At 68.0% G+C, this 57,671-nt stretch carries 47 protein-coding genes (1 of these 47 running past the window's edge); 24 read left to right on the top strand and 23 right to left on the bottom strand.

Features of this window, described 5'->3' with window-relative positions:
* The 4 genes from ACIA8C_RS03310 to ACIA8C_RS03295 all read right to left on the bottom strand — a co-directional run.
* On the bottom strand, positions 1–251 hold the 5' portion of the coding sequence (locus ACIA8C_RS03310) for a phosphatase PAP2 family protein (protein WP_397130599.1). 577 nt of this gene lie to the left of the window's left edge; 251 of the gene's 828 nt are visible here — the first part of the coding sequence; the start codon lies at positions 249–251; the stop codon falls past the left edge of the window.
* A 238-nt stretch (positions 252–489) separates the two neighbouring features.
* Positions 490–3,003 carry an ABC transporter permease gene (locus ACIA8C_RS03305; protein ID WP_397130598.1) on the bottom strand — a complete coding sequence of 838 codons (2,514 nt, stop codon included), beginning with the start codon at positions 3,001–3,003 and terminating at the stop codon, positions 490–492.
* Between the two features lie 14 nt (positions 3,004–3,017).
* Positions 3,018–3,794, bottom strand: coding sequence for an ABC transporter ATP-binding protein (locus tag ACIA8C_RS03300; protein WP_397130597.1), 777 nt, complete (start codon positions 3,792–3,794; stop codon positions 3,018–3,020).
* Between the two features lie 105 nt (positions 3,795–3,899).
* Positions 3,900–4,337: a MarR family winged helix-turn-helix transcriptional regulator gene (locus tag ACIA8C_RS03295; RefSeq protein WP_397130596.1), complete on the bottom strand. Its 438-nt coding sequence runs from the start codon at positions 4,335–4,337 to the stop codon at positions 3,900–3,902.
* 23 nt (positions 4,338–4,360) lie between these two features.
* Here ACIA8C_RS03295 and ACIA8C_RS03290 point away from each other — a divergent pair, with 23 nt between their 5' ends.
* The 4 genes from ACIA8C_RS03290 to cqsA all read left to right on the top strand — a co-directional run bounded on the left by ACIA8C_RS03290 (position 4,361) and on the right by cqsA (position 8,592).
* Positions 4,361–5,473: a substrate-binding domain-containing protein gene (locus ACIA8C_RS03290; protein WP_397130595.1), complete on the top strand. Its 1,113-nt coding sequence runs from the start codon at positions 4,361–4,363 to the stop codon at positions 5,471–5,473.
* Positions 5,474–5,576: 103 nt separating this feature from the next.
* Complete coding sequence (locus tag ACIA8C_RS03285; protein WP_397130594.1) at positions 5,577–5,855, top strand: FmdB family zinc ribbon protein; 279 nt, start codon at positions 5,577–5,579, stop codon at positions 5,853–5,855.
* 16 nt (positions 5,856–5,871) lie between these two features.
* Positions 5,872–7,125, top strand: coding sequence for a formamidase (gene fmdA, locus ACIA8C_RS03280; RefSeq protein WP_397130593.1), 1,254 nt, complete (start codon positions 5,872–5,874; stop codon positions 7,123–7,125).
* Between the two features lie 240 nt (positions 7,126–7,365).
* Complete coding sequence (cqsA, locus tag ACIA8C_RS03275; RefSeq protein WP_397130592.1) at positions 7,366–8,592, top strand: alpha-hydroxyketone-type quorum-sensing autoinducer synthase; 1,227 nt, start codon at positions 7,366–7,368, stop codon at positions 8,590–8,592.
* A 71-nt stretch (positions 8,593–8,663) separates the two neighbouring features.
* Here cqsA and tuf read toward each other — a convergent pair whose 3' ends face one another.
* The 7 genes from tuf to ACIA8C_RS03240 form a co-directional block, all read right to left on the bottom strand.
* Positions 8,664–9,842: an elongation factor Tu gene (tuf, locus tag ACIA8C_RS03270; protein ID WP_397130591.1), complete on the bottom strand. Its 1,179-nt coding sequence runs from the start codon at positions 9,840–9,842 to the stop codon at positions 8,664–8,666.
* Between the two features lie 377 nt (positions 9,843–10,219).
* Positions 10,220–10,456 carry a hypothetical protein gene (locus ACIA8C_RS03265; RefSeq protein ID WP_396998768.1) on the bottom strand — a complete coding sequence of 79 codons (237 nt, stop codon included), beginning with the start codon at positions 10,454–10,456 and terminating at the stop codon, positions 10,220–10,222.
* Between the two features lie 425 nt (positions 10,457–10,881).
* Complete coding sequence (locus tag ACIA8C_RS03260; protein ID WP_397130590.1) at positions 10,882–11,832, bottom strand: hydroxymethylglutaryl-CoA lyase; 951 nt, start codon at positions 11,830–11,832, stop codon at positions 10,882–10,884.
* Positions 11,829–11,987 (bottom strand): hypothetical protein, encoded by a 159-nt coding sequence (locus ACIA8C_RS03255; protein WP_396998765.1) that lies wholly within the window; start codon positions 11,985–11,987, stop codon positions 11,829–11,831. The genes ACIA8C_RS03260 and ACIA8C_RS03255 overlap by 4 nt, the downstream gene beginning before the upstream one ends.
* Positions 11,984–13,201, bottom strand: a complete 1,218-nt coding sequence (locus ACIA8C_RS03250) for a CaiB/BaiF CoA transferase family protein (RefSeq protein ID WP_396998764.1) — start codon at positions 13,199–13,201, stop codon at positions 11,984–11,986. The genes ACIA8C_RS03255 and ACIA8C_RS03250 overlap by 4 nt, the downstream gene beginning before the upstream one ends.
* Positions 13,202–13,350: 149 nt before the next feature.
* The gene (locus ACIA8C_RS03245) at positions 13,351–14,280 is read right to left on the bottom strand and encodes a TauD/TfdA dioxygenase family protein (protein WP_397130589.1); all 930 of its coding nucleotides are present in this window, start codon (positions 14,278–14,280) and stop codon (positions 13,351–13,353) included.
* 936 nt (positions 14,281–15,216) lie between these two features.
* Positions 15,217–15,987 (bottom strand): deoxyribonuclease IV, encoded by a 771-nt coding sequence (locus ACIA8C_RS03240; protein WP_397130588.1) that lies wholly within the window; start codon positions 15,985–15,987, stop codon positions 15,217–15,219.
* 120 nt (positions 15,988–16,107) lie between these two features.
* Between ACIA8C_RS03240 and ACIA8C_RS03235 the strand changes: the two genes are divergently transcribed.
* The 3 genes from ACIA8C_RS03235 to ACIA8C_RS03225 all read left to right on the top strand — a co-directional run bounded on the left by ACIA8C_RS03235 (position 16,108) and on the right by ACIA8C_RS03225 (position 21,189).
* The gene (locus tag ACIA8C_RS03235; protein WP_397130587.1) at positions 16,108–17,508 is read left to right on the top strand and encodes a serine/threonine-protein kinase; all 1,401 of its coding nucleotides are present in this window, start codon (positions 16,108–16,110) and stop codon (positions 17,506–17,508) included.
* 163 nt (positions 17,509–17,671) lie between these two features.
* Positions 17,672–19,483, top strand: a complete 1,812-nt coding sequence (locus ACIA8C_RS03230) for a protein kinase (protein ID WP_397130586.1) — start codon at positions 17,672–17,674, stop codon at positions 19,481–19,483.
* Positions 19,484–19,545: 62 nt separating this feature from the next.
* Entirely contained in the window at positions 19,546–21,189 is a 1,644-nt protein-coding gene (locus ACIA8C_RS03225) for a serine/threonine-protein kinase (protein WP_397130585.1), read from the top strand.
* 30 nt (positions 21,190–21,219) lie between these two features.
* Here ACIA8C_RS03225 and ACIA8C_RS03220 read toward each other — a convergent pair whose 3' ends face one another.
* Together ACIA8C_RS03220 and ACIA8C_RS03215 are read right to left on the bottom strand one after the other, a co-directional pair.
* The gene (locus ACIA8C_RS03220; protein ID WP_397130584.1) at positions 21,220–22,053 is read right to left on the bottom strand and encodes a GNAT family N-acetyltransferase; all 834 of its coding nucleotides are present in this window, start codon (positions 22,051–22,053) and stop codon (positions 21,220–21,222) included.
* A 119-nt stretch (positions 22,054–22,172) separates the two neighbouring features.
* Positions 22,173–22,382 carry a hypothetical protein gene (locus tag ACIA8C_RS03215; protein WP_397130583.1) on the bottom strand — a complete coding sequence of 70 codons (210 nt, stop codon included), beginning with the start codon at positions 22,380–22,382 and terminating at the stop codon, positions 22,173–22,175.
* Positions 22,383–22,756: 374 nt separating this feature from the next.
* Between ACIA8C_RS03215 and ACIA8C_RS03210 the strand changes: the two genes are divergently transcribed.
* Complete coding sequence (locus tag ACIA8C_RS03210) at positions 22,757–23,281, top strand: hypothetical protein (RefSeq protein ID WP_397130582.1); 525 nt, start codon at positions 22,757–22,759, stop codon at positions 23,279–23,281.
* Positions 23,282–23,319: 38 nt separating this feature from the next.
* On the opposite strand, the gene ACIA8C_RS03205 is transcribed toward ACIA8C_RS03210, so the two are convergent.
* On the bottom strand, positions 23,320–24,447 hold the full coding sequence (locus tag ACIA8C_RS03205) for an acyl-CoA dehydrogenase family protein (RefSeq protein ID WP_397130581.1): 1,128 nt from the start codon (positions 24,445–24,447) through the stop codon (positions 23,320–23,322).
* A gap of 9 nt (positions 24,448–24,456) precedes the next feature.
* Complete coding sequence (locus ACIA8C_RS03200; protein WP_397130580.1) at positions 24,457–25,629, bottom strand: acyl-CoA dehydrogenase family protein; 1,173 nt, start codon at positions 25,627–25,629, stop codon at positions 24,457–24,459.
* 207 nt (positions 25,630–25,836) lie between these two features.
* On the opposite strand from ACIA8C_RS03200, the gene ACIA8C_RS03195 reads away from it, so the two are divergent.
* Entirely contained in the window at positions 25,837–26,721 is an 885-nt protein-coding gene (locus ACIA8C_RS03195) for a hypothetical protein (RefSeq protein ID WP_397130579.1), read from the top strand.
* A 34-nt stretch (positions 26,722–26,755) separates the two neighbouring features.
* Here ACIA8C_RS03195 and ACIA8C_RS03190 read toward each other — a convergent pair whose 3' ends face one another.
* On the bottom strand, positions 26,756–27,901 hold the full coding sequence (locus ACIA8C_RS03190) for an epoxide hydrolase family protein (RefSeq protein ID WP_397130578.1): 1,146 nt from the start codon (positions 27,899–27,901) through the stop codon (positions 26,756–26,758).
* A 96-nt stretch (positions 27,902–27,997) separates the two neighbouring features.
* Between ACIA8C_RS03190 and ACIA8C_RS03185 the strand changes: the two genes are divergently transcribed.
* Positions 27,998–28,969, top strand: a complete 972-nt coding sequence (locus tag ACIA8C_RS03185; RefSeq protein WP_397130577.1) for a helix-turn-helix transcriptional regulator — start codon at positions 27,998–28,000, stop codon at positions 28,967–28,969.
* Between the two features lie 3 nt (positions 28,970–28,972).
* Here ACIA8C_RS03185 and ACIA8C_RS03180 read toward each other — a convergent pair whose 3' ends face one another.
* The gene (locus tag ACIA8C_RS03180) at positions 28,973–29,899 is read right to left on the bottom strand and encodes an SMP-30/gluconolactonase/LRE family protein (protein ID WP_397130576.1); all 927 of its coding nucleotides are present in this window, start codon (positions 29,897–29,899) and stop codon (positions 28,973–28,975) included.
* A 169-nt stretch (positions 29,900–30,068) separates the two neighbouring features.
* On the opposite strand from ACIA8C_RS03180, the gene ACIA8C_RS03175 reads away from it, so the two are divergent.
* The 5 genes from ACIA8C_RS03175 to ACIA8C_RS03155 all read left to right on the top strand — a co-directional run bounded on the left by ACIA8C_RS03175 (position 30,069) and on the right by ACIA8C_RS03155 (position 33,981).
* The gene (locus ACIA8C_RS03175; protein ID WP_397130575.1) at positions 30,069–30,791 is read left to right on the top strand and encodes an alpha/beta hydrolase; all 723 of its coding nucleotides are present in this window, start codon (positions 30,069–30,071) and stop codon (positions 30,789–30,791) included.
* 38 nt (positions 30,792–30,829) lie between these two features.
* Entirely contained in the window at positions 30,830–31,270 is a 441-nt protein-coding gene (locus ACIA8C_RS03170) for a hypothetical protein (RefSeq protein WP_397130574.1), read from the top strand.
* Positions 31,263–32,603: a WXG100 family type VII secretion target gene (locus tag ACIA8C_RS03165; RefSeq protein ID WP_397130573.1), complete on the top strand. Its 1,341-nt coding sequence runs from the start codon at positions 31,263–31,265 to the stop codon at positions 32,601–32,603. The genes ACIA8C_RS03170 and ACIA8C_RS03165 overlap by 8 nt, the downstream gene beginning before the upstream one ends.
* On the top strand, positions 32,600–33,367 hold the full coding sequence (locus tag ACIA8C_RS03160) for an ESX secretion-associated protein EspG (RefSeq protein WP_397130572.1): 768 nt from the start codon (positions 32,600–32,602) through the stop codon (positions 33,365–33,367). The genes ACIA8C_RS03165 and ACIA8C_RS03160 overlap by 4 nt, the downstream gene beginning before the upstream one ends.
* 89 nt (positions 33,368–33,456) lie before the next feature.
* The gene (locus tag ACIA8C_RS03155; RefSeq protein ID WP_396993969.1) at positions 33,457–33,981 is read left to right on the top strand and encodes a gamma carbonic anhydrase family protein; all 525 of its coding nucleotides are present in this window, start codon (positions 33,457–33,459) and stop codon (positions 33,979–33,981) included.
* An 11-nt stretch (positions 33,982–33,992) separates the two neighbouring features.
* Here ACIA8C_RS03155 and ACIA8C_RS03150 read toward each other — a convergent pair whose 3' ends face one another.
* Both ACIA8C_RS03150 and ACIA8C_RS03145 read right to left on the bottom strand, forming a co-directional pair.
* A complete protein-coding gene (locus ACIA8C_RS03150; RefSeq protein ID WP_397130571.1) occupies positions 33,993–34,616 on the bottom strand; it encodes a phosphoribosyltransferase in 624 nt (207 codons plus the stop codon).
* Positions 34,617–34,704: 88 nt separating this feature from the next.
* A complete protein-coding gene (locus ACIA8C_RS03145) occupies positions 34,705–35,553 on the bottom strand; it encodes a carbon-nitrogen hydrolase family protein (RefSeq protein ID WP_397130570.1) in 849 nt (282 codons plus the stop codon).
* 62 nt (positions 35,554–35,615) lie between these two features.
* On the opposite strand from ACIA8C_RS03145, the gene ACIA8C_RS03140 reads away from it, so the two are divergent.
* Together ACIA8C_RS03140 and ACIA8C_RS03135 are read left to right on the top strand one after the other, a co-directional pair.
* Complete coding sequence (locus ACIA8C_RS03140) at positions 35,616–37,406, top strand: DEAD/DEAH box helicase (protein ID WP_397130569.1); 1,791 nt, start codon at positions 35,616–35,618, stop codon at positions 37,404–37,406.
* 258 nt (positions 37,407–37,664) lie between these two features.
* The gene (locus tag ACIA8C_RS03135; protein WP_397130568.1) at positions 37,665–41,048 is read left to right on the top strand and encodes an AAA domain-containing protein; all 3,384 of its coding nucleotides are present in this window, start codon (positions 37,665–37,667) and stop codon (positions 41,046–41,048) included.
* Between the two features lie 37 nt (positions 41,049–41,085).
* Here the strand turns inward: ACIA8C_RS03135 and ACIA8C_RS03130 are convergent, their stop codons facing one another.
* On the bottom strand, positions 41,086–42,291 hold the full coding sequence (locus tag ACIA8C_RS03130; protein WP_397130748.1) for an amino acid deaminase/aldolase: 1,206 nt from the start codon (positions 42,289–42,291) through the stop codon (positions 41,086–41,088).
* Between the two features lie 110 nt (positions 42,292–42,401).
* Positions 42,402–42,881 carry a TetR family transcriptional regulator gene (locus ACIA8C_RS03125; RefSeq protein ID WP_397130567.1) on the bottom strand — a complete coding sequence of 160 codons (480 nt, stop codon included), beginning with the start codon at positions 42,879–42,881 and terminating at the stop codon, positions 42,402–42,404.
* Between the two features lie 416 nt (positions 42,882–43,297).
* On the opposite strand from ACIA8C_RS03125, the gene ACIA8C_RS03120 reads away from it, so the two are divergent.
* Positions 43,298–44,044: a tyrosine-protein phosphatase gene (locus ACIA8C_RS03120; protein ID WP_397130566.1), complete on the top strand. Its 747-nt coding sequence runs from the start codon at positions 43,298–43,300 to the stop codon at positions 44,042–44,044.
* A 7-nt stretch (positions 44,045–44,051) separates the two neighbouring features.
* On the opposite strand, the gene ACIA8C_RS03115 is transcribed toward ACIA8C_RS03120, so the two are convergent.
* On the bottom strand, positions 44,052–45,317 hold the full coding sequence (locus tag ACIA8C_RS03115; protein WP_397130565.1) for a class I adenylate-forming enzyme family protein: 1,266 nt from the start codon (positions 45,315–45,317) through the stop codon (positions 44,052–44,054).
* Positions 45,318–45,409: 92 nt separating this feature from the next.
* Positions 45,410–46,204 (bottom strand): enoyl-CoA hydratase/isomerase family protein, encoded by a 795-nt coding sequence (locus tag ACIA8C_RS03110; protein WP_397130564.1) that lies wholly within the window; start codon positions 46,202–46,204, stop codon positions 45,410–45,412.
* 38 nt (positions 46,205–46,242) lie between these two features.
* Here ACIA8C_RS03110 and ACIA8C_RS03105 point away from each other — a divergent pair, with 38 nt between their 5' ends.
* The 6 genes from ACIA8C_RS03105 (at position 46,243) to ACIA8C_RS03080 (ending at position 57,552) form a co-directional block, all read left to right on the top strand.
* A complete protein-coding gene (locus ACIA8C_RS03105; RefSeq protein WP_397130563.1) occupies positions 46,243–47,265 on the top strand; it encodes a glutathione S-transferase family protein in 1,023 nt (340 codons plus the stop codon).
* A 99-nt stretch (positions 47,266–47,364) separates the two neighbouring features.
* Complete coding sequence (locus ACIA8C_RS03100) at positions 47,365–48,096, top strand: hypothetical protein (protein WP_397130562.1); 732 nt, start codon at positions 47,365–47,367, stop codon at positions 48,094–48,096.
* Positions 48,093–49,097: an ABC transporter ATP-binding protein gene (locus ACIA8C_RS03095; RefSeq protein WP_397130561.1), complete on the top strand. Its 1,005-nt coding sequence runs from the start codon at positions 48,093–48,095 to the stop codon at positions 49,095–49,097. Before ACIA8C_RS03100 ends, ACIA8C_RS03095 begins: the two co-directional genes overlap by 4 nt.
* Positions 49,094–49,876 (top strand): ABC transporter permease, encoded by a 783-nt coding sequence (locus ACIA8C_RS03090; RefSeq protein WP_397130560.1) that lies wholly within the window; start codon positions 49,094–49,096, stop codon positions 49,874–49,876. The genes ACIA8C_RS03095 and ACIA8C_RS03090 overlap by 4 nt, the downstream gene beginning before the upstream one ends.
* Positions 49,877–49,929: 53 nt before the next feature.
* Positions 49,930–53,607, top strand: coding sequence for an ABC transporter ATP-binding protein (locus ACIA8C_RS03085; protein WP_397130559.1), 3,678 nt, complete (start codon positions 49,930–49,932; stop codon positions 53,605–53,607).
* A gap of 159 nt (positions 53,608–53,766) precedes the next feature.
* The gene (locus tag ACIA8C_RS03080; protein ID WP_397130558.1) at positions 53,767–57,552 is read left to right on the top strand and encodes a multifunctional oxoglutarate decarboxylase/oxoglutarate dehydrogenase thiamine pyrophosphate-binding subunit/dihydrolipoyllysine-residue succinyltransferase subunit; all 3,786 of its coding nucleotides are present in this window, start codon (positions 53,767–53,769) and stop codon (positions 57,550–57,552) included.
* Positions 57,553–57,671 lie beyond the last annotated feature (119 nt).

Here is a 57,671-nt window from a genome sequence, read left to right as displayed (position 1 = left end):
GTCGTCTCCTCCGGTAGCCAGAGCCGGTCCTCCAGGCCGAGCATGCGACGCGCGTTGCCGAACGCGCGCACCGTTTCGTCGGCGGTGACCATCCGGCCGACGCGATACCCCAGGTAGAGCACGGTGATCAGGGCAAGCTGCCCGAGAGCCTCGCCGCCGCGCCCGTGTACCGCCGCCCGCACCCGCTCGACGATGCCGCCCGGCGCGACCTCGAATCCGGCACCGGGCCTGCCAAGACCAACAGCCACCATTGCCTGCGGCCTCCTTCCCCGTTGAACCAGGCCGATCCCGGCAATTAAGCGGAGCTACATCCTCCGTTTAACTTAGCATCACCTGCCGGCATACTTCAGCCCGGTGTGACGGGACAGACACAACTGTTCACCGCACCGCCCCGGACCCGCTGCGGGCCAGCCGATTCCACCGCGGGGCCGACCTCGGCACAGAAACGGCGGGCCCCGACGCATCGCGGCCCGCCGGACAGCGGTGGCACTACAGGTCGGCGATGGCCGCCAACGGTGGCGTGCCTGCCGCACGGACCGCGGGCCAGAGCGCGGCCAGCACGCCGACCACGGCCGAGCTCACCAAGACGAGCACCAGCTGAGACCACGGAATCGCGATCTGGTCCAGCCCGAGATCACGCAGTGTGCGCAGGAATCCCACACCGAGACCGAGTCCGAGGAGCACGCCGATGATCGCCCCGAAGACCGCGATGAGCATGGATTCCAGATAGATAGTTCGGCGCACTTGAGAGCGTTGCATCCCGACCGCCCGCAACATACCGATCTCCCGGCGCCGCTCCACTACCGACAGCGCCAGCGTATTGACGATGCCGAGGATGGCGATCACCACCGCCAGCGCGAGCAGACCGTAGAGGATGGCAAGCAGGGTATTGATCTGTTTGCCTTGCGCGCCTTTGAATTCCTCCCGGTCCTGCACTTGGACCACCGGGAACGGCTCGACCGCCTTTTCCAGATCACTGCGCATCTCGGTCAGGTTCGCGCCGGGCTTGGCGGTGACCAGCACGACGACGTTGCTCTGGAAGTTGAGCGGTACTACCTCCTTGTACACCACCGGCGACACCACCAGCGCGCCGAGCACCGGGGTCTTGCGGTAGATGCCGGTGACGGTGAGCGGAACCTTCTTGCCGTCGAAGCTGGTCGGCGAGACCTCCTGGCCGACCCGCCAGCCCCGCTTGTCCGCCTCGTCCTCGGACACCAGGAGGTCCCGGTCGCCGAGAGTCGCACTGCCGCGCAGTATTTCGTAGTTCAGCGCCTGGTCGAGCTTCCCGTCCGGCGAGGTACCGCCGATCTGGTCGTCACCGAGCTTGAAGCCGACACCGCGGATCCCGACCACGTCGGCCACGTTGGGCACCGACTTGCGGACCGCGTCGGCGGCACCGAACGGCACCCCGACGAATTGCTGTCCGGCCAGCACATATTCGGACTTCACGCCCTTGTCGACCAGCACACTGACACTCGCCTTCGCCGAGGCGCCGAGCATGCCGATCGCGGTCACCAGCATCAGCCCGAGGGTGAGCGCGAAAGCCGTTGCGGCGGTGCGACGCGGGTTGCGTGCGGCATTGTTGCGCGCCATCCGCCCGATCGGGCCGAACGGCCGGATCAGCACGCCGAGTCCGCCGACCACCGGCCGCGAAAGCGCGGGCGCGGCAAGCAGTATCGCGAGAATCAGCGCCAGCGCGCCGATGCCGACGGTCAAAGCCGCGTTGCCCCCGGTGGATTTGGCACCGACGTAGACCAGCACCGCCCCAGCCACCGCGAGCACCGCGCCGACCAACGTCCGCACCCGCAAAGAGTCTCCGGCCGAAGCGAATTCCTCGCGCATCGCCTCGACGGGCGGAATCCTAGCCGCCCGCCGGGCAGGCGCGTAGGCGCTGAGCACCGTCACGGCGAGGCCGACTAGCAGCCCGACGATGATGGTGCGCGGCAGCACCGCCATCGACCCGGTGGGCAGCCCGAGATCGAACGCGTTGAGCACCGCGGACAATCCGAACGCCAACCCGATGCCGCCGGCCAATCCCAGTGCGCTGCCTATCAATCCGATGACGAACGCCTCCGCCACCACCGATCGCCCGACCTGTTGTCTGCTCGCCCCGACGGCGCGGAGCAGGGCGAGTTCGCGCAATCGCTGCGCGACGATCATCGAGAAGGTGTTGTAGATGATGAAGGTGCCGACGATCAGCGCGATCGCGCCGAACGCGAGCAGGAAGTAGTTGATGAAGTTGAGCGCGTTGGAGACTTCCTTCTTCAGGTCCGCGCGTACCTGATCGCCGTTCTGCACCTTGTAGTTCGGCAGTGCCTTGACGAGGTTGTCGCGCAGCTGGTCACCGGGAATGCCGGTGGCCGCGATGTCGACATAGGCCACGTGCAACCCGTCGGTGAACAGCTTGCGCGCCTGCGTGTCGTCGAACAGCACGCCGATGAAACCGCCGGTGTCCGAGGGCACCTGGTAGATGCCGGTCAGCGTCACGTCGATCGGATTGCCCTGCGACGGGATCAACACCTTGGTGTGCTCGCCGATCTTCAACCCGGCCTTTTCGGCGCCGCCGATATTCAGCGCGATCTCACCAGGTTTCGTGGGCGGCACGCCCTGGACGAACTTGTTCGGCTCGGCGACCGCCCGCTCCGGCGGCAGGTACGACTGGCCGAAGGTGGGCGCGCCACCGGTTTGGATGGCCTTCTTCCCGTCCGGCGTCAGCAGCACCACGGTGCCGTTGACGCTCGGCGCGATCGCCCGCACCCCGGGATACTTCTGCAATTCGTCGACGATATTGTTCGGAACCCCTTGCGCCTGGCGCTCCTTGGGACTCACCCGCACGTCGACCCCCTTCGCCTGACCGGCGAAGATTCCGTCGAAGGTGCTCTGCAGCGTGTCGGTGAACACGAACGAGCCCGCGATGAACGCGGTACCGAGCACCACCGACAGCAAGGTGAGCGCGAGCCGCACCTTATGTGCGGCCAAGTTGCGCAGGGCAACCTTCCGCATCGGAGAACCACTCATCAGGCTTGCTCCAGCGCCTTCATCCGGTCGAGCACGGTATCCGAGGTGGGATCACGCATTTCATTGACGATCTGGCCGTCGGCCAGGAAAACCACCCGGTCGGCGAACCCGGCGGCATGCGGCTCGTGTGTGACGATCACCACGGTCTGCCCGAACTCGTCCACCGCGGCCCGCAGGATCGAGAGCACCTCCTCGGAGGCCTTCGAGTCCAGGTTGCCGGTCGGCTCGTCGCCGAAGATGATCTCCGGCTTGCCCGCGAGCGCCCGCGCGCAGGCCACCCGCTGCTGCTGGCCGCCGGACAACTCGCTGGGCCGATGGGTGAGCCGATCGTTGAGGCCGAGCCGCTTCAGCACGGTGTCCAGCCAGGCCTGGTCCGGTTTGCGCCCGGCGATGTCGAGCGGCAGCGTGATGTTCTCCAGTGCCGTCAGCGTCGGCACCAGGTTGAACGCCTGGAAGACGAAGCCGATCCGATCCCGCCGCAGCCGCGTCATCTGCTTGTCCGAGAGCCCGGCCAGGTCGGTATCGCCGATCCGCACGGTGCCGCTGCTCGCGCTGTCCAGTCCGGCCAGGCAGTGCATCAAGGTCGACTTGCCGGACCCGGAGGGTCCCATGATCGCGGTGAATTCCCCCTTCGCGAACTCGGCCGACACCCCGTCCAACGCCCGGACCTGCGTGTCTCCCGACCCGTAGACCTTCGTCAGGTCGATAGCGCGGGCCGCGACATCGGTTGTAACCGCCACGTCAGCCGTGTCGGAACCCAAAGCTTGCGAAGTCATGCACACCAGTCTTACCGCGTTCGCGCCCACGCGCCATCAGGGACTTCCCCGACTCTCCGGGTATCGATGCGCGGCGACGGATTCCGTGGTAGCGGCCGGGGTGAGTTACGTGGTAACAGGCTCGGCGTGCAGTTGATCGAGCATGGCGGCCAACGACTTGGCCAATCGGCTGTTCCCCGCGGCGAGCTCGTCGAGGCCACTCGCGCCGACCGCACGGTTCATCGCCTGATAGGCCTGCGCCCCGCGCTTGGTCGGGAACACCAGCACCCGGCGACGATCGGTGTCGTCGACCTTGCGATGCACCAGGTTGTCGGCGATCATCCCGTCGATCAGTCGGGTCAGGTTGGCGCCGGTGAGCAGGGTCGCCTCCGCGAGGCTCGACATCGGGTGGCCGGCACCGTCCACCACCGCGGCAAGCACATGCCAGCGCGCGACGGAACTCGCGCCGAGGCTGGTCGCGATCGCCCGGTCGAGTTCCTGCGACGCCCTGCGCACGAGCCGGGCCAACTCCTCCAGCGCGGCGGGGGCGGTGCTATGGTCCACGGCAGTACTATATCCAACCCCGTATGGAAATATTCAAACGGAAATATACGGTGGTGATTCCGTTGTCGTGCTACGACTTCCGACGTTCCACGGTCGACATCGCGCTGGTGGTGCCACGGAGCGGGCCGGCGGGCATGTTCGGCCCCTCCTGCGAGGCCTGCGCTTCGCTGGCCATCGGAGATATCAACGCCGCGGGCGGAATTCTCGATCGGCAGGTCCGGATTCATCCGGTGGACGCGGGCGCGCCGCTGCCCGCCCTCGCCGCGACGATCGACCGGATGGTCAGCACCGGCATGGTCGATGGCGTCGTCGGCTGGCATCTGTCCAACGCGCGCAAGGTGATCACGCCGCACACGGCAGGCCGGGTGCCTTATGTCTACACCACGTTCTACGAGGGCGGCGAGGACTCCGACGGTGTCTACATGGTCGGCGAGACACCGGAACAGCAGCTGTTCCCCGCACTGCGCTGGCTGCGCGCCGAGCACGGCATCCGCCGCTGGTGCATTGTCGGCAACGACTACGTGTGGCCCCGGGAAACCGCAAGGGCCACTATGGAATTCACGGCCAGCACGGATATCGAGATCGTCGGGCAGGCTTTCGTTCCGCTCGGCGGACGCGACTTCGGCCAGGCACTCGCGCTGATCCACCGCTCCCCGGCGCAGGGCGTCCTGCTGTTCATGGTCGGCGCGGACTGCGCGGCGTTCAACGCGGCCTTCGCCGAGTCCGGCCTCGACGGCGACCGGCTGCGGCTCAGCATGATGATCGGCGAGGACGTGCTGTACGCGGGCGGCGCCGACAGCACGCGTGGATTGTTCACCGCCAGTGGATATTTCGAGAGCGTGGTGTCGCCGGCCGGGATGGATTTCGGCTCGCGTTATCTGCGCGAGTTCGGCCCGACCGCGCCCGCGCTGAACAACATCGGCGAATCCTGTTACGAGGGGCTGCTGCTGTTCGCCTCGCTCGCCGAGTCGGCCCGCAGCCTCGACCTGCGCACCATCGAACGCAATGCGCCACGGGTCAGCTACGACGGCCCGCGCGGTGAGGTGCGGGTGCGCGGCGCGCACACCACCCAGCCGGTCTATCTGGCCGATGCCGACGCACTCGAATTCAGCGTGCTCGCCGAACTGAACTCCTGAATCTCGTAACACGAACTTCACCTTGCGGTTTCGCTGCGGCGACCTGCCGGGCTTTGTATCGTCATCATACGAAACATATTCATATGAAAATAATGAGGTCAGCGTGCCCCTCTACTGGTTCCACTGCCGCGCCTGCGGCGGCTTCGATCTCACCTTCGCGATGGCCGACGTGCCAGTTGCCGCACCGTGCCCGGACTGCGCGTCGAACAGCAAACGGCAGTTCGGCGTCGCGGCGCTGATCCGGCCGGGATCGGCCGCCACCCGGCTCATCGACGCGACCGAACGTACGGCAAGCGAGCCATCGGTGGTTGCCGCGCCGCCGCCGCGCCGATCGGTACCGGTGACGCGAAATCCCTTGCACCACAAGCTTCCCCGCCCCTGATACCGAAGGATAGACGATGCCAGAGCTACTGTTCCCGCTCGATTCCGGCAAACGATTCACCGAGCAGACGCTGGTCGGCCACAACCGGTGGCATCCCGACATTCCCGCCGCGGTCACCGTCAAACCGGGCGACGAGTTCCGGGTGCATGTGCGCGAGTGGTTCGACGGCGCCATCCACAATGACGACTCCGCCGAGGACGTGCTGAACGCACCGCTCAGCACGGTGCACTGCCTGTCCGGCCCGTTCGCGATAGAGGGCGCGCGGCCCGGCGACCTGCTGATCGTCGACATCCTCGACATCGGCCCCATCCCGCAGGAGGATTCGGGCCCGCTTGCGGGCCAGGGCTGGGGCTACACCGGCATCTTCGCCACCGACAACGGCGGCGGCTTCCTCACCGAACACTTCCCCGACGCCTACAAGGCGATCTGGGACTTCAGCGGGCAGAGCACGACCTCGCGCCATATCCCCGGGGTGAAGTTCACCGGCATGACCCACCCCGGCCTGATGGGCACAGCGCCGTCGGCCGCGCTCCTGTCGAAGTGGAATGCTCGCGAGGGCGCACTGATCGCGACCGACCCGCAGCGGGTGCCGCCGCTGGCACTGCCGCCGGAACCGCGCGACGCCGTGCTCGGTTCGCTGTCCGGTGCCGAGTTCGACCGGGTGGCCGCCGATGCCGCGCGCACCGCGCCGCCACGAGAGAACGGCGGCAATCAGGACATCAAGAACTTCACCCGCGGCAGCAGGGTGTTCTATCCGGTCTTCGTCGACGGCGCCCACCTCTCGGTCGGCGACCTGCACTTTTCCCAGGGCGACGGCGAGATCACCTTCTGCGGCGCGATCGAGATGGGCGGATTCATCGACCTGCGGGTCGATCTCATCAAGAACGGCATGGAGCTCTACGGCGTCAGCGAGAACGCCATCTTCGTGCCGGGCAACTCCGGCCCCACCTACTCGGAGTACCTTGCCTTCTCGGGCACCTCCGTGACCCTCGACGGCGAACAGCGCTACCTCGACTCGCAGCTCTCCTTCGAACACGCCTGCCTGCACGCCATCGACTACCTCACCAAGTTCGGCTACAGCCCCGAACAGGCCTACCTCCTGCTCGGCGCCGCGCCCATCGAGGGGCGTTTCTCCGGCGTCGTCGACATCCCGAATTCCTGTGCCACCGTATACATCCCGACCGCCATCTTCGACTTCCCGGTCCTCCCGACGGCAGCGGGACCGACCCGGATCGATCCGGGCCCCGGCGCCCCGCGCGCCACCCGCTGACCCTTTTCGCCGGACCGGTTGCGTCGGGCACCCCAGCCCGCAACCGGCCGGGCTCAGGGATTGCTGAAATATTGCGAACGAAATGTGACGCACGGCCAGCAATCTCATTAGCGGAGATATCCGACCCCGAGAAATAGTGGTCATCCGTCAAGTTATGCAATACGACCCCGGCCCGATCCGCCGGTGGTTCAATCGAGACGCGTGTGCTCTGAAGTAGCTGTTGCTGGCGAAAGGAGTTCCATGAGCCCGACTGTCGCCGAACGAATCCGCCTGCGCGTCGAAAGATTTCATTCGGACAGATTCGCCGGGCACTGGGGCGGGCGGCACATCCTGCACGGCCGCGCGCCCGGCTACGGCGACATCGTTGTCAGTAGTAACGACTACTTGGCGTTGGCCGTCGATCCGCGCATCACCCACGCGATCAGGACCGCGCTGCGGTCCGCGCCCGTCCCCCGGTTCGCCTCCGGTGCCTACCTGCCCGGCAATCACCCGCAGGTGGTGCTGGAACGCGCACTCGCCGACCACCTGCGCGCACCGGCCGGCATTCTCTGCCAATCCGGCTGGGACGCGAAAGTCGGCCTGATGCAATCCATCGCGGACCCAGGAACGCCGGTCTACATCGATCAATTCGCGCATATGTCGTTCTGGCACGGTGCGAAAGTTGCTGGTGCGCCGATATATTCGTTCCGGCACAATTTTCCGGGCCACCTACGCGAACAGATTCGCGCCCACGGGCCGGGGATCATCGCGGTAGACGCTATCTACGGCACCAACGGCAGCCGCTGCCCGCTCACCCAGATCTGCGATGCCGCAGACGAAACCGACAGCGTGCTCGTCGTCGACGAATCGCACGCACTCGGCACCGACGGACCCGCCGGGTCCGGCATGGTGGCGGCACTCGGCCTCACCGAACGGGTGCCGTATCGAATTGCCAGCCTCGCCAAGGCTTTCGGCGCCCGCGCCGGGTTCGTCGCGGCGAGCGCGATCGATTTCGTCGACTACTTCAAGATGGAATCGCATCCCGCGGTCTTCTCCTCGACGCTGCTGCCGTACGAAATCGCGGGCCTCGCCGCGACACTCGACGTGATCCGCCTGGACAACTGGCGGCGCCAGCGACTACGCGAGCTCTCGACCATGGTGCGTCGCGCGCTGACCATGCTCGAATTCGACCTGGAGGGCTCGGCCAGCCACATCGTCGCGCTACAGGCCGGACCCGACGCGCGCGCCATGGCCATCCGGGACTTCCTGGAAGCGCGGGGAATCTTCGGCATCCTGCTGTGCCCACCTCTCACCGCACGCAACCGCGCACTGCTGCGCTTCGGCCTGCACGCCGCACTCACCGACCAGCAGATCGACCGAATCATCGGCGCGTGCACCGAAATCCGCACCCACTTCGGTGCCACGCCACCCCTAGAGCCACACCCCAAACACGCTCAACCCACCGCTGGGCTGTCGACCGGTACCTGATCGCGGCGAACGCCACTCGACCGCACCGCGCGCGGGGACCGATGGATGGTCCCCGCGCGCGGTGTCGACCGCTAGCCGGCGGTCAGGACGGTGCCCGCGCCGACGGTGCGGCCGCCCTCGCGGATGGCGAAGCCGAGGCCCGGCTCCACCGGGGTCGGGCGGCCGAGTTCGACGGTCAGGTCGACCGTGTCGCCGGGCATCGCCAGCCGGGTGTCGGCGGGCAGCGTCACATCGCCGACCACGTCGCCGGTGCGGATGTAGAACTGCGGCCGGTAGCCGCTGGTGATGGGCGTGCGGCGACCGCCTTCCGCGCTGCCGAGCAGGTAGACGCGCGCGGTGAACCCGCGGTGCACGGCAACGCTGCCCGGTTCGGCGACGACCTGACCGCGGCGCACCTGACCGCGCTGGATGCCGCGAAGCAGTAGCGCGACATTGTCGCCTGCCTCCGCGAAATCCATGGTGCGGCCGAAGGTTTCGACTCCGGTGACGACCGTGGCGAGCTCGTCGTCGAGACCGAGCAGGGCCACTCGATCGCCGAGCCGGACCCGGCCCCGCTCCACCGCGCCGGTGACGACGGTGCCTCGACCCGTGATGGTGAGGACGTTTTCCACCGGCAGGAGGAACGGCGCGTCGGTATAGCGAACCGGAATCGGCACGTGGGTGTCGATGGCGTCCAGCAGCTCGACCAGCGCGGCGGTCCACCGCTCGTCGCCGGCCAGCGCCCGCAGCCCCGAGACCCGGACAACCGGGGCCTCTGTGCCCGGGTAGCCCTGGGCGGTGAGCAGTTCCCGCACCTCCAGCTCGATCAGGTCCAGCAGTTCCGGATCGCCCACGTCGGCCTTGTTGAGGGCGACGACGATGTGCTCGACGCCCACCTGGCGGGCGAGCAGCACATGCTCGGCGGTCTGCGGCATAACGCCGTCCTGCGCGGAGACCACCAGGATCGCGCCGTCGAGCTGGGACGCGCCGGTGATCATGTTCTTCACGAAGTCGGCGTGACCCGGCATGTCGACGTGCGCGTAATGCCTTGTCGCCGTCTCGTATTCGACATGCGCGATATTGATGGTGATGCCGCGTTGCGCCTCTTCCGGAGCGCGGTCGATCCGGTCGAACGGCACGAAGCTGCCGCCACCCCGCTCGGCGAGGACCTTGGTGATCGCCGCGGTGAGGGTGGTCTTGCCGTGGTCGACGTGGCCCATGGTGCCGATGTTGAGGTGCGGCTTGGTGCGGACATAGGTCTTCTTGGACATGGTTTTTCCTGGCTTGGCTGGCGGGCACGAGCGAATGTGCCCGACGGTGTCGAGCGGGACCTCAGCGACGGGGCGACCTTCCCCGTCCGAGGTCCCGGGACATCCCGGGGAAGGTCAGCTTCGGGCTCCGTCGAGCTGCGCGGCGACTGCTGCCGATGCGGCCAGGACAGCGGCCATCGCGCCCGCGACTGCGGACGATGCGGCGATGGCGTAGCTGAACATGCCAGAAATAGTACGAACCGAGACTTGATACGCGCGACCGATTTTCCGGCTCGGGCGAGCGGGAGGGGTGCGGCGCTATGCGAGTGGGGGCTCGGTGCGTCCACTCAGGGTGGTGCTCTGCCCCGTCGTGGCGAGGCAGAGCACCGGCACTGAAATCAGGAGACGCCGGGGCAGCCCTTGATCGGGCTGGCGCACGCCGCGCCGCTGCCCGAGCTGAGGATCTTGGCCAGGCCCGCGGTCAGCGCGGCCGAGCCGGTCAGCGGGGCGTCGGCGATCTGGGTCTCGGCGACGGGCAGGGTCTCGGCGACCTCGGCCGACGCGAGGCCGGAGCCACCGAGCACGATGGCGGTCGCGCTGACAACGAGGAAACCGAACGTACGGAACTTCTTCAAAGACTTTCCCTTCAGAGAACAACGGCCGGGCACTCCCTCGGCGCCGACCCGATAGAGATATCACGGGGCCGGAGCGTCGCCGGGCGATTCCTGGACATACGTCCATCATTTGGGTAACTGGAGATTCACGCCGCTGGCGGGGTCTTCGCAGTGGACAGCAGGTCAGGCCTTGTCTCACAACCGGTTCAAGTCCGGCCCGTTCAGCGGATGTTTGACACCAAGTCATCGGATGTCAACTCGAGCGAACTTGTGGCTAATTTGAGATTTAGCTCACAGACGGCCCAGATAGGACAAGTCGAGCCCTGGTCAGCAATGCTTGTCACAACCATTCCACTGAAGTACGAGCGCATAGCACCCGACTCCGCAACCTTCGAGATGGAAGCTTCACCACGCGAGTTGCATCGCGTGGATCGCTCACCGGAACCTCAGGGCAAATAGTTGCCTGAATATTCACCAGCGGACGGCTGGCTAACCCATTCGAAAGCATCGGCTTTCGAGCGTGCGCCCTCTGCGGCCCTGGAGCGATTGGGTTCACCGAGTTCGGCCAGTAATTCCGCGGACTCGTCAACCAACGCCGCCAGGATGCTCGGGGTAAACCAGTCCGGACGCGTCGCGAACAGAATGTCTTCGGTCGAGGTGTTACCGCTGGCACCGGGTGCGAACGGGCAACCGCCGAGGCCACCGAGCGAACCGTCTACCATCGCGGCACCCGCCGCAATGGCGGCCAGCGTGTTGGCGACACCCATCCCCCAGGTGTCGTGACCGTGGAAGACGATGCGGCGCTGCGGGGTTCGGGTACGGACGGCGGAAATGAGCTCAGCGACCTGAGCGGGATGGGCTTGGCCGAGGGTGTCGGCGATGACGATGTCGCCTGCGCCCGCGGTGCGCGGGTCGTTGGCGATCGCGATGACCCGTTCCGGATCGACGGGGCCGTCGAACGGGCAGGTGAAGCTGGTGGCCAGGCACAACTGGATCGAGCCACCCACCGCCTCCGCCAGGCGGACCGCGTCGGGCATGGCGGCGACGCTGTCCTCGGTGCTGCGCCCGATATTGGCCTTGTTGTGCGCGTCCGAGACCGAGAAGCAGTACTGGAAGTTGCACACCCCCGCCGCAGCCGCCTTCTCGACATGCCTCGGCGTCGCCACCCACACCCAACAGCGTTGCAGCTCTTCTGGATTCAGTGCTGCGATGAGGTCAATGGTGTTCGCCATCGGCGGCACCAGGTCGGGCCGCGCCATGGAGCCGATCTCCAGCTCGGGCACGCCGAGCCCGAGAAGCCGCCGGACGATAGCCACCTTGCGCTCGACCGGCAGCGCCTTTCCGGTGAGCTGCAAGCCATCTCGCAACGTGACGTCGCGCAGGACCGCGGCGGTCACCGCTCGTCTCGCTCCTGACGCGGCGCGCACATCACGCCGCCCCACGGCTTTTCGTGCACACCGGCCGGATTCGGATGCACCGTCGGCCGGGTGAACCCCGGTGACCGGATATCGCGTGGACCGCGCCCCGGCGGACGCCTGCGGTCTTCCCTCATTTCGCCTCCAAGGCGTCGATCTCGCTGTCGCTCATGCCGAGCAGCCCGGACAACACTTCGTGCGTGTGCTCACCTAGGTCCGGGCCGATAGTGCGGATGGGCAGGGACTGCTCGCCGATCACCGGGACGATGCCGGGAAAGCCGACGGTCTTCGGTTCCGCCGCACCGACATCCACCGAGAACGGCTGAATCATATTGCGCGCCTTGTACTGTTCGTCGTCGACAATGTCGGCCGCGGTGTAGATGGGACCGCAGGGGATGCCCGCGGCCTCGAGAATCTTCAGTGCGTCGGCGCGGGTGTGCCTGCTTGTCCATTCGGTGATCGCCGCGTCGAGGAGGTCGTGCTGGCGCCAGCGTCCCGCGTTGTCGTGCAGTTCCGGGTCGGCGGCCAGGTCGGGACGGCCGATCACCTGCATATAGCGCTGGAAGATGGCGTCGCCGTTGCCGCCGATGATGATGCTGACGCCGTCGCTGCAGGGGTAGGCGTTGCTCGGCGCGATGCCCTCGACCAACCCGCCGACACGGCCGCGGTTGATGCCGTAGGCCAGGTAGTCGGGGACGAGTGATTCCATAACCGACAGGATTGTCTCATTGAGCGCAACGTCGATGATGCGCTCGCGCAACGGAATCGGCGTCTCGTCCGGCTTGCGTTCCCGCTGGAACAATGCCATCACGGTGCCGAACGCGGCATAGACACCCGCGATCGAGTCGCCGATGGAGACGCCGGTGCGCACCGGCGGGCGGTCCGGTTCACCCATCAGTTCGCGCAGGCCGCCGACCGCCTCGGCGACGGCGGCGAAGCCGGGCCGCGACGCGTGCGGCCCGGTCTGCCCGTAGCCCGAGATTCTGGTGATCACCAGGTTCGGGTTCGCCGCGTTCAGCACCTCCGGGCCGAGCCCCCACTTCTCCAGCATGCCGGGGCGGAAGTTCTCCAGCAGTACATCGCACTGACGGATCAGGTCGAGCACGACGGCGCGACCCGCTTCGCTGCGCAGATCGAGGGTGATCGACTTCTTGTTCCGGTTGACGGTGCGGTACAGCATGGAGGTGTCGCCGCCGTAAAGCCGCCAGTTGCGCAACTCGTCACCGGCCTTCGGCCGCTCCACCTTGATGACCTCGGCACCGAAGTCACCGAGGATGCGCCCGGCGGTCGGCGCGGCAATGTAATTGCCCAGCTCCAGGACGCGAACACCGTCCAACGGCCGAATACTCATCGCACTAGTGTCTCAGGGCCCGCTGCGGCGGCGCACGACGACACCTCACTGCGGCCGAACAAGATCATGCGGCTTGGCCGCGACGCGTGCTCGCTCCCCATCGATTCGGTCCGCCGGTCAGGCGCGGCTTCCGGCACCGAACCCCTCGTTCACGAGGCCAGCAGCCGCGTGTCCTCGACGATCGAGTAGTGCTCCGCGTTGCCGGCGATGCTGGTGCTCGCGGTGCCGTCGACGCCGACCGGAATGTCGCCGGCCAGGGTGATGCGGGTCAGCTTGCGTGGCTGGTCGTCGTAGTCGTCGATGGCGTAGTGCTGGGTGGCGCGGTTGTCCCAGATCGCGACGTCGCCGGGTGCCCAGTTCCAGCGGGTGGTGTTTTCCAGGCGCGTCACCCGATCCTGGAACAGGCGGTACAGGGTCTGCGATTCGGTGCTCGACAGACCGACGAAATGCTTGACGAAGTGGCCGAGCAGCAACGCCCGCTCGCCGGTCTCCGGATGCACCCGGACCACCGGATGCTCGGTCTCGAAGTAGCTCGACTCGAACTCGGCCCGATAGGCCTGGGTGTTCGGGCGCAGCGGTGCCACATTGCGGGCCGCATAGTCGTAGACATTCGTGTGCACGGCGCGCAAGTTCTCCGCGAGCAGCTTCAGCGACGCGGGCAACGACTCGTAGGCGGCGACAGTAGAGGCCCAGGTGGTCGAGCCGCCATAGCTCGGCAGGTGCACCGCGCGCAGGATCGACGCCTTCGGAATCCGATCCACGAACGTCACATCGGTATGCCAGCTGTTCGCACGCCCATGCTCAGAGTCGATAGCCAGACTCTTGACCCCGTGCGAGGTAACCGTCGGATGCGGAGTCGTCGGACTACCGAGCAACTGCGCAAACTCATACTGCCCGTCCTCATCCAGATGCCCCTGCCCCCGAAAGAAGATCACCTGGTGCGCCACCAGCGCACGACGAATCACATCAACCGTCCCCCCATCCAACTCACCCCCCAGCCGAACACCATCGACCCGAGCCCCAATCCGAGCCCCAAGCTTGACCACCGAGCCACTACCTACCGCCCGCACGCCCGCCATCTGACCACCTTCGCTAAAGCGCCACCGAATACACCCGAGCACACCACCGAAACCCCCACCCCCACCAGCCTTTCCGTCGCCCTGATCCCAACCACCCCACCCCACAACCCCGCCCCTCCTGACATCCGTACTCGGGTCCGGGCGTACAGGACCTATGCAGATCTCCGAAAAAGTGCGGGTCTTACGCGCTCCCACGCAGGCGCGCCGTGGAGTCGGTCGCCCTGGGCCGGGATCCTGACCCGGTCGAAATCCGCACTACCTCTCGCAACTGCACTGCCTCTGGACGGCCAAAGGCGCAGCTCCTCAGAAAGAGCGCGGAACTTGCGCGGCCAGCGCGGGCCCACCTCGAAGGCGGTCGCGCCGAAACCTGAACGGTCGAAATCCGCACTGCCTCTCGGGATCTGCACTGCCTCTAGGGCCCTAAAGTGAATGCAAATCCCAAGAGACAGTGCGGATTTCAGCAGGGGGTGCGGCTCCATGGCCGATGACCTCGAGGCCCCGCAGCCGGTGGCGCCGATCCGGTCCACCAGAGCACACACGCCGAACCCACAGACCCTCAACAAAAGACGGACCCCAGGTATGCGTTGACGTGAGTCGAAAGGTTGCTATCGAAGATCGTTAAGCCACCATATGACTCACCTCGACGGAAGGGTGGCCGGCGTAGGCATCGACGTGAGTTGAATGGTCGCTATTGGAGATCGTTAAGCGACCATTTGACTCACCTCGATGAACGCCCGTCCCGGGATGTGTGTTGACGTGAGTCAAATGGCTGCGATCCAAGATCAGCTAACGACCACATGACTCACCTCAATGCTCACCACCGCAGGTGGGTGCGCAGCACCCATCCGCCAACCCACCACACAGGGTGCGCAAGCACCCGCCCACTTCCTTGCACAACTCGCCCCAGACCCCCCACCCGAAGAGCCGCCCGACAACTCAGCCGACGTGCTCGCGGAGGTAAGCCAAATCGTCGGCAACACCCTCGGCCGGCGTTTCCAAAATGACCGGCGCGCCCGCGGTTTTGCAGACTTCGGCGAGGAGTTCGGGGTCGATGGTGCCGTCGGAGAAGTTGGCGTGGCGATCTGCGCCGGAATTGAACTCGTCGCGCGAGGAGTTCAAGTGCACCAGGTCGATTCGGCCGGTGATGGCCTTGATGCGGTCTACTACGCCGATCAGTTCTTCGCCGCCTGCCCAGGCGTGGCAGGTGTCGAGGCAGAAGCCTGCGCCGAAATCGCCTACGGCGTCCCACAATCGGGAGATGGAGTCGAAATGCCGGGCCATGGCGTGGTTGCCGCCCGCGGTGTTCTCGATGAGGATCGGCACGGCGAAGCCGCCCTTGTCCTGCTGGCGCTCGAAGAGCTTGCGCCAGTTGTCGACTCCGGTGTCCAGTTCGGCGTCGGAGCGCACGTGGCCGCCGTGCACGACCAGGCCGAACGCGCCGAGATCGGCGGCGGCCTTCGCCTGCTGGGCGACCGCGTTGCGGGAGGGCATCCGCAGCCGATTGTTCAGGCTCGCCACGTTGATCTGATAGGACGAGTGCACCACCACATCGATCGGGCTTGCCACGATCTCCTCGGTCCGCGGGTGCGGGGTCGGCTTGTCCCAGCTCTGCGGATCGACGACGAACATCTGGATGACATCGGCACCGAGTTTCTCACCGAAGCCGATCGGGTCGCCGTCCTGCCGGACGTGTGCTCCAATGCGCATAGGGCCAGCTTAACGATCACCACCGACAGCAATCCACGGATGCCGGACAGGGGGTTGTTGCATCGCGTCGGCCCTGCGAGATACATCGGTAGTATCCGCGCGCTCGACCCGATAACGGGGGTGAACACCGTGTTGCAGACCGGCGAGGTCTTCGCTGGCTATCTCATCAAACGTGTGCTCGGCCATGGCGGCATGGGCACCGTTTACCTGGCCAAGCACCCGAGGTTGCCGCGGCTGACCGCGCTCAAACTGCTCAAACGCGAGTTGTACAGCGAGGTCGAGATCCGCCGCCGCTTCGAACGGGAGGCCGATCTGGTCGCGCAACTCGATCACCCCAATATCGTCACGGTGTTCGACCGCGGCGCCGAGGACCAGCAGCTGTGGATCTCGATGCAGTACGTGCCAGGCGCGGACGCCTCCTGCGCGGATGTGAACGTGCTCGCGCCTTGGCGTGCCGTGCAGATCATCAGCGATACCGCGATCGCCCTCGATTTCGCGCACGCCAACGAGGTGCTGCACCGTGACGTGAAGCCGGCCAACATCCTGCTGGCCAAGGCCGCGATCGGGCAGCCGGAGCGGGTACTGCTCACCGACTTCGGCATCGCGGGCGTGCGCGGCAGCGACACCACGCTCAGCTCGAAGGGCTCGATCACCGCGACGCTGGCGTTCGGCGCGCCGGAACAATTGATGGGGCAGCCGCTGGACGATCGGGCCGATCAGTACTCGCTCGCGTGCACGTTGTTCTGGTTGCTGACCGGTGCCGCGCCCTACCCCGGCGTGAATCCGGCCGCCGTGGTCAACAGCCATTTGTTCGCGCCGGTGCCGATGCTGAGCCGGACGCGGGCCGACCTGCCGTCCACGCTGGATGGAGTGCTTGCCCGCGCGATGGCCAAGCGGCCCGCCGACCGGTTCGCCGACTGCGCGGAGTTCGCCGCGGCGGCCCGCCACGCACTCGCCATCGGCGGGCCCCGGCACCAAGCCGGACCCGCGCACAGTGGGTACCCACCCAACCCACGGCCCGCGCCGGTTCCCCCCACCCGCACATTCCCCCTGGACCGTCCGCACCACTCCACGCTGCCACCGAACCAGACCTTGCCGCCAAGTAGCGGAACACCCGCCACCACGTTCACGCCGAGCGAATCAGCGCCACCACCAACGACATCCGCGCCACCACCACCGTCGACGCTGGCTCCGCCGCGCGGTTCGGTGCCGCCACCGCACCACTCAACGTTCCCAGCAGCCCATCCACACCCAACGCCGCCGAACCGGACCGCGCCGCCCGGCAGTGGAACACCCGCCGCGCCGACGCCGAGCGAATCAGGGCCGCCGCCAACGACATCCGTGCCACCAACGGCTCCGCCGCGCAGAGCGGTGCCGCCGCCGACTTTTCTGCCGCCGCGGCGGACTGTTCGGCGCGGCACTATCGAGTTGCCTGACCTGCCCATGCGTCCCGGTTCGGCAGCTCGGCGGGAGCAGGCACCGCCAGACGCGCGGCCTCCACCAATAGCGGTTCGCTATTGAATGTCGCTGGCGTTGGCCCGCTTTCGCTGAGGGGCTGCCGGTTCAGTGACTACTGCTATGGTTTCGATGTTTTCCGTGGTCCGGCCCGTGCCTGGTCACGTGTTCTTATGCTGTGCGCCTGTTCGTCGGTGGGTCCCGGCGGGCGGCGGGAAGTGGAGCAGACATGCTGGCCAGCGGTGACGTTTTCGCCGGTTATGTCATCGAGCGGCAACTGGGTCGCGGTGGCATGGGTTCGGTCTACCTGGCGAAACATCCTCGGCTGCCGCGGCTGACCGCGCTGAAGCTGCTGAACCGGGAGATGTTCTTCGACAAGGAGGTGCGGGCGCGGTTCGAACGGGAGGCGGATCTGGTCGCACAGCTCGATCACCCGAACATTGTCACGGTCTACGACCGTGGGCTCGACGACGAGCAGCTGTGGATTTCCATGCAGTACATCGACGGCATCGACGCCGCGTCGGTGCAACCGCAGGCGCTGCCACCCGAGCGCGCCGTGCAGATCATCAAGGAAACCGCGGACGCCCTCGACTACGCGCACGGCATCGGCGTGCTGCATCGCGACGTCAAGCCCGCGAACATTCTGCTTGCCCGCTCCGGCAGCGGGCGCGGCGAGCGGGTGTACCTCACCGACTTCGGCATCGCCCGCTTCCGGGACGACACCGGCCACCTCACGCAGACCGGAACCTTCACCGCCACACTGGCTTACGCCTCCCCGGAACAGCTCACCGGCTCGGCGCTCGACCACCGTTCGGATCAGTACTCGCTGGCCTGCTCGCTGTTCTGGTTGTTCACCGGAACCGGCCCGTTCTCCGCGACCAACCCGGCGGCGGTCATCCAAGGCCACCTGCAGGGCGCGCCGCCCGCATTGAGCAGCCACCGTCAAGGCCTGCCGTACGCGCTGGACAACGTGCTGGCCAGGGCGATGGCGAAGCGACCGGACGACAGGTATCCCAGCTGCGCCGACTTCGCCGCGGCCGCCCGGCACGCGCTCACCAATCCCAGCGTGCCGTCGATGCCGGTGGTCGGCGGCCCGCGACCGTTCACCGCGCCGCCGACGCCGGTGACCGGACCGCGCCCGACTACCGGACCCCGGCCGACGACCGGACCGCCGACGCCGACCGGCGGCGCGCCTTATCACGGGCAACACGGCCAGGGTCAGCCGCAGAGCGGACCGAATTACCTTGCGGGATCGCCATTCCCGACACCACCCCCGGCCACGCTGGTGGCGCAACAGCACGGGACCGGACAGCCACCACAGCCGACCAGCCCGTACCAGGGGCCGCAAGCCGGATACACCTCTGGGCCGCGACCCGGATACAACTACACCCCGCCGCCACCCATGTCCCCGGTCAGTGTCGCCGGACGACCACCGAAGAAGTCCAATGTCGGCCTCATCATCGGCATCTGCGTGGCGGTCGTGGTGCTCATCGTGGTGACACTCGCCATCATCGGTGCGGTCAGCGATTCGGGCTCGGCCTCGGGCAGCACGACCACCACCGCGAACGGGTCCGGGCCCGGCACCACCGTGGCCGCGACCGCGGACTCGATCAGCGCCGAATTCCCGCGCATGGTGCCCGCGTCCAAGACCGAGCAGGTCGGCTACAACGGCGCCAAATGCTGGGAAACCGACACCAGCTACACGCCCTCACCCAGCGATGGTGACCCGGAGTTCGGCGCCTGGGCCTGGCAGTGGCGCTGCTACGGCGGCGGCGACAATTCGGATCCGCTCTACCGCATCTATGTCTACAAGTCCGCCGCCGACGCGCAGTCGGTAGTGAAGTCGCTGCCGTCCAACAGCAAGTCGATGGACTCCAACGGCGGAAAGTCCTACACCAACTACAAATTCGATGCCAGCGGCCCGAAGATCGTCACGGCGTTCACCGGTGATCCGGACCGCGCCCAGTACCTGATGTTCACCGACGGCATCGGTTCCATCGACCAGACCCTGCGCTGGTGGCGTTCGGCACCGCTGAATTGACCGATCCCGCACAGCGGGCACACCCGTCGCCCGGCCACCACCCCTGATCGGATCGCTACGCGATGCTTGAAGTATTCGCCGGGTACACCATCGAACGCCTGCTCGGCCGGGGTGGCATGGGATCGGTGTACCTGGCGCGACATCCACGCCTGCCGCGGTTGACGGCGATGAAGCTGTTGAACCCGGAAGTGTGCCACGACAAGGAGATCCGCGCCCGGTTCGAGCGCGAGGCCGACCTGGTGGCCCGGCTGGACCACCCGAACATCGTGACCGTGTTCGACCGCGGCGTCGAGGACGAGCGGCTGTGGATCTCGATGCAGTACATCGACGGCACCGACGCCGCCGCATCGGACGCCTGGTCGCTGCCGCCGCGGCGGGCGGTGCAGATCATCGGCGAGACGGCCAAGGCGCTCGACTTCGCGCACAGCCGAGGGGTCCTGCATCGAGATGTGAAGCCCGCCAACATCTTGCTCGAAGGCGCAGGCGGTGCGGGCGAGCGGGTGTTGCTCACCGACTTCGGGATTGCGCGCTTGCGCGACGAGACCGGACGACTCACGCAGACCGAAACGTTCACCGCGACACTGGCCTACGCGTCACCGGAGCAGCTGTCCGGTGCGCTGCTGGATCATCGGTCTGATCAATACTCGTTGGCCTGCACGCTGTTTCGACTATTGACCGGGACGGTGCCATTCGAAGCCACCAACCCGGTCGCGGTGATCCAGGGCCATTTGCAGTCGCCACCCCCGCCGGTCAGTCGGCTGCGGCCGGGTTTGCCGACGGCGTTGGACGCGGTGCTGGCCAAGGCGATGGCGAAGCGGGCCGAGGACCGGTTCGACTCCTGTGCCGAATTCGCCGGTGCCGCATGGCATGCGCTCACCACTGCGCAACAGTTCGCACCGAATCAGCCATCCACGGTGGTGTACCAGCCACCCACGGCGGCACCTCAGCACGGCCGGGGCACCGAAAACCCCGCTCCCGACGCGTCTCTCGATGGCGACCGCCACCGCTCCCGGCCCAACGCCATGGCCGGTGGCGTGATCGCCGTGCTGCTTGTCCTCGGACTCATCGCCTCGATCGTCGTATTCTCGCGCGGCGGAACAGGTTCCGCCGGCCCGACCACGACCATCAGCGTGTCCCCGACCAGCACAGCGCCGACCACGACCCGCACCGGCGGCGCAACGCCGAGCACAAAACCGTCGACCTCGGCGCACCCGACGCCGGACCGAGATCAGGTGAGCGCCAACGCCGCCGCATTGAGCAACGAGTTCGCCGCGATGCTGCCGGAAACGACTCCCCAGCAGTTGGTTCAGGCCGGAACGGGCTACAACAAGGCGGGTTGTTTCTCCTATGCCCCCGGGTCGGCACCCCCGCTCGACAACGACGATCCCGCTCTCGGCGACTGGCTGGTGCTGTGGCGTTGCTTCGGCGGCCCGAACAAGGCGTCCTTCTCGTTCTACCTATACAACTCCCCCGTCGACGTCCGGGCCACCCTCGACCGGCTACCCGCCAACGACCGGAGCACGGCGGCCAACCACGGCCACGAGTACACCAACTACACCCTGCATGACAGCGATGAACGACGCCCGCGGATGGTCACCGAGTTCACCGCGGATCCGCAACGCGCCGCCGTGCTCATGTACAGCGTCGGCTTCATCGCTACCTACGCCGAATTCATGGAGTGGTGGACCGCCGCCCCGCTGAACTGAGTTCGTGGGGGCGGCGGAACACGAAGTCGTCTAACTGAATTCGTGGTGCACGAATTCGTGCGTCGGATGGAAGCCGATGGCCTGGTATATCTTGCCCGCGGTGCGGTTGGCCGTGTCGGCGAAGAGGCAGACGTCCAGACTCTCGGCACGCAGGACCTGCGCGATGTGGGCGGTGACGGCGCTGGCGTAGCCGTGGCCGCGGTGTGGCGCCGGGGTGTAGACGAGGCCGATGCGGGACCAGCCGTGTACCGGGATCTGGTGGGCGGCAAAACTTACCGGCCTGCCGTCCCGCTCCCAGAACCAGATCATGCCTGCGGCGACCCGCTTGCCGATGGCCGCCTTGTCGAGTGCGACGGCGGGTATCCCGGCATCGTTGTGCATGGCCGCCGCCCATTCGAGGCACAGCGGCAGCTCGGATTCGGTTGCCCGGCGCGGTGTTCCGGGAACATCGGGGATGCGCAGCGCGCCGAGGCGGTACAGCCGGGTGCCGAAGGACGGACGGAAGGTGACGCCGAATCGGTCACTCCAGCGTTGCGCGAAGGCCGTCGCGTCGCCGACGAGTCCTTCGACGCCGGTGCTTTCCGGGACCACTTCCGCCAGCGCGTCGGCCACCGCGCCCGCGCTACCTTCGGGCAGCTCACCGAGATACACGTCCCAGCGTTGCGCCCGCATGGCGACGCCGACCACGGTGGCGTCGTCGGCATGCACCGATAGGAACCGCGCGGCGCGGTCGGGGGTCTGCACGCCCTCGACCTGGTTGGCGATGCTCGTGGTGATCACGGTGTGCCGCAGCGGATCACGGAGCAGGAACGATTCGGTGCGCGAGCGGAACTCGGCCGCGTCCGTGGTGATCTCGATCCTCATGATGATCACGGTAGGCGGCTAAAGCGTTGCGCGCCCGAATTTTTCGGTGACCAGCGGTGATCGCTCGGTGACCGACCGACCAGTAGTCCGGTTGGCCATGGCCTCAGTTGGGTTCGGCGTCAATCCGTTTCGTTGCCGCCGCTGCCACCTGTGCGGAGTTTGAGCAGGATCAGCCCTGCGGTGCACGCGAGAATCAGTCCGGCGACGGTGATCTCGACGTGTAAGCCGGCGATGCCGAAGACAGCCCCGACGATTCCACCGACGAAGAAAAGCCAGGCGAATATCCGCGAAATGACCGTGGACAGCGAGCGCGCTGACTTGTTCGACACGAGGTGCTGCGAAGTAGCCGACACCGCATCCTTGGCGGCTGCGGACGACTCTCGCGGCGACGTTGTCGAGTAAGCTCCCATCATCTACTCCTCGATGACGCCGATCAGAGAACCAATGCCGCGTTCATCACACAACGCTTCTCTCATCTGGGTACAGGCGTCTCACGCGTAACTTTGCTCACACGCTACGACCATGCACCGCCGTATGACAGCGACACGTGCCCGCGACACGCCGACGAAATCAATTCGATATCTGAATTACGCATGTTTAAAACATGATCTCGGACGCACCGTTGGCGACCGCTTCGTCTGGCCGCGTGGACCGCGCTCGAGTAAGGTGATCCCGACTCGAACCGCAGCAGGAGTGATCACCGATGGAGAGCACCAGGACCAAGATCGCAGGTCCGGCGATTGCCGCAGGGGCGATCTCCGTCGGGCTCGTCCTCATCGGCGCCTGCGGAATCGGCAAGCAGGACACCTACGTCGCGCCCCCGCCGTTGCAGTCCGACCCGAACGTCGCACCCGTTGCGCACGAGGGACCGAGCGGCACAGTGCCGAGGGTGGCGATTCCCCCGTCGCCGACCTGGCAGATCGCGCCCTACCAGGCACCGCACGCGACGCCGTTCACCGGCTTCAGCACCACGACATCCGGTGAAACGCCGCCCCCGGAAGAGGCACCGGGCGCTTTGCCGAACGGCAACGTGCCGCACGAACGCCCCTCCGAGGACGCCCGGCCCACCACGACCGAGTCGCCGACCACAACCGAAGCTCCCACGACGCGGCCGACCACCCGGCCGACGACAACGCGGCCGCGACCGACCACGACGACTCCCGACGAGCCGACAACGCATCCGTACGGCAGCAACCCGTACTCGGGGCCGTCAACCGACGACGAGTGACCCGCGGTGGTGCGCGGAACGCACACCACCGCAAGGGCTTACAGCTCGGGCAGCCCGTACTCGCCGACCCGCGCGCTGAGCACCCGCAGGTGCTCGAGGCCCCCGCCGAGGGTGCGCTCGATCGCGGTCAGCCTGGCCACGTAGTGACTGACCGGGTACTCCGCGGTGACGCCGATGCCGCCGTGCATCTGGATGGCTTCCTGACCGATGTGCCGTGCCGAGCGACCGACCTGGAGCCGGGCCCGCGAAGCGACCTGCGGGTCGATCGCGTCGTCCGCGACGGCGGCGGTGGCGTAGAGGCTCATGCTGCGCGCCAGTTCCAGCGAGACGTACATGTCGGCTGCCCGGTGCGTGAGCGCCTGGAACTTCGACAGGGTGACCCCGAACTGCTTGCGCTGCTTCAGATAATCGGTGGTCAACCGCAGCGCCTCCTCCATCGCACCGATGGATTCCGCGCACAGGCTCGCCTGCGCCTGCACCAGCGCCGACTGAATCGCCTCGGCCGCGTCGACATCGCCGCCGAGCAGTTCGGCGGTGGCCTGGTCGAATTCGAGCTGTGCGCCGCGTTGCCCGTCCACCGTGCGGTAAGTCTTGCGGGTCACGCCCGTCGCGTCAGCGGCGACCAGGAACAGCCCGGTCCCGCCGCCGGGGAGCTGTGCGCTGACCACCAGGTCGTCGGCGCAGTCGCCGTGCGTGACCGGGTTCTTGATGCCGGTCAGCGCGTACGAATCACCCTGCGGCACAGCGGTGGTGGCCAGTTCGGTAGACGGCCAGCGGACACCCGGCTCGGCATGCGCGAAGGTGAGCAGCTTGCTGCCCGCCGCGACGTCGGGCAGCACCCGCTGCCGCTGCTCGGTGGTGCCCGCGAGCGCGATCAGCGCGCCGGGCAGCAGCACCGCGTCCAGGATCGGTTCCGGCGCCAGCCTGCGCCCCACCTCCTGCAGCACCACCATCGTCTCCACCGGGCCTGCGCCGACGCCACCGTCCTCCTCGGTGAAAGTCAGTCCGAGCACACCGAGTTCGGCGAGCTGTTGCCACACCTCGCGGCTCCAGCCCAGTTCGGTGTCGGTCACCTTCAGCCTGGTCTCGGGGTCGTAGTTGCGGGCGAGCAGGTCACGTACCGTGTCCCGCAGCATTTCCTGTTCATCGGTGAGATCGAAATCCATGGCGGCGCCTCACAATCCGAGGATCGTGGAGGCGATGATGGTGCGCTGCACCTCGCTGGAGCCTCCGTAGATGGTTGTCTTGCGATAGTTCAGGTAGCTGGGTCCGCTGCGCTGCGCCCAACCGGGCGAGGCGATCTCGTCGGCACCCACCGGCACCATGTCCGGGCCCGCGATATCGATCAGCAGCTCGGTGGCGGCCTGCTGCAACTCCGAGCCGCGCAGCTTCAGCACCGAGGACGCCGGATTCGGCTTGCCGTCCGAGGAATTCGAGACCACCCGCAGCTGGGTGAGTTCCAGCGCGAGCAGCTCATTCTCCAGTTCGGCGACCCTGGCCGCGAACAGCGGATCGCTCAGCAGCGTGCCGTCACCCGACTTCGTCTGCGCCGCATACTCTTTCGCGATGCCGAGCTTCACCTTGGTGCGGCCGACGCCGGTGATGCCGGTGCGCTCGTTGCCGAGCAGGAATTTGGCGTAGGTCCAGCCCATGTTCTCCTCGCCGACCAGCTGATCGGCCGGGACGCGGACGTTCTCGAAGAACACCTCGTTCACCTCGTAGCCGCCGTCGATCAGCTTGATCGGGCGGATGGTGACGCCTGGCGACTTCACATCGAACAGCAGGAACGAGATGCCCGCCTGCTTCTTCGCCGCGCTCGGGTCGGTGCGCACCAGGCAGAAGATCCAGTCCGCGTACTGGGCCAGCGTGGTCCAGATCTTCTGGCCGTTGACGATGTAGGAGTCGCCGTCACGCACCGCGGTGGTGCGCAGCGAGGCCAGGTCCGAGCCCGCGTCGGGTTCGGAAAAGCCTTGGCACCACCAGATGTCGAGCGCGGCGGTGGGCGGCAGGAAACGCTGCTTGAGCTCCTGCGAGCCGAAGTGCGCGATCACCGGGCCGACCATCTGCGCGTTGAAGGTCAGCGGGTCCGGCACCGAGGCGAGCTGCATCTCGTCCTGCCAGATGTGGCGCTGCATCGGGGTCCAATCCTTGCCACCCCACTCGACCGGCCAGTTCGGCACCGCGAGGCCGTTGTCGTTCAGTGCCTTGTGCGAGCGGACGATGTCGTCGCGGGACAGCTCCTTGCCGTACTTGAAGCGCTCACGGATATCGGCGGGGATCTCGGTGCGGTAGATGTTTCGCAGTTCGTCGCGAAACGCGACTTCGTCTGGGGACAGGCTTATTTTCATACGCAGCTCCGTCTGTGTCTCGTAACGTCCGAGTCCAACCTACCCTTCGGTAATCCTCCACTGTCGAGTGGATCACACCGCTTGGACACGCTCGCGGGCGTCAACTCCGCATGAACAACGGCGCCACCTGGGCGGTATTCCAGACGAACTGGTACGTTGCTGCACGTGGGTTGGGGACCCCGAGACTTTGCGTATCGAGGAGTTCGAGTGAACGGCAGGACCATCGCACGCGCCGCAACGGCCGTGACAGCTCTCGGCATCGGCGCGGCGCTGACCATGGGGAGCACGGCGGGCGCCGATCCCGAACCAGCACCGCTGGACGCCGGTCTGGCTCACCTCACCGAGACCGCCGGTCCCGATCCAGCTGTGCAGGCGGGTGTCGGCGCGCTGACCGAATACACCAAGCTCGCCGACGTGGCCGGATTGCGCCATGTCACCAGTGCCTTCACCCCGTTCGCCTATGCCGCACCCACTTTCGGCTGCGGCAGCATCGGGCCGGTCACCACCATCATCGCCGCCGCGACCACCGACGGGATCGGCAACAGCCAGGACCTCAATGTCGCGCCGGGCACCCTGCGGTTCAGCGCGACCCCCGCGCACTCCGGCACGCCGCTGGCCTCTGGCCTCGTCGTGGCCTGGGTGAACATCAACAACGGCGCCAGCGGGATCGACCCGCTCGACGACCTGACCGAGTACGGCCTGCCGTCGCTGTCCAAGACGGTGAACAGCGGGCCGGGCACGGTGATCGCCTCGATGTGGGGCATCATCGACTACCCGTTCGCGCATTGCTTGATGACGCCGACCGTCGGCACCTTCATGGTTCCGGACCAGCCGGTCATCCAGCCGAAGCCGTCGAACACCGGTGCGCCGGGACTGGCCACACCCGGACCCAACGGGACAGTGGTCGGACCGGGACCGGGACCGACCGTCGAGCAGCAGCCCGCGCCCGCGCCTGCTCCCCCGGCACCGGCGCCGGCCCCCGCGGCGGCCGAGCCTGCTCCAGCACCCGCACCCGCCCCGGCACCGACGAGCACTCCCAGCGTGCCCGCCGGTGCCGCTGTGCACGGCGAATTCAGCAAGCCCGCCAACTGACGCCACGGCACCGCGGATAACGGTGCCGCCTGTTTCAGCTGATCTTGGCGAAGAAGGCGCGGATATCGGCCACGTGCTGCCGCGGCAGCCCCATCGGGACGAAGTGATTGCCGGTATTGCCTGTCGGCCAGTGCGCGATGTCGCTGTCGCGCTTGGCAAGCCGCAGCATCAGCGCGGAACCGCCGCCGTAAACGCCGGTCGGAACCAGCTTTTGGCCCTTGGGCCACGCAAATCCGTTGTCGCCGAGCCCGTTGTACATCGGCCAGGATGAACTGGCCGCGGTATTGGTGAACCAGTACAGGCTGATGTTGGTCAGCAGGTGGTCGCGGTCGATGACGTCCTCGGCCTGATCGGCGAGCGGCGCGAATTCGTTGAACTTGTGCATCAGCCAGCCGAGCAGGCCGACCGGCGAGTCGGTCCACGCGTGCGCGAAGGTCTGCGGCGCGGCGTGCAGCAGCACATGGTGGTTCACGCCGGTCATCCACTGCTGCATCAGATCCCATTCGGCGCGCTCGTCGGTGGTCATGGTCGGCACGTCGGCCGCGGTCGGCATGCCGATGCCGCCGTCGATGTGCACGCCGATCACCCGGTCCGGCGCCGCGATCGCCATTTCCGGCGCGACATACGCGCCGAGATCGCCACCCTGGGCGCCGAATCGCTGGTAACCGAGCCGGTCCATCAGCACGAGCCACATCTCGGCCACCCGGCGCGGCGTCATCCCCAGCTCGCGCGGGCCCTCCGAAAACGCGAAGCCGGGCACCGACGGCACCACAACGTGGAAGGCCTGCGCCGGGTCGAGGCCGTGCTTGCGCGGATCGCTGAGCAGGCCGATGGTTTTGCTGAATTCGACGAAGGTGTTCGGCCAGCCGTGGGTCAGGATCAGCGGCACCGCATCGGGCTCTGGCGAGCGCACATGCACGAAATGCACGTCCAGGCCGTCGATTTCGGTAAGGAACTGAGGAAACTCGTTCAATGCCGCTTCCTGTGCGCGCCAGTCGAATTCGGTCCGCCAGTAGTCGGCGAGCTCGCGCAGGTAGGCGACCGGTACACCGCGGTCCCGTCCTGAACCGGGCAGCTGCGCCGACCAGCGGGTGCGGCGCAACCGGTCGTTCAGATCGTCCAGGTCGGCCTGTGCGATGTCGATGCGGAACGGGCGAACTGCGGTGCGGTTGTCGGTCATCGGTGCTGCTCCTTGTGTGTCGATCCGGTGATCTAGCACCACGTTAAGAGTCATATAGGACCATCTATGTCCTAGTTTTCTGGAATCCTCGAATTCATGAACGACACACCCGCCCGGCTGCTGCGCCTGCTGTCCCTACTACAGACCCCGCGCGAATGGCCGGGCAGCGAACTCGCCGAACGGCTCGGCGTCACCGATCGCACGGTGCGCCGCGATATCGATCGGCTGCGGGAACTCGGCTATCCGGTCGACGCGACAATGGGTGCGGCGGGCGGCTATCGACTGGTGGCGGGGTCCGCGCTGCCACCATTGCTGGTCGAGGACGACGAGGCGGTCGCTATCGCGGTGGGGTTGCGTGCGGCCGCGGGATACGCGGTGGCCGGCATCGAGGAGGCGTCGGTGCGCGCACTCGCCAAGCTGGAGCAGGTGCTGCCTGCGAAGCTGCGCCGCCGGGTGCGGGTGCTCGGCACCGCACTGGCGCTGCCAACCGATACGGGTCCGCTGGTGGATCCGGAGGTACTGACCGCGCTGGCCGCTGCCGTAACCAACAGCGAGCGTGTGCGTTTCACGTACCGCGACGGGGGCGGCACGGAATCCCGGCGGCATGCCGAACCGGCCGGGCTGGTCCCGTCCCGGCATCGCTGGTACCTCGTCGGCTATGACGTCGAGCGGGACGACTGGCGCGTCTACCGGGTCGATCGCATCGAACGCCCCCAGCCGACCGCCGCTCGCTTCACCCCGCGAGAGCTCCCCGCCGACGATCCCGCCGCATATGTGTCTGGACGCCGAACCGACTGGGGGACACCGACTTTCCGACTCTCGCTCACCATTCACGCACCAGCGAGCCGGATCGCCGGGCGGCTGGGCGACGAACCGGGCGACGTCATCGCGCTCGATGAGGACACCTGCCGCCTCGACGCCCACCGGGACGACGACCCGGAGTGGTTGGCGCACCGGCTGATTGCCCTCGGTGCCGATTTCGAGGTGCACGAACCGCCGGAGCTGATCCGGCGGCTGCGCACGGTGTCCGCCCGCATCGACCGCGCCGTCGGCGGCCAGGTGCGCTGAGGCTCAGCGAGGCAACTGAATTCGCAGGACCGTGCCACCCTCGGTACCCGCGATCAGTTGATCGGGCTGTCCCGGGGTTGCGACGACCGAGGTCATCGGCGCACCGCTCAGCACGGCACAGGCGGCACCGGTGGCCGGATCGACGCGGACGAGTTGGCCGAAAACTGTGGTCACGTAAAGGATTCCGGCCGAATCGACGATGAGATCATCGGTGAAGTCCGGCATACCGGCAACCGGCGACGAAACGTCGGCGACGACGGACGTGTCGCCGGGCGCATCGATCGGGATGCGCAGAATCCGGCCGAGCGGGCCGCCGTTGGTCGTGACATAGAGCGTGCGGTCGCGCACGACGACGCCGTTCGCACTTCCCTTGGGGGCCTGGTCGGTCCACCCGGTGTCGATGGTGCCGTCCGGGCGGACCCGGATGACGCCGGACAGCGACGCACCGAGGTAGAGGTAGCCGTCCTCGTCGAAGGCGGCTCCGTTGGGCATGGTGCGCACCCCGGAGACGAAGACCTCGGGCTTCGGGTCGGCCGCGGTCGGGTCGAAACGGACCACCCCGCCGGGACTGACCAGGCTGGTCGGCGTATCCCCGTAGACGACATAGAGCAAGCCATCCGGACCACTGCGCACGGCACCGGGGAAGTCCACCGGAACGGTCGCGGTCAGCGCGCCGGAACGGTCATAGCGCTGCACCACGTTTCGGTACACCCGGGAGACCCACAGGTTGCCCGCGACGTCGTAGCCGACGTTCTCCGACCAGTCGAGCACCGGTATTCCGGCGGGCACCGCGGTCGCGGCGAGCGCGGGCGCGCACGAGGCGATCGGCGCCGCGGCGGCCGGGTCCGCGGCGGCGACCGGTGCGGTGCCCGCAAGGGCGATCAGCGCGGCGGGCCACAGTAAAGAACCTGGGCGACGGAGTCTTCTCAACGGGCACCTCGGTCTCGATAAGCCGATACTGCGATCGGCTGGCAGTCTAGCCACCTGAACAGAAGAGGTCCGTGCTCACACCGCGCCTGGCCGGGGCGAAGACGTGCGGCGGCCGACCGGACGCATCGTGAAGTCCGCTGAGCGACAAAATCTTTGGCAAGATCAGGACATGCCATTCTTCGACGGTGAACGCGGCCGGATGCACTATCGACGGTGGCCGATCGAAAACAGTATTGCGACAGTACTGTTGTTGCCCGGATTCGGTCAGCACAGCGGCCACTATCACCGATTCGCCAGGACACTGCGGACCGCCGCCGTCGAAACGTGGGCGCTCGATACCTATGGACAGGGGCTCAGCGAGGGTGATGGCGACCCAGGCACGTTGCCGGAATTGGTCGCGGACGCGGTGCGGCTGTTCGACATCGTCCGGGCCACCGCACCGCGACCGCCGTTGATCCTGATGGGCCATTCGCTCGGCGCGGTCACCGTCCTCGGCCTGCTCGGCGCCGCGGCGCCGGAAACGGGCGGGGCGGCCGCGGATACCACCGCTGTGCAGCGCGCTTACCCGTTGCGGCCCGCCATTCCCGCGGACGCGGTGACCGGCGTGGTGCTGTCCGGAGTCTCGAAGCGGGCGCTCGGTGGCGGCACGCCCGGCGCGCTGGGAACACCACTGCCGCGCGACCTTCCGATCCTCGCGGTGCACGGTGTCGAGGATAGGCGAGCACCGATTGATGCGGTCAGGGTATGGACTCAGCGCCACGAATCGGTAGATTTACGCGAGTACGCCGATGCCGGGCATGATCTTCTGCACGAGCCGGTGCACGCGCGGGTCGCTGCCGACATCGCGGACTGGATGCAGGGTGTCGTCGTGGGGTTGGCACGGCGCCCGTGAACTGAGCCTCGCTCAGAGATGAGGAAGGGGGACGTCAGGTGCCATCTAACGAGAACGCCAATGGGGTCGCGAGCCCGGATCTGTCGGATTTCACGGCGCCAGGTGTCAGCGCCGCCGGGCTGCACACCGCGGTGAACGAAGGGGAGCTGTGGATCGACCGTGTGCTCGTGGCGAGCGGGGTGCACGAACGATGCGCGCGCCGCTACGAGCAACTGGCCAATCAGATCGAGGACCAGATTCGGTCGCTCAACGCCGCCTCGTCGCTGCCCGGGTTCGGCGGGTTCGCCTCCGGTGACGCGCTGCGCGCTGGCTTCGAGACGAAGGCGCACGGCGCGCTCACCCGATTATGGGAATACGCCGAAGCGGCCAGGGAACTCGCGCTGACCTTCCGCGCCGCCGGGGCCGCTTACCACCGCGCCGACCACGCACTCGCGTCGGCCGTCGGCCGGATCGACGCGGAGGGAGCGACCCATGCGTAAATTGCCGCACACCCCTGAGCGGATGACCAGTAGGCGCAACGACCCGCCGTACGCGCCGACCGTCGAGATCTTCGACAGCATGACCCATCCGGAGATCCACGAGAAGGTCCAGCTGATGCAGCCCGCGGTGCTCACCGGCGGGCAGCAGGCCTGGGGTGCCGCGGCGGCCGGGCTGGCCGACGCGGTCGCCCAGGCGCACACCGAGATTCGAGCGGCCATCGCCGACGGCTGGCGTGGCAGCGCGGCGCAACGTGCCGCCGAGGCCGTGTACGGATTCGAGCAGACCGGTCAGGACCTCGCGGACGTGCTCGCCGTCGTCTCGCAGCGGCTCGGTCAGGCGGGCGACGCGGCGGAGGCGCTGCGGGCCGCGGTGTCCGCGCCGTCCGGGAAGACGCCCGACCTGGGTGCCGCGCTGTTGGATCCGACCCAGGCCACCAGCAATGTCGCCGACCAGAAGACGACCGAGCACACGCGTCAGGACATCGTGCGCGCGATGAACGACATCTACACCGGTGTGTTCATCCCGACCGGCACCGACGTGCCCGCATTCCTGGACGAGCAGTTCGGTGACACGCAGGCCACGCCGAGCACGGCACCGGTCGCCAACGTGACCGGGCCCAGTGCCGACGCGGGAATCCCTGTCGCGCAATCAATTCCGCTGGGCACCTCGTCGACCACGACGCAACCGGTCGCGGCGCCGGCGGCCGATGCACCGGCCGAGGAGCCGGTCGCGCCCGAGCAGCAGCCCGAGGAAACCGCCCCCGCGACGACGATTGCCGCCGCCAGCGGAGCCACCGACGCAGGCGCCGGAAGTCCCGCCGCCCCCGCAGCACCCCGGGTCACCACGGCCGCGACAGACACGCCACTGTCCCTGGCACCGGCCGCGACCAGGCTGCACACTGCGCCTGCCGCACCCGCTGTCGCGACACCGAGCACCACCACCGCGTCGGCCCACCCGGTCGTTGTCCCGACCGCACCGGGCAGCGCGGGCACGAGCACACCCGACGAGCAGCGCAAGCGCGACGAGCGACGCGGCAGCAGCGCTAACAGCGGCAGCGACGCGGTCAGCGGGCTCGGCGCGGGCGCGATGGGCGGCCTGATGGGTGGGGCGATGGTCGCAGGCGACGCACCGCGCCAGGGATCCAGCGTCGCCGCGAACGCGGCCAACGCCGCGAACGCGCGCATCTCGCGCTTCGACGAGGAGGACGAGGACGACTTCCACTTCGACGACCTGCCGACCTATCTCGAACCGTCCGACGACAACGGCGAACTGATCGGCTCCATCGATCCGACCACGCCACCGGTGCTCGGCGAGTGGACCGAGCTGGAGTGAATTGGACGCTGACGCCGGACCAGTTCGCGCTGGCATGGGCGCGCACCGACGGCGATCGGATCCCCTATCCGCTGGCCGTTCGATTGTCCGCACACGACACCGCCGAGCGGGATGCCCAATTACCGGCCCTGCAGAGTTGGTGCGATCGGGTGCTCGACGCCGACCTCGAGGCGGCACTTCGCGTGCTCGGCGCGCCGGTGCTGCGGATCGAGGTGTTCGGCGAGCGCGACGGTGCGCCGGGCTCGGACGCGATCCGTCCGGTGCGGGTGCTCGGCGCTGCGGCGGGCAATGTCGCGGTGGTGGCCGCGCAGCGACCCGGTGCGACCGCGGACCGCGGCGGTGACATCCGGCTGTTCGTCGGCAGTGTGAAAAGCCTGACCGCCCGGGTCGTTTCGATGCTGCCGGAGCGGACACCGGGGACAACGCCGCGCCTGACCGCGCCGCTGACCAGGGTCGGTGAGGACAGCCGTGACCTGGTCACCGTCCCGGTCGCCGGGCCGACGGTGCCCGCCCGCATCCGCAGGCTGCTGCGGCAGCCGAGGGACGGCATCGGCCAGATCGTGGTGTCCGCGCGCCGCGGCGAAGGCGAGCTACGCCCGTTCGGGGTGCTCTGCTGGATCGATGTGCTCGACGACGGCCGCTATTCGGTGCGCACCGGCACCGATGTCGACATCGTTCCGGTGACCGCCCACGGGTTCATCGCGCAGCTGCGCCCGATGGTCACCGCGGCCGAACGGGCCAGCGCCTACGCCGACCGCTGGTGAAGGTTCACCTACCTTCGCAGGTACCTGTGACGACCAGACCCACGCCGAACGCACGACCGCTGGTAACTCCCCGGCGTTACGGTGTCCACATGCCCCTCTATGAATTCGAAGGCAAACGGCCGCAAGTCGATCCGACGGCGTTCATCGCGCCGACCGCCACCCTGATCGGTGACGTGCGGGTCGAGGCGGGCGCGTCGATTTGGTACGGCGCGGTGCTGCGTGCGGACCTGGCGCCGATCACCATTCGCGAACGCGCCAACATCCAGGACAACGCCGTGCTGCACGTGCCGCCGGACGTGCCGATGGAGATCGGGCCGGGCGCGACCATCGCACACAGCGTGGTGTTCCACGGCGCGTTCGTCGGCGCGGAAGCCATTGTCGGCAACGGAACCACGGTGCTGGACATGGCGAAAATCGGTGCGGGCACGATGATCGCCGCGCACTCGCTGGTCCAGCCGGGCACCGAGATCCCCGACGGTGTGCTCGCCGCGGGCTCCCCCGCCGTGGTGAAGCGCCCCATCGAAGGCACCCCGGCCGAGGGATGGATCAAGCTCAACCCCGGCTTCTACGCCGAGCTCGCGCAGCGCCACCGGAAAGGCATCACCGAGGTCTGACCGGGTGGCGATCAGGCGAGGAGGGTGGTGACTTCTTCGTCTGCCAATTGGTGAAAGTCCTCGTAGGCGGTGCCGACGCCACCGAGGGTGTCCGGCACCAAGGGACAGATAACTTGGTCGGCTTCCGCGGCGACTCTGCGCAACGCCTCCGCCGACGAGACCGGTATGGCGACGACGAGCTGAGCAGGCTGATGCAGGCGAGCGACCCGGCAGGCGACCACCACGGTCGCGCCGGTCGCCATGCCGTCGTCGACGATCACCACGGTGCGCCCGTCCAACGGGATCGGTTGCGCCGCGCCGCGCCATACCGTCCGGCGCCGGTCCAGCTCCACCCGCTCGCTGTCCTCGATCGCGGCGAACTCCTGTGGGGTTATCCCGATGTGCGACAACACATCCGAGTTGAGCACCCGCACACCGTCTTCGCCGATGGCGCCCATCGCCAGCTCCGGTTGCCATGGCACGCCGAGCTTGCGGACCAGCAGGATGTCGAGGTCACCGCCGATGATCTCGCGCACCCCGGCGGCCACCGGAACCCCGCCGCGCGGCAGGCCGAGCAGCAGCGGATGCGCCGCGCGCAATGTCGCCAAATGTGTGGCGAGCGCGCGACCGGCCGATGTCCGATCCGTGTAGATCATCCCGCAAAACGCTACGCCCACCCGTCACCGAACCGCCACTACGCACGGGATCGTTTCGATCGCAGCGCCATCGGAACCGACGCGGTGTCTACGTCCGCTCGGCGATCGCGAATCGCCGCAACGCGAGACTCGGATTGGTCGTGCGCACCTCGGCAAGCCGGGCAAGGTCGATCCCGGCGGTCAGCACACCCTCTTCATCGCCGAGCTCGGTGAGCACCGCGCCGGTCGGATCGATGATCATCGACGCGCCCGCACCGCGCGGCGCGGCCTGATCGGCGGCGGCCACGTAGACGGTGTTCTCGATGGCGCGGGCGCGCAGCAGCGTCGTCCACTGATCGACCTTGGCCGGACCGGGAATCCACTGGGCGGGCAGCACCAGCACCTGGGCGCCCGCGGCGGCGACGCGGCGGATGCCTTCCGGGAAGCGCAGATCGAAACAGGTCTGTAAGCCGAATGTCACGTCCGCCACATCGAAGGTGGCCGGCGGCTCGATCGCGCCCGCCTCGACGACCTCCGATTCGAGGAAGCCGAAGGCGTCGTAGAGGTGCACCTTCCGATACTTCGTGACGAGGCTTCCGTCCTGCCCGAGGACGACGAGCGTGTTGTGGATCCGGCTGCCGCCCGGCGCGACCCGCTCCACCATTCCGGCGACCAGATGCACGCCGGATTCGCGGGCGATCTCGCCGAGTCCCGTGACGAACGGCCCGGTCAGGGGTTCGGCGACGGCAACGACACGCTCATCGAGCCGGGTGACGGCAAACATCGAGTATTCCGGCGCGATCACCACCCGCGCGCCCCGATCGCGCGCGGCGCGCACGTGCTCGCGCAGCGCGGAAAGGTTGGCCGACGGATCGGTGCCGGGGGCGAACTGGACGACCGCCACGTCCAGCGGGTTCGGTGCTGGGGTCTGATTCGTATCGGAGCTATCCAGTTGCATACGTCTCACCGTATTGGGGCGGTGGCTGGGCTGGCCAGCACGAGGCAGTAAACTCCTGGTCAATGAGTACCAATCAGGTCGACAGCGTTCCTGGCGACAACGACAGGGACACCGACGACCCGACCTTCGCCGATCTCGGGATCGATGACCGCATCCTCGCGGCCATCGCCGATGTGGGCTATGAGTCGCCGTCGCCGATCCAGGCTGCGACGATTCCGCCACTGCTCAGCGGCGCCGATGTGGTCGGCCTCGCGCAGACCGGCACCGGCAAGACCGCAGCGTTCGCGATCCCGATCCTTATGGGTCTCGAAACCTCCGGCAAACTTCCGCAGGCCCTGGTGCTCGCGCCGACCCGCGAGCTCGCGATCCAGGTGGCCGAGGCGTTCGGTCGCTACGCCACGCATATTCCCGGGCTGCATGTGCTGCCGATCTACGGCGGCCAGGCCTACGGAGTGCAGCTGTCCGGGCTGCGCCGGGGCGCGCACGTGGTGGTCGGCACGCCCGGCCGGGTGATCGATCACCTGGAGAAGGGCACGCTCGACCTCTCGCAGCTGAAGTATCTGGTGCTGGACGAGGCCGACGAGATGCTGAAGATGGGCTTCCAAGAGGACGTCGAGCGCATCCTGAAGGACACGCCGTCCACCAAGCAGGTCGCGCTGTTCTCGGCGACCATGCCCGCGGCCATCCGCAAGATCTCCAAGCAGTACCTGAACAATCCGGTCGAGATCACCGTCAAGTCGAAGACCTCCACCGCGACGAACATCACCCAGCGCTGGGTGCAGGTCTCCCATCAGCGCAAGTTGGACGCGCTGACCAGGGTGCTCGAGGTCGAGTCGTTCGAGGCGATGATCATCTTCGTGCGCACCAAGCAGGCCACCGAGGAGCTGGCCGAAAAGCTGCGCGCCAGGGGCTTTTCCGCGGCGGCCATCAACGGTGACATCGCGCAGAACCAGCGCGAGCGCACCATCGGACAGCTCAAGTCCGGTTCGCTCGACATCCTGGTCGCCACCGATGTCGCCGCGCGCGGTCTCGACGTGGACCGTATTTCGCACGTGGTCAACTACGACATCCCGCACGACACCGAGTCCTACGTGCACCGCATCGGCCGCACCGGCCGGGCCGGGCGCAGCGGTGAGGCGTTGCTGTTCGTCGCGCCGCGCGAACGCCACCTGCTCAAGTCGATCGAGCGGGCCACCAGGCACCCGCTGCAAGAGATGCAGCTGCCCAGCGTCGACGACGTCAACGCGCAGCGCGTCGCCAAGTTCGGCGACAACATCACCGAGAGCCTGACCTCGTCGAACCTGGCGCTGTTCCGCAGGCTCATCGAGGATTACGAACGCGAGCACGACATTCCGCTCGTCGACATCGCGGCGGCGCTTGCCGTGCTGTCTCGCGACGGCGAGAACTTCCTGATGCAGCCCGAGCCGCCGGAGCCGGTGCGCGAACGGCGGGAACGCCCGGATCGCCCGCGCCGCTTCGAGGGTGAGGACGATCGGTCCGGTTTCGGTCAGCACAGTCGCGCCAACGGCACGGAGCTGGCGACCTACCGGATCAGCGTCGGCAAGCGGCACCGCGTGGTGCCCGGCGCGATCGTCGGCGCCATCGCCAACGAGGGTGGCCTGCGCCGCAGCGACTTCGGGCACATCAGCATCCGGCCCGACCACAGCCTGGTGGAACTGCCAGCGAACCTGCCCGCCGAGACGCTGGAAGCGTTGCGGCGCACCAGGATCAGCGGCGTCCTCATCCAGCTGACCCCCGATCAGGGTCCGCCGGGACAGCGCTCGTTCACCCGCGGCCCGCGCCGTGAGGGCGGGAATGCGAAGCGGCCGGAGCGCCGTCAGCCCCGCTCCTGAGCCGGGCAGGGTAGGCCCAGGTCGACCGCGCTAGCTACAGTGTTGCCGTCCGTACGTAATTAGTGCCGACGGCAGCGGGTGTCCCGCGAAAACTCGAGACGTGATGAGCGACAATGGCGCAGCCTACTCATCGATGCAGATCGGGTGCGGGTGTCCCGTATCGGCCCGAGGCGTCGATGGGCGACAATTGCGCAGCCCGTTCATCGTCACCGACCGGGTGCGGGTGTCCCGCAAGACACAGGAGGGCCGCGTTTGTTCGTGTTCGGTGATCGTGTCGTCTGCTCCGCCGTCGACCTCGTGCGCGCGGCGCGCTGTGAATTCGCGCTGCTTCGCGCCCTCGACACCGAACTCGGCACCGTCGCGGCCGATCCGGAAACCACCGCCGAATGGGCGCCCGAGCCACGCACCTGGTTCGACGACTCGCGCGATCGCAGGCTCAGCGACTTCCGCGACCGGTTCGGCAGCTCGATGGTGGAGATCCAACGCCCGCAGCACAAGTCGGACAGCCCGAAGACGCTGATCGCCGCGTTGACGGCCGCGCACGCGGAGACCGTCGCGGCGCTGCGCGCCGGGGTGCACGTGATCCACGGCGCCACCTTCTTCGACGGTGCCTTCGACTGTTCCTGCGATTTTCTGGTGCGTGCCGGTCATCGGGTGCGCTACACCGTGCACGGCACCGCGCACGACAAGGCCGACCGGGTCGGCACCGCACTGGAACTCGCCGCCTGCGCCGACGCGGTGGACCACAGCGGATCGTTGACCGGCCCGCTGATCCGGCTGCATCTCGGCGAGGACAACACCGCGTACGCGTTGAGCGATCAGATCCCGGTGTACCGATCCCGCAGGCGCAGAGTCGAACACATCCTGGACGAGAAGCTGAGCGAGCTGCTACCCGTGCAGTGGGGTGATCCCCGGTATCTCGCCTGCGGCCGCTGCGGGACCTGCACCACGGCCTCGGCGGCCGCGCGGGACCTGCTACTCGTCGCGGGCATGCCGACCACGACCCGGGCCCGGCTTCGCGAGGCGGGCGTGAGCACCATCGACCGGCTGGTCAGCACCGAGAGCACCGTGCGTGGCGTGCCACCGCGCACCTTCACCGCGCTGCGCCGCCAAGCCGAAATCCAGCTGCGCCGGGAGGATTCCGGCCAGCCGACACACAGCCTGATCGACCCGATCGCGCTCGGCGCACTACCGCCACCCTCCCCCGGCGACCTCTCGCTCACCGTCGACGGCGGCGGCCGCACCCCGCTGGCCGTTGACGTCGGCGGTCCCGGCACCGTGCACCTCACCTTCCGCGGACCGTTCGGCACCGAGGGTGCGCCGGGCAGCGAGGCGGCCGGGCAGCGGCGTGCGCTGGAGGAGGTACTCGACTATCTCGCGCAGCGCAGGCGGATGTATCCGGACATGCACGTGTACCACTACACCTCCGCGGTGCGCGGCGCCCTGCTGCACTGCACCGGCAGCACCGGAGTCGGCGAGGAGATCGTTGACGAGTTGCTGTGCGACGGTGTGCTCGTCGATCTGTATCCCATCGTGCGCAACGCGCTGATCGTCGGTGAGCGGTCCTATCGCTTGAACCGGCTGGCGCGGCTGCTGCCCGGCGCGGCGCATTCGCCCGCCGCCGAACGGGATTGCCTGACCGTGCTCCGACTCCGGGACTGGCTGCTGGACCGGGCCGCCGAGCAGCGCATCGACCCGCAGGCGATCACGCTGGAGCGAGCCGGGTCGTGGTGTCAGGTGGCCGGTCCGGACGAGCTGGAGCCGATACCGCCCTCGCGGCCCTCCTCGTTCGAGGCGGCGCTCGCCGAATACGCCGCGGCGCAAGAAGAACCACGGCACACCGCCGCCATGATGGCCGCGGCGCTCGGGTATCACCGGCGTGAGCGGCAGCCGCTGTGGTGGGCACACGTCGATCGGCTCAGTCATCCGGTCGACGAATGGGCCGACGCCCCAGGGGTTCTGGTCGCCGAATGGGGCACCGTCGACACCAAGTGGCATCGCAGTCCGGACCGGCCGACCATGCGCCGGTATCTCACGCTGACCGGCCGGATCGGTTCGAGCTGGAGTGCGGGCGGGCCGGGACCGGCCACCGTGCTGACGCCGGGCGCCACCGTGTACACCTTCTACGATCGGCCCGCGGCCGCGGGCATGGTGACCGCCATCGGCCGCCGCGCCACCGCCGTCGCCACCGTGCTCGGCTGCTCGGTGGACGCCGAATTCGACGACGCCGTCCGCTTGGAGGAACTGCTGCCGGACGGCTGCGAACCCTACGACGAGCTACCGACCGCGATCGCACCCGGCCTACCCGCCTGGGACTGGAACGCCGAGACCGCGGTCGAATTCGCCGCCCAGCAGCTGCTTGTCGCGCTCCCGGAGATTCCGGCGGGCGCCGTGTTCGACCTGCTCGCCCGCCGCCCGCCCCGGCTGCGCACCGGTGCCGCGCTGCCCGAGGTGCACGGCGATCATGCCGCCGCGATCACCGCCGCGATGCGCGAACTGGACAACTCCTACCTCGCGGTGCAGGGCCCGTCGGGCACCGGCAAGACCTCCACCGCCGCCCGCGTACTGGAGCGCCTGGTAACCCGGCACAAATGGCGGATCGGCATTGTCGGACAGACGCATTCGACGGTGGAGAACCTCCTCGACGCGGTCGTGCGGGTCGGCGTGCTGCCGGAACTCGTCGCGAAGAAGGACGTCGAGTCGGTGGCGCCGGAATGGGTCGTCATCGACGCTTCCCGGTACGCGCGGTTCCTGGACAACGCCATCAGCGGTTGTGTACTCGGCGGCACACCAACGGATTTCGCGAACGAGGAGATGGTCTCGCGCGAGGGACTCGACCTGCTGGTGATCGCCGACGCGGGCCGGTTCCCGCTGGCCGACGCCGTCGCGGTCGGCGTCAGCGCGCGAAACCTGTTGCTGCTCGGCGATCCGGTGCCTCCGGCCACGCACAGCGCGCACCCGGAACCGGTCGGCGAATCGGTGCTCGGCTGGCTCGCCGAGGGACGGCATACGCTGCCCGGTGCACGCGGCTACTTCCTGGACCGTACCTGGCGGATGCATCCGCAGGTGTGCGACCCGATCTCCCGGCTGTACTACGACGGACGCCTTCGCGCCAACGAAACCGTCACCCTGGCAAGGGAACTCGACGGCGAGGCGGCCGGTGTGAGTACCGTCCTCGTCCCGCACCACGGCAATGCCACCGAATCCGCGGCCGAGGCACGCGAGGTGGTCCGCCGCGTGCGCGCCCTGCTCACCATGAACTGGACCATCGGCGCGACAACCAGACGACTGCACCCCCACGACATCTTCGTGGTCGCACCGTACGCCGCCCAGGTCGGCCGAATCCGAACCCTGCTCGCCCGCGCCCGCATCGAGGACGTACTTGTCGGCACTCCCGACCGCTTCCGCGGCCGCGAAGCCGCCGTAGTCCTGCTCTCGATGACCACATCCACCCCCGCCGACGCCCCGTACGGCATGCCATTCCTGCTGTCCCGGGCTCTGATCCACGCCGCACTGTGCCGCGCGATGTGGAAAGCGATCATCATCCGCTCGCCGCTGCTGAGCGAGTACCTGCCCCCATCCCCGGAAGAGATGCCGGACCTGGCCGGTTTCCTGCGACTGTCCGCCTCACCTCGTAGCTGAGGCCGGGTGCTCGACAGCCTCGAAACGCGTCGCATCGCTAGCCGAAACAGTTTCCTTCGCCGCGGTAGGTGGGGACTGTTGTTCGCGTGCCGTCCGCTTCGACCAGGTGCAGCTTGTCGAAGCGCTCGCACAGTTCGCCTGCTTTGGCGTGGCGGAACCATACTCGGTCGCCGATGCGGAGTTCCGCGGCGCCGGTGAGTGGGGTTTGCACCTCGCCGGTGCCTTCGGTGCCGATCAGGCGTAAGCCGTTGGGCCACACCGGTTTCGGGACGCGGGAGGGGCCGGTGGGGCCGGAGGCGATGTAGCCGCCGGCGAAAACCGTTGCGATGGAAGGGGTTGGGCGGCGCAGTACCGAGGTGGCGAAAAAGAGGGCGGGCCTCGGCGTGAAGGACCGGTAGTGGTCGAAGAGGGTCGGCACGTACAGGCCGGAGCCTGCGGTTACCTCGGTGACGTCCGGGTCGGCGACGCTGACCTCGATCGAACCGGAGCCGCCGCTGTTGACGATCTCCAGCTTGCCGGTGACCGAGCGGACGGCGTCGAGAACTCGCTTGCGGCGCTTGGTGATTTCCGCCGCGGAGGCTCGCTTCATCAGGCGCAGCGCGACATTGGTGTCGGGCATGCCGGCGATCTGCGCCTCGTAGGTCATCACGCCGACCACCTCGAACTTGCGGCGCAACGCCGCACCGGCCAGGGTGGCCGCCTGTTCCGGCGTGCGCACCGGGGAGCGGCGGACGCCGAGGTGGATCGGGCCGATCCGGAGGGAGGCGTCGACGTCGAGGCAGACCCGCGGGCGCACCAGGTCGCTGCCGATGGCGGCACGGATGAGGTCCAACTGAGCGACGTCGTCGATCATCAGCGTGATGGATCGGAGCAGGGTCTCATCGCCGGCGAGTTCGGCCAGCGCGGCCCGGTCGACGGTCGGGTAGCCGAGCAGAATGTCGCGGGCGCCGCGACGGACCAGCCAGATGGCCTCGGCCAGAGAGTAGGACATGATGCCCGCGAAGCCGCCCGAGGCGGTGAGCTCGTCGCCGAGCACTTCTTCGAGGACGGCGCGGCAGCGCACGGATTTGCTGGCGACGCGCACCGGGACACCGTTCGCGCGGCGCACCAGATCGGCGGCGTTCGCGCGCAATGCGATCAGGTCGAGGGCTGCCAGGGGCGGATCCAGCTCGGCGGTGGCCGCGTGCAGCCCCGCGATCGGAGACGTCTCGCTCTCCGTGCTGCCCGAGGGTGCCGTGCTGATGGTTCGCTCGCTGCGCTCGCTCACGGACTCCACTCAACCATCAAACTGGTCAAACGTCCAGCATTTGCGGTTCCTCATTTCCCGAGGTCACCGCACACCCAGGGGGGCCGCTAGAGCTCGGCGGCCCGGGTCGCCAGGCTGCTCACCAGATCGTCGAGCACCACCAGCATTGTTTCGTCATTGCAGTCGGCAAGCCAGCGCAACACGGTGCCTTGCAGCACCGAGACCGCGTAAGCCGCGATGGCGTCCACCGGTTCCAGCCACTGCGCGCCCGAACGATCGGCGCAGAGCTGCAGGAACGCGGCGACCTCGGTGTCCATCTCGCGGTAGGCCGCCGTCGCGGCCGGGTCGGCGATGCAATCGGTCTGCGCTGCCCAACGCTGACGTAATGCCTCCAATGTCGCCTCGTAGGCCTGGACCTGCTTGGCCGGTGCGGCCTTGACCAAAGGCCAGTACGCGCTCACGCCGGCATGCAGTAGCACCCGTAGTGCGCGCACACCTCCGTGGTCTAGTGACGCGGCCGCCTTTTCGACGGCCTCGCAGATGGTCGGCCGCAGCCGAACCACTGCGGTGTCTCCTCGTACGCTCAACGACGACTCCCTCGGCGAAAAGATCTCGCGCACCCTCGTCGGCGCGACTCGTCGAACATGGCGGGCACATCGCTGAAAAACCCAGGCTGCCCGGTCCAACGTTCATCAATGGTAGAGGGTTTCCGGGGTTTGAGAACAGGTTCAGTGGGTAATTCCAGACTGAAAGAATGTTTTGTTACCCAAACGGAATGGTGGGGGTACCACTCCGCTCTGCCCGGATTTCCCTCCCTTGGGGTCACTCTCAGCCCTGCCCGGCTGAAAAGCAGACCGTTGTCCACTGTACGGGCGCGTTGGAACGCGCCCCGGATCCTGTGGCCGATCACACAGGTGAACCGCGCAAATCGGTCACCTACGTGTGGGCGGTTCGATCCGGTAACGACACCCGCTCGACGCCAACGGCCGGATAGCCTTGGTCGGTGACTCTCTCGCCGCCAGCCGACCAGTACCTCATCTCCGGCACCTTCAACTTCCGCGACCTGGGTGGACTGCGCACCGTCGACGGCGCGAAGATCCGTCCCGGCGTGCTGCTGCGCTCGGCCCAGCTGACCGGGCTCGACGAGGCGGGCCTGGCCACCCTGCGCGAACTGCGCGTCAGCGACGTGCACGACCTGCGCGGCGAGCGCGAGATCGACCACATCGGCCACGACCGGGTGCCCGATGGCGTCCGGGTGAACGTCACGCCGTTCGACGCGCGGATGGCCGAGGCGCCGCCGCACCACACCGACGCCAAGGGCGCGTTCACCCACATGCTCGAGGTCTACCGGATGTTCCCCGCGCTGCCCGAGGCGCACGCCGCGATCACCGCCCTCGCGCAATCGATCGCGCGCGGCGATGGCGCGGTGCTGGTGCACTGCGCGGCGGGCAAGGACCGCACCGGCTGGGCCATCGCCACGCTGCTGCGCGCGGTCGGGGTCACCGAGGCCGATGTAAAGGCCGATTACCTGGAGAGCAACGGCGCCGTCCCGGCGCTTCGCGCCATGATGACGACGAAACTTCTCGGCGGCGAAGAACTCTCGATCGACCTGCTCGGCGTGCGGGAGGAATACCTCAGCACCGCTACCACTTCGATGCACGAGTTGCACGGTGACGTGGACACCTACCTGACGAACGCGGGAATCACCCCGGACCTGCTTGCTCGGCTGCGCGAGCGAATGCTGGAGTGACGCAGGATCATTCGTGCTGGATCGGACCGCGGCGCACCAGGCCGTCGGCGTCGATGGTGACCTGATCGCCGGTGTGGAACCAGGTTCCGGTGAACCGGGCCGCGGTGGTCGTCGGGTCGTTCCAATAGCGCGGGGAGACGTTCGGGCCGCGGCAAAGCAGTTCGCCGTGGCCCGCCTGCGCCCGCGGCCCGCACAGCGCCAATTCCGTACCGCCGAACGGGAATCCGAGCACGGCGTCGGCATCGGCGGCCGACTCCGCGTCGTCGACGGCGAGGCCGATGCCGCTGGTTTCGGTGGCGCCCCAGATCGACCACTGCCGGGCGGCCGGGAACATCTCGCGCAGTTCGGCGGCCAGATCCGCGGGTGTCGCCGGGGCCGAGGCCCGCTCGCTCCGGTGCCCGGCCTTGCTGAGCCGGATGATGCGCTCGGTGCGCACACCGTCGTCGCGCAGCGCGGCGAGTTCGGGCAGCAGGCCCGCGAAGATCCGCGGCGTCGCCGACATCATGTCGATCCGTTCGGCCACAATGGCTTCCGCGAGTCCGCGACCGTCCCTGGCCAGCACAACGGTGCCGCCGACCGCCAAGGCCGGCAGCAGTTGATCGACGCAACCGCTGGCATGGGCGAGCGGCAGCAGCACCAGATTGCGCAGGCCGTCGGCGGGCAGATCGAGCGCGCAGACCACCGAACGTATTGCCGACAGCAGGTTTTCGTTGGTCAGCTCCACCCCCTTGGGCGCGGCGGTGGCGCTGAGCGGGGTTCCGCTGGTGTAGCTGAGCAGGGCCAGATCACCCAGTGCCGCACCGTCATCGATGTAGGCGGCACCGTCGGGCAGTTCCGCACCGCGAGCGATCTCGCGACCGAGCACGAAATCCGCACTGCTGTCGGCGATCACCCGCTCGGCCACCGCGTCCGGCAAGCCGTCGTGCACAAGCACCGGTACCGCGCCGCTGAGCAGCGCGCCGAGAAACGCCTGCACCCAGCGGACGCCCGCGGGCATGTGCACGGCCACCCGATCGCCGTAGCCGATGCCGTGTTCCTGCAGTCCGCCCGCGATGCGCGACGCGGAATGCCACAGCTCCCGGTAGGTCAGCCGGGGGCCGCCGATCTCGACCACGGCCTCACGGGTGGAGAACGCGTGCACCTGCAGGTCGAGTAGTTCGGTGAGCGCCGGGGTGAGGTTGCCGTAGCGCAGCACGCCGTCGGCCCCGCGCGCCAGCGGGTTAGCGCTGGCATACGGATGGGTCATGGGGTATTCGACGAGCAACTGCGACATTCGTCCTCCGCGCGCCTCGAGTCAGCAGGCACTGCGACTATATGACGCGAGTCACACGTTAGCCGGGAGAGGCGACGAACGTGTCCTGTCTGTCACCGCCCGGTGTAGGTCGCTTTCCCCGGCCCGACCTCGAGGAAACTGCGCACCGCGCCTTTGAGATCGGCGGTGTCGAACAGCGCGCCGGACACCTCGGGTGTCACCGAATCCGCGTGTGCCACACCGCCGGAGCGCCACGCCTCGATGATCTTCTTGGTCGCGGCGTGCGCCACGGTCGGGCCATCGGCCAGGCGATGCGTCAATTTCCTTGCGGCCGTATCGACATCGTCGTGGATGGCGTTCACCACGCCCCACTCCGCCATGGTCGCCGCGTCGTACAGGTCACCGGTCATCACGAACTCACGCGCCCGGCCCGAGCCGGCTCGTTCGGCCAGCCGCTGCGGGCCGCCCATCGACGGCGTCAGGCCGACCACGGTCTCCACCAAGCCGAACTTCGCCTTCGGCGCGGCCAGAATGATGTCGCAGGCCAGCGCGATCTCGAAGGCCGCGGTGAGGGTGAGCCCGTGCGCGGCGAACACGACCGGGCAGGGCAGCGCCTCGACCGGATGGATGATCTGCGCGAAGAGGGTCCGCCACAGTTCGGCGCCCTGTTCAACTGACAAGCCGTCGAAGACGTGCACGTCGACGCCGCCGGAGACCAGCTTGCCCTCGGCGCGCAGCAGCAACGCGCGCGGCGGGTTGGCCGACAGCTCGGCGAAGTCCTCGATCAGGGCGTCGAGCATGGCCTGGTCGAAGAGATTCAGCGGCGGATTGGCGAGCGTCAAGATCGCTACCTGCGCGCCGCCGTCGGTGATTTCGCGTTCCAGGCGGGTGGCCTTCGATTCAGTCATTCGGTCAGACTAAGTCCTCTGTCTGCGACACTGTCCAAGTGACCAAGTCGGCGGAAAGTGGCTCCTACGTCGAGCCCGGCGAGTTCAAACGGGACACCAACTACATCACCACCCGGATCACGGCCGACGGCCGCGACGGTTACCCCGTCGAGCCGGGCCGCTACCGCCTGATCGCGGCGCGGGCCTGCCCGTGGGCGAACCGCACGCTGATCGTGCGCCGACTGCTCGGGCTGGAGGATGTGCTCTCGCTCGGCCTGTGCGGGCCGACGCACGACAAGCTCAGCTGGACCTTCGACCTCGATCCCGGGGGCGTCGACCCCGTGCTCGGCATCCCCCGGTTGCGCGACGCCTATCTGGCGCGATTCCCGGACTATCCCCGCGGCATCACGGTGCCCGCGATGGTGGAAGTCGCGACCGGCCAGGTGGTGACCAACGACTACGCGCAGATCACGCTGGATTTCGCCACCGAGTGGACCGAATTCCATCGACCGGGCGCGCCGCAGTTGTATCCCGAAGCGCTGCGCGCCGAGATCGACGAGGTGAACCTCGCGGTATTCCGCGACGTCAACAACGGCGTCTACCGCTGTGGTTTCGCCGGATCGCAGGACGCCTACGAGGCCGCCTACGACCGGCTCTTCCACCGACTCGATTGGCTATCGGAACGGCTTGCGGCGCAACGCTATCTGGTCGGCGACACCATCACCGAGGCCGACGTGCGACTGTTCACCACGCTGGCCCGTTTCGACCCGGTCTATCACGGCCACTTCAAATGCAACCGAGCCAAGCTAAGCGAGCTGCCGGTGCTGTGGGCATACGCGCGCGACCTCTTCCAGACACCCGGATTCGGCGACACCACCGACTTCGCACAGATCAAGGAGCACTACTACGTGGTGCACCGCGACATCAACCCGACCGGGATCGTGCCGAAGGGGCCGGACCTGGCGAACTGGCTGACCCCGCACGGCCGAGAGTCGTTGGGCGGCCGCCCGTTCGGCGACGGCACCCCGCCGCCCCCGCCGGTCGAGGCCGAACGAGTGCCCGCCGCGCACCAACCGGGCTGATGGAACCGATCAGGCTGGGTACATCGTTGTCATGACGAGCTGAGGGTGGACGTACCACTACAGTTCAACCCAGCAGACCGGAAGAGGAGGGTGCCGCCGATGTTCAATGGCGCGTTCGAGAAGACGGTGGTCCAGCTACTCGATACGGGGTCTCGCCTGCAGGCCCCCGCGGTCGCCAAGTACGTCGACCGAATCCGGCGCTCCCACCCGTCGGAAAGCCCCGCGCAGATCATCGAGCGCCTGGAGAACCAGTACCTGCTCGCGGTGACCGGTAGCGGCGGTGCCGTCGGCGCGACGGCGGCGGTGCCCGGCGTCGGCACGGTCGCGGCCATCGCCGCGGTCAGCGCGGAGACCACCTTCTTCATGGAAGCCTCGGCCGTGTTCACCCTCGCGGTGGCCGCGGTGCACGGCATCTCGCCGGAGGACAAGGAGCAGCGCAGGGCGCTGGTGCTCGCCGTCGTGCTCGGCGAGGGCGGCATGGACATCGTGCAGAAGACCGTCGGTACCTCGGCGAAGAACTGGGGCACGGTGTTCGCCAATCGCATCCCTGGGCTCTCGTCCATGAACGACTCGCTGCTCAAGCGGTTCATCGTCCGCTTCATCACCCGGCGCGCGGCCCTGATGGCGGGCAAGATCGTGCCAGCGGGCATCGGCGCGGTGATCGGCGGCGTCGGCAACCGGGCGATGGGCAAGACCACCATCAAGAACGCGCGCGAAGCCTTCGGGCCCGCGCCGGTGATCTGGCCTGCCGACCGGCACCTCGTCGTCGACGCCGATCCGCTCACCGCGATCGACCCGACGAAGCCGCAATCACCCACCAAGCCGCAATGACCGCAGTGCCTGCGCTCGCCTTCTCCGTCCGCAGCCTGACCAAGCGCTACGGTCTGGTTTCCGCCATCGAGAACGTGAGTTTCACCGTCGCGTCCGGCACCACCGCCGCCCTGGTCGGGCCGCGGGGTGCGGGCAAGACCACCATTGTCAAAACCCTGCTCGGGCTGCTCGAACCGACCTCAGGGACCGCGGCGGTCGGCGGCCCGGGGACGAGTCGGGCCCGCGGCGACGCTGACCGCGAAATCGACTCCGCCCGGGTCATCGGCGGGGTGCTCGCGCCGCGCGGGCTGCATCCGGGCCGGACCGCACGTGACCATCTGCGGATCTACGCGGCCGCGGTCAACGTGCCGGACGCGCGCGTCGAGGAGGTGCTCGACCTCGTCGGGCTCGGCGAGTCGGCCGGCTCGAAGGGCGGTGCGCTTTCGGCCGGGCAGCAGACGCGGCTGGCGCTGGCCACCGCGCTGCTCGGCGATCCGCCGCTGCTGATCCTGGACGAGCCGATGGACGGCCTCGAGGCCGCGGAACGTGGTTGGCTGCAAGACTTTCTGCGCAGGCATGCCAAGCGCGGCGGTAGCGCGCTGGTGACCAGCGAGAGCCTCGCCGCGGTGCTGCCAGGTGCGGACAGCGTGATCGTGCTGAGCGAGGGCGCGGTGGTGTATCAGGGCAGTCCGGCTCGGTTGCGTCGCGGTCATCCCGATCGGCTCGTTGTCGCCGCGTCCACCCCGATCGCGCTGGCCACCACGCTGGCCGCGCGCGGGTTCACCGACGCGGTGATCCGACCGGACGGGCGGCTCGCGGTGGCCGAGGCGACCGAAGCCGATATCCGGGACGCCGCGACCGCGGCGCAGGTGCGGCTGGACAGCATCATCCCCGACCTGATCCATCCCGACCGGGTGCTCGCATCGCTCACCAAACCCCCGACTCCGACGGTCTCGCCCTATCCCGGCCTGGCCGGTGCGGCGCAGCATCCGACGCCGACGCCATACGGAATTCCACGATGATCACGATTGTGCCCCCGGACCTGGTGCCTTCGGTCAACTCCGAGGTTCGCAAGGTCACCACGCTGCCGCTCAACCGGATCCTCGCCGGGGTGCCGGTGGCGGTCGCGCTGCTCGCTTGCCTCGCGAGCGGGCTGCTGGCAGGCAAGGCCGATCCGAAAAGCGAACCGGCCACCGGCGCCGCGACGATCGGCCTCTACGTCGGTCTCGCCCTGGTGGTGCTGGCGGCGGCCGTGTTCGGCGCGGTCGGCAGCGGGGGCGAGTACCGACATCAGACCATGCCGGTGACCGCGCTGTTCGCCGCCGACCGCGATCGGCTTACCGCCGCGAAGCTGCTGGTCACCGGAGTGTTCGCGCTGGCCGCCGCGCTCGCGGTCGAGGTGGTGGCCGTCGTCGCGCTCTTCGCTTTCGGCCGAGACAAATTCGACTTCGGCGTCAACTTAGCATCGGTGCTCGGCGGCGGGCTGTTCGCCGCGGTCTGCTGGTCGCTGATCGGTGCCGGGCTCGGCCTGCTGTTGCGTTCGTCGTCGACCGCGATCGTGGTCGTGCTCGGCTGGCTGGTCATCGCCGAGCCCCTGCTCTGGCTGATCGCCAACGGCGTCGGCGCCACCGGCCTCGTCTCCCTGTTCCCCGGCTCGGCCACCCTCAGCACCGTCATGGTCGGCTCGTATGAAGACAACGACTTCCTCGCCCCCACCCCCGCCGCCGTCGTGGTTCTGCTCCTGTGGACCATCGGCATCGGCGCCGCGGGCTGGTGGAACCTGCGCCGCCTCGATCTCTGAACCGCCCTCGGGAACAAATAACGTGTCGGTGAGCGTCGTTACCGTGGATGGTTATGGGCGGGGTTGTCGAAGCGAGCACACACACCACGTCGCCTGAGCGCGCCGCGGGTGGCCCCGGCTGGATTCGTCGGCTGTGGGCCGAAAGCCGGTCGCACAAGGGCACGCTGGCGGGGCTGAGCGCGGCCGTGCTCGCGGGTGCGGTGGTGGAGATCGCCGGACCGCTGCTGACGAAGCGCGCCGTCGACGCGGCGGGGATCGGCGAGACCGGCGTCATCGCGGTGGTCGCCGTGCTGCTGCTGTTGCTGGCGCTCGGCCGATTCGCGGCGGGCTTCGGGCGACGGCTGCTCGCGGGCAAGCTGTCGTTGGACGTGCAGCATTCGCTGCGGGTGGATCTGCTCGGATCGCTGCAACGACTGGACGGGGCGGGCCAGGACACGATCCGGACCGGGCAGGTGGTGTCGCGGTCGATCACCGACCTCCAGTTGGTGCAGGGCTTGCTGGCGATGGTGCCGCTGTCGGGGATGGCGGTGCTGGAGTTCCTGCTCGCCGCGGTGGTGATGATGTGGTTGTCGCCGCCGCTCGCGGTGCTCGCGCTGCTGGTGGTGCCCGCGATCGCGGTGGTGGTCTTTCGAGTTCGGCCGCGGTTGTACGCGGCTACCTGGTCGGCGCAGCAGCGCGCGGCCGATGTCGCGCAGCACGTCGAGGAGACCGTCACCGGCGTGCGCGTTGTGAAGGGGTTCGGGCAGGAGGCCCGAATGGTGGACGTGCTCGAAAAGCACAGTCGCACCCTGTATTCCGAACGAATGCGCGCGGCCGTGGTCGACTCGCGGTTCGCGCCGACGGTGGCCGCCATTCCGCAGCTCGGCATGGTCGGCGTCATCGTGCTCGGTGGCCTACTCGCGCTGCACGGGACGATCGGGATCGGCACCTTCGTCGCGTTCGCCGCCTATGTCGCCACGATGACCGCGACGGCGCGGATCATGGCTGGTGCGCTGGTGCTCGCGCAGCTCACCCGCGCCGCCGCCGAACGCGTATACCAGGTGATCGACACCGCGCCGCTGGTCACCGATCCGCCCGAACCCAAGCCACTGCCCTCGGGACCGCTCGGCATCGAGATCGACGCGGTCACTTTCGGATTCGACCCGCAACAGCCGGTGCTGCGGGAGCTGGATCTCACCGTGCGCCCCGGCGAGACGGTGGCGATCATCGGGCCGGCGGGCTCCGGCAAGACCACCCTCTCGCTGCTGCTCCCCCGCTTCTACGCGCCCGACGCGGGCACTATTCGCCTGTTCGGCACCGACGACTCGGCCGATCGGGTCGACATCGCGGAGGTACGCGCCGCCGAGCTCCGCAGTGCGATCGGCGTGGTGTTCGACGACCCGTTCTTGTTCTCCGACACCATCGCGGCCAATATCGCGATCGGCCGTCCGGAGGCCACCGACGCCGAGATCCGGCGGGCCGCGAAAGCCGCCGCGGCCGACGACTTCATCGGGGAACTCCCCGACGGCTACGACACCGTCGTCGGCGAGCGCGGGCTGACGCTGTCCGGCGGGCAACGCCAGCGCATCGCGCTGGCCAGGGCGCTGCTCGCGCAGCCGCGCATTCTGGTGCTTGACGACGCGACCTCGGCGGTGGACGCGATCACCGAGGCCGCGATCTTCGGCACGCTGCCCGACCAGGCCGGGCGCACCACGCTGATCCTGGCGCATCGCGAATCGACACTCGCGCACGCCGATCGGGTCATCCGGCTACCCGCGCCGCTGGGTGCGCACCTGCCCGCGCACCCCGCGGCCGTCGCGCTCCCCACCACCGTCGCCAACGGCAGCGCGGGCCGCACCTCCGCCGCGGCGGCTGCGGATCTCACCGAAACCCCTGAGCTGCGCCGGAATATCGCTTTACTGCCGCCCGCCACCGAGCAGCCGAAGCTGGACGACCAACGGCTGCGGCGGCCCGATCCAGAGTTCCGGCTGACCACGCTGTTGCGACCAGTGCGCACCCTGGTGATCGCCGCGGTCGCGCTGCTACTGCTGGACGCGCTGGTCGGCGTGGCCTTCCCGCCGATCGTGCGATTCGCCATCGACACCGGAGTCGGTCGCGACGACGCCGGTGCGCTCGGCCTGGCCGCCGGGCTCGGCCTGCTGCTTGTCGCCGCGGGCTGGCTGGTCGGCGCGGCGAACACCCTGGTCACCGAGCGAACCGGCGAGCGAATGCTGTACGGCCTGCGCATCCGTAGCTACGCGCACCTGCAGCGGCTCGGGCTCGACTACTACGAGCGGGAACTGTCCGGCCGGATCATGACGCGGATGACCACCGACCTCGACTCGTTGTCCACGTTCCTGCAGACCGGGCTGGCGACCACCCTGATCGGCGGGTTGACCTTCGTCGGAATCGCAGTGGCGCTGTTGGTGATCGACGTCTCGCTGGCCCTGGTGGTGCTGGCCACGCTGCCGCCGCTGTTCCTGGCGACGGCGCTGTTCCGCCGCTTCGCGTCCACGGCGTACACCGTGTCCAGGGAGAACGTCTCCACGGTGAACGCCGACTTCCAGGAGAACGTCGCCGGACTGCGTGCGGTGCAGGCCAATCGGCACGAGCCCGTCGCGGCGCGCCGCTTCGCCGAATACTCCGATCGATATCGGCGCAGCCGGATGCGCGCCCAGGCCTCCATCGCGCTGTACTTCCCGTTCGTCACCGCCTGGTCGGGTGTGTCGTTGGCCGCGGTGGTCTTCGTCGGCGCGCGCGAGGTGGCCGCCGGTACGACCACGGCGGGCACGCTGGTCGCGTTCGTGTTGTATCTGGAATTGCTGTTCGCGCCGGTGCTCGCGCTGTCGCAGGTGTTCGACGGATATCAGCAGGCGCGCGTCGGGCTGCGCCGGATCGGCGAGCTGCTGCGCACACCGTCGGCGATCGCGAACGATCGAGCCGACGCGGTCCCGATCGAGCAACGGCTGCGCGGCGAGGTCGTCCTCGACGACGTGCGCTTCCACTACCCCGGCGTCGAGGCGCTCGCTCTGGACAACGTCTCGCTGCGGATTCCCGCGGGCAGCACCCTCGCCCTCGTCGGCCCGACCGGCGCAGGCAAGTCGACCATCGTCAAGTTGCTGGCCCGCCTCTACGACCTGCCCGCCGACGGCCCCGGCGCGATCCTGGTCGACGACACCGACATCCGTGATTACCGTCTCACCGACTACCGCGCCCGCCTCGGCATCGTGCCGCAGGAAGCGCACCTCTTCAGCGGCGACGTCGCCAGCAATATCGCCTTCGGAAAACCGTCCGCCACCGACGCCGACATCGCCGAAGCCGCAGCTGCGGTCGGTGCGAGCGACATGATCGCCGCGCTGCCGTATGGCATGCGCCAGCCGGTCGGCGAGCGCGGTCGCGGCCTGTCCGCCGGTCAGCGGCAGCTCATCGCGCTGGCCCGCGCCGAGCTGGTTCGCCCCGACTTGCTGCTGCTCGACGAAGCCACGGCTACCCTCGACCCGGACGCCGAGGCGTCGGTGCTTGCCGCGAGTCGTTCGCTGACCCGCGGCCGGACCACCGTCCTCGTCGCTCACCGGCTCGGTACGGCGGCGCGGGCCGATCGGATCGCCGTCGTCGAGCACGGCCGGATCGCCGAAATCGGCACCCACGTCGAGCTGCTCGCCGCGGGCGGACCGTATTCCAGACTGTGGTCAGCGGCACGTGAAACCGGGGGAATATTCTCGGTGACGGACAAGTCGTCCTTTATGAGGTGAGGTTTGCCAGGTGGTCGGTCGCTCCGTCGGTTTGCTGCTGGGCCTATCCTCAGATAGGGCGCATCGGCGCGATGCCGCTGATGCTGGCCTTATCGAGCGACCTGCACAGTCGCTACGCAGTGCCGGGCACGTCACAAACGTCGCAGCGCGAAGAACGAAATGAGGCGAACACCTGCTGTGAGCAGCTCAACTTCCCAGTTCGGACAGAACCAGTGGCTAGTCGATGAGATGTATCAGAAGTTCAAGCAAGATCCATCTTCGGTCGATGAGAGTTGGCACGAGTTCCTCGCCGATTACACGCCCGAATCCACGGGTGATTCCGGTAACAGCTCGGCCGCTCCGGCCGCGGCCGCTCCCGCGCAGGCGCCGACCCCGGCTCCGGCACCCGCGTCGGTGAACTCGGCCCCCAAGGCGAACGCAGCGCCCAAGGCCGCCGCGCCCGCACCGGCCAAGCCCGCGGCCCCCGCGCAGGCACCGGCGAAGGCCACCGCGCGCACGCCGCAGACCACCCCGGCGCCCACCTCCAACGCGGCGCCCACCTCCGGCGCCCCGAAGACGGAGACCGTGGCCGACGAGGCCAAGGTGCTGCGTGGCGCCGCGGCCGCGGTCGCCAAGAACATGGCCGCGTCGCTGACCATCCCGACCGCGACCAGCGTTCGCGCCATCCCGGCGAAGCTGATGATCGACAACCGGCTGGTCATCAACAACCACCTGGCCCGCACCCGCGGCGGCAAGATCTCGTTCACCCACCTGCTCGGCTTCGCGATCGTCAAGGCGGTCAACGCGTTCCCGAACATGAACCGGCACTTCGCCGAGATCGACGGCAAGCCGAACGCGATCACCCCCGCGCACACCAACCTCGGCCTCGCCATCGACCTGCCCGGCAAGGACGGCAACCGTTCGCTGGTCGTCGCGGCCATCAAGGCCACCGAGGCGATGACCTTCGGCCAGTTCCACACCGCATACGAGGACGTCGTCCGCCGCGCCCGCGACGGCAAGCTGACCTCCGACGATTTCGCAGGCGTCACCATCTCGCTGACCAACCCCGGCACCATCGGCACCGTGCACTCGGTGCCCCGCCTCATGCCGACCCAGGGCGCCATCATCGGCGCGGGCGCGATGGAGTACCCCGCCGAGTTCCAGGGTATGAGCGACGAGCGCATCGCCGATATCGGTGTCGGCAAGCTGATAACGCTCACCTCCACCTACGATCACCGCATCATCCAGGGCGCGGAGTCCGGCGACTTCCTGCGCACCATCCACCAGATGCTGATCTCCGACGAGTTCTACGACGAGATCTTCCACGGCCTCGGCGTGCCGTACGAGCCGGTGCGCTGGCGCAAGGACATTCGCGAACGCGGCGTCGACAAGAGCACCCGCGTGCTCGAGATGATCGCCGCCTACCGCAACCGCGGCCACCTGATGGCGGACACCGATCCGCTGCGGCTGGTCAAGGACAAGTTCCGCAGCCACCCCGACCTCGACGTCACCCAGCACGGCCTGACGCTGTGGGACCTGGACCGCACCTTCAATGTCGGCGGCTTCCACGGCCAGGAGCAGATGAAGCTGCGCGAGGTCCTCTCGGTCCTGCGCGACGCCTACTGCCGCCACGTCGGTGTCGAGTACACCCACATCCTGGAGACCGAGCAGCTGCAGTGGATCCAGGAGCGGGTCGAGCAGAAGCACGTCAAACCGACTGTCGCACAGCAGAAGTACATCCTGAACCGGCTCAACGCGGCGGAGGCCTTCGAGACCTTCCTGCAGACCAAGTACGTTGGGCAGAAGCGCTTCTCGCTGGAAGGCGCCGAGGCCGTCATCCCGATGATGGACGCGACCATCGACCAGTGCGCCGAGCACTCGCTCGACGAGGTCATCATCGGCATGCCGCACCGTGGCCGCTTGAACGTGCTCGCCAACATCGTCGGCAAGCCGTACTCGAAGATCTTCACCGAGTTCGAGGGCAACATGAACCCGGCCGGGGCACACGGCTCCGGCGACGTGAAGTACCACCTCGGCGCGCACGGCACCTACCTGCAGATGTTCGGCGACAACGAGATCGAGGTCTCGCTCACCGCCAACCCGTCGCACCTGGAGGCGGTCGACCCGGTCCTCGAGGGCCTGGTTCGCGCCAAGCAGGACCTGCTCGACAAGGGCGACGGCCCCGAGGGCTACTCGGTGATGCCGCTCATGCTGCACGGTGACGCCGCGTTCGCGGGTCAGGGTGTGGTCGCCGAGACGCTCAACATGTCGGGTCTGCGCGGTTACCGCGTCGGCGGCACCATCCATATCGTGGTGAACAACCAGATCGGCTTCACCACCTCGCCGGAGAACAGCCGCTCCACCGAATACTCCACCGACATCGCGAAGTTCATCGGCGCGCCGATCTTCCACGTGAACGGCGACGACCCGGAGGCCTGCGACTGGGTGGCCCGCCTCGCGGTCGACTTCCGGCAAAAGTTCCGCAAGGACGTCGTGATCGACATGGTCTGCTACCGGCGCCGTGGCCACAACGAGGGCGACGACCCGTCGATGACCCAGCCGTCGATGTACGACGTCATCGACACCAAGCGCTCGGTGCGTAAGGCCTACACCGAGAGCCTGATCGGCCGTGGTGACATCTCGCTGAAAGAGGCCGAGGACGCGCTGCGCGACTACCAGGGTCAGCTGGAGCGGGTGTTCAATGAGGTCCGCGAGCTGGAGAAGTACACGCCGGAGCCGAGCGAGTCCGTCGAGGACGACCAGAAGGTGCCGACCACCGTGCAGACGGCCGTGGACAAGGCCGTGCTGCAGCGGATCGGCGACGCCTTCCTGCACGTGCCCGACGGCTTCAACGTGCACCCGCGCGTCAAGCCGGTGCTGGAGAAGCGCCGCGAGATGGCCTACGAGGGCAAGGTCGACTGGGCCTTCGCCGAGCTGATGGCCTTCGGCACGCTGATCGACGAGGGTCGCGCGGTGCGCCTGACCGGTCAGGACTCTCGCCGCGGCACCTTCACCCAGCGGCACTCGGTGATCATCGACCGCAAGACGGCCGAGGAATACACCCCGCTGCACAACATCGGCAGCACCAACCCCGGTTGGTTCGCGGTGCACGATTCGGCGCTGAGCGAATACGCCGCCGTCGGCTTCGAATACGGCTACTCGCTGGGCAACCCGAACGCACTTGTGTTGTGGGAGGCGCAGTTCGGTGACTTCGTCAACGGCGCGCAGTCCATCATCGACGAGTTCATCTCCTCCGGTGAGGCCAAGTGGGGTCAGCTCTCCGACGTCGTGCTGCTGCTGCCGCACGGCCACGAGGGTCAGGGTCCGGACCACACCTCCGGCCGCATCGAGCGCTTCCTGCAGTTGTGTGCCGAGGGCTCGATGACGGTCGCCGTGCCGTCCACCCCGGCGAACTACTTCCATCTGCTGCGCCGCCACGCATTGGACGGCATCCGCCGCCCGATGATCGTCTTCACCCCGAAGTCGATGCTGCGCAACAAGGCCGTCGTGTCGGATCTGAAGGACTTCACCGAGAGCAAGTTCCGCTCGGTGTTCGACGAGCCCTCCTACGAGCAGGGCATCGGCGACCGCAGCAAGGTCAAGCGGGTCCTGATGACCAGCGGCAAGCTCTACTACGAGCTGGCCGCCGAGAAGGCCAAGCAGAAGCGCGAGGACGTCGCGATCGTGCGGATCGAGCAGCTCTACCCGCTGCCCACCTACCGCCTGAACGAGTCGCTCGACCGCTACCCCAACGCGACCGACATCGCGTGGGTCCAGGAGGAACCGGCCAACCAGGGCGCCTGGCCCTTCTTCGGCCTCAACCTCCCCGAGGTCCTGCCCGACCGCCTCGGCAAACTGCGCCGCATCTCCCGCCGCGCCATGTCGGCCCCCTCCTCGGGTTCCAGCAAGGTGCACGCGGTGGAACAAGCGGAGATCGTCGCCGAAGCCTTCGAGCCGACCACGTAGTTCGCCTCAGTCCGGACGCCGGGGGGGGGGCGCGCGGGGGCGGCGGCGGCCCCGCGGCCCGCCATTACCACGGGGGCCACAGGTGTGCGCGGGCAGTAAAAAACCGAACCCAGAGCGCC

This window comes from Nocardia sp. NPDC051321, assembly GCF_044455225.1.
Taxonomy (GTDB): Bacteria; Actinomycetota; Actinomycetes; order Mycobacteriales; family Mycobacteriaceae; genus Nocardia.
Note: the sequence above shows the minus strand (reverse complement) of the source record. Positions and strands in the feature narration are given on the sequence as shown.

Coding starts and splice junctions, on each gene's coding strand:
- ACIA8C_RS03200 (WP_397130580.1), bottom strand. CDS start 25,629: ATGAAAATAAGCCTGTCCCCAGACGAAGTCGCGTTTCGCGACGAACTG.
- ACIA8C_RS03100 (WP_397130562.1), top strand. CDS start 47,365: ATGTTCAATGGCGCGTTCGAGAAGACGGTGGTCCAGCTACTCGATACG.
- ACIA8C_RS03145 (WP_397130570.1), bottom strand. CDS start 35,553: ATGCAACTGGATAGCTCCGATACGAATCAGACCCCAGCACCGAACCCG.
- ACIA8C_RS03150 (WP_397130571.1), bottom strand. CDS start 34,616: ATGATCTACACGGATCGGACATCGGCCGGTCGCGCGCTCGCCACACAT.
- ACIA8C_RS03090 (WP_397130560.1), top strand. CDS start 49,094: ATGATCACGATTGTGCCCCCGGACCTGGTGCCTTCGGTCAACTCCGAG.
- ACIA8C_RS03245 (WP_397130589.1), bottom strand. CDS start 14,280: ATGGCGGGCGTGCGGGCGGTAGGTAGTGGCTCGGTGGTCAAGCTTGGG.
- ACIA8C_RS03110 (WP_397130564.1), bottom strand. CDS start 46,204: ATGACTGAATCGAAGGCCACCCGCCTGGAACGCGAAATCACCGACGGC.
- ACIA8C_RS03210 (WP_397130582.1), top strand. CDS start 22,757: ATGGAGAGCACCAGGACCAAGATCGCAGGTCCGGCGATTGCCGCAGGG.
- ACIA8C_RS03230 (WP_397130586.1), top strand. CDS start 17,672: ATGCTGGCCAGCGGTGACGTTTTCGCCGGTTATGTCATCGAGCGGCAA.
- cqsA (WP_397130592.1), top strand. CDS start 7,366: ATGAGCCCGACTGTCGCCGAACGAATCCGCCTGCGCGTCGAAAGATTT.
- ACIA8C_RS03085 (WP_397130559.1), top strand. CDS start 49,930: ATGGGCGGGGTTGTCGAAGCGAGCACACACACCACGTCGCCTGAGCGC.
- ACIA8C_RS03225 (WP_397130585.1), top strand. CDS start 19,546: ATGCTTGAAGTATTCGCCGGGTACACCATCGAACGCCTGCTCGGCCGG.
- ACIA8C_RS03205 (WP_397130581.1), bottom strand. CDS start 24,447: ATGGATTTCGATCTCACCGATGAACAGGAAATGCTGCGGGACACGGTA.
- ACIA8C_RS03255 (WP_396998765.1), bottom strand. CDS start 11,987: ATGAGGGAAGACCGCAGGCGTCCGCCGGGGCGCGGTCCACGCGATATC.
- ACIA8C_RS03165 (WP_397130573.1), top strand. CDS start 31,263: ATGCGTAAATTGCCGCACACCCCTGAGCGGATGACCAGTAGGCGCAAC.
- fmdA (WP_397130593.1), top strand. CDS start 5,872: ATGCCAGAGCTACTGTTCCCGCTCGATTCCGGCAAACGATTCACCGAG.
- ACIA8C_RS03185 (WP_397130577.1), top strand. CDS start 27,998: ATGAACGACACACCCGCCCGGCTGCTGCGCCTGCTGTCCCTACTACAG.
- ACIA8C_RS03095 (WP_397130561.1), top strand. CDS start 48,093: ATGACCGCAGTGCCTGCGCTCGCCTTCTCCGTCCGCAGCCTGACCAAG.
- ACIA8C_RS03140 (WP_397130569.1), top strand. CDS start 35,616: ATGAGTACCAATCAGGTCGACAGCGTTCCTGGCGACAACGACAGGGAC.
- tuf (WP_397130591.1), bottom strand. CDS start 9,842: ATGTCCAAGAAGACCTATGTCCGCACCAAGCCGCACCTCAACATCGGC.
- ACIA8C_RS03155 (WP_396993969.1), top strand. CDS start 33,457: ATGCCCCTCTATGAATTCGAAGGCAAACGGCCGCAAGTCGATCCGACG.
- ACIA8C_RS03240 (WP_397130588.1), bottom strand. CDS start 15,987: ATGCGCATTGGAGCACACGTCCGGCAGGACGGCGACCCGATCGGCTTC.
- ACIA8C_RS03080 (WP_397130558.1), top strand. CDS start 53,767: ATGAGGCGAACACCTGCTGTGAGCAGCTCAACTTCCCAGTTCGGACAG.
- ACIA8C_RS03220 (WP_397130584.1), bottom strand. CDS start 22,053: ATGAGGATCGAGATCACCACGGACGCGGCCGAGTTCCGCTCGCGCACC.
- ACIA8C_RS03190 (WP_397130578.1), bottom strand. CDS start 27,901: ATGACCGACAACCGCACCGCAGTTCGCCCGTTCCGCATCGACATCGCA.
- ACIA8C_RS03250 (WP_396998764.1), bottom strand. CDS start 13,201: ATGAGTATTCGGCCGTTGGACGGTGTTCGCGTCCTGGAGCTGGGCAAT.
- ACIA8C_RS03290 (WP_397130595.1), top strand. CDS start 4,361: ATGGAAATATTCAAACGGAAATATACGGTGGTGATTCCGTTGTCGTGC.
- ACIA8C_RS03115 (WP_397130565.1), bottom strand. CDS start 45,317: ATGTCGCAGTTGCTCGTCGAATACCCCATGACCCATCCGTATGCCAGC.
- ACIA8C_RS03305 (WP_397130598.1), bottom strand. CDS start 3,003: ATGCGGAAGGTTGCCCTGCGCAACTTGGCCGCACATAAGGTGCGGCTC.
- ACIA8C_RS03300 (WP_397130597.1), bottom strand. CDS start 3,794: ATGACTTCGCAAGCTTTGGGTTCCGACACGGCTGACGTGGCGGTTACA.
- ACIA8C_RS03175 (WP_397130575.1), top strand. CDS start 30,069: ATGCCATTCTTCGACGGTGAACGCGGCCGGATGCACTATCGACGGTGG.